The sequence below is a fragment of the Pseudomonas sp. SWRI179 genome (assembly GCF_014268705.1).
Lineage (GTDB): Bacteria > Pseudomonadota > Gammaproteobacteria > Pseudomonadales > Pseudomonadaceae > Aquipseudomonas > Aquipseudomonas zanjanensis.
Genome location: NZ_JABWRA010000036.1, coordinates 1 through 57,671 on the forward strand (window position 1 = coordinate 1; position 57,671 = coordinate 57,671).

Below are 57,671 nucleotides of genomic sequence, written 5' to 3' on the forward strand. Positions count from 1 at the left end.
GACCACCCTCAAGGGCAACCGCCTGCTGAAGGAGGGCGACCGCCACTACGACTACGACGCCTTCGGCAACCTGATCCGCGAACGCCGCGGCGAGGCCCTGGTCAGCGCCTACCGCTACGACAGCCAACACCGCTTGATCGGCCTCACCACGGCCGACGACTGCGAAACCTCCTACCGCTACGACGCCTTCGGCCGACGCATCAGCAAGACCGTGGACGGCCTGACCACGGAGTTTTTCTGGCAAGGCGACCAGCTCGTCGCCGAAAACAGCCCGCGCCATCATCGCAGCTACGTCTATGAACCGGGCACCTTCCGCCCGCTGGCGATGCTCAATGGCGAAGGCCCGGAAAACACCACGCCGTTCTACTACCACCTCGACCACCTGGGCACGCCCCAGGAACTGACCAACCCCAACGGCCAGATCGTCTGGTCGGCGCGCTACAACGGCTACGGCAAAGTCACCGCACTCAAGCACGGCGACGGCGAACAGCTTGAACAACCGTTGCGTTTCCAGGGCCAATACTCCGACCCGGAAAGCGGCCTGCACTACAACCGCCACCGCTACTACAATCCCGAGACTGGCCGCTATTTGACGCCCGACCCGAGCAAGTTGGTGGGTGGACTCAATGGGTACCGGTACACCCTGAATCCGACGGGGTGGGTGGATCCGTTGGGGTTGGTGGATTGTCCGGGGAAGGGTGGGTGTAGGCCGGCGGTTGGGGATCAGGATCCGGCGGCGAAGGTTGGGGTGAATAAGGCGGAGGCTTCCCCACCAAAACCTACATTTCTTTATCGTGGAGACTTGAGGGGGCCAGAAATCATTTTTATGGAAGGTTTTAGGAGCTTGGGGAAAAGTACCGACCTACGACTTCATGTTATGGATAACAGAAATCCACCGAGTAATTTTGTCAGTACAAGCACGGATGTTGATGTCGGTATCGATTTTGGAACAAAGTATAGGACGCGCAAAGGGTATCTGTATGTCCTAAAGCGAATTCCTGGACGCGATGTAAATAAGGAGCTCCCGCGCAGTGATGTTCCTTATAGCTATGAGTATGAGATTGCAATCCCTGATCGAGTGAAGACGGAAGATATTATCGGGGTCACTCCACTTAAGAAGGACGGTTCCTATGTTGGGTACTCTTTACCCAACCCTCAAAGGAAATAAAAAATGACGAAGCAAGTTATTTCGATTGTTAAAGGTGGTCAAAAAGAGGAGGTCCTGCTTGATGTTAATTCAGCAAGATCAACCATTTTGCTTACCTTCAAAAGTGGCTGGTCAAAAAAATACTCCGGGGCGGACGTGTATGAGTGTCTTGGAAAAATCATAAAAGAGCACTCCGATGTAAAATTTTTATGCAAGGGAGCTAAGCGAAATGTAAGGCCGTCCAGTATGTCATCGCAAATGTCGTCAGGGATAGCTGCATATGAACATGTTTTGGGTAAGCGTGCTTCAAGATCGGATCTTGTTAATATATTTGATTATGAAGACCAAGATATAGTCAATGATCCTCAACTGCAAAAAGATCATTTTTTTCTTTGGCTTGAATCTATAAAGGATGTGGATGAATAGGATCTAGATTGTGTGGGAACAATCGAAAGCCCCTGAACATCTGAAAAACGTTGAACCTGTGGCGAGGGAGCTTGCTCCCGCTGGGCTGCGCAGCAGCCCCAAAGCCATTCAACGCGGTGAGCGGGTAGGTTTACGACTGCTGCGCAGCCGAGCGGGAGCAAGCTCCCTCGCCACGATGATTCGTACAGCCTTTAAGTCCGCGGTCGCCTGTAGGACTGGCGTTCACGCATTCCCGAGGCCACCACAATTTCCAGTGTGGGAGCGGGCTTGCTCGCGAAAGCGATTGCACATTCACCCCTTCAGTGACTGACCCACCGCTTTCGCGAGCAAGCCCGCTCCCACAGGTTTTTGTGTTCGCAGATACTCTCAGACCTTCATCCAGCCATTAAAAAAACCACCCCTTTGGCACCGATAACATCGTTTCTCGACCGCCCGGCTTTTCCCTATATTGGCCCTCAGATCCGGTGGATGGCTCAACGTCCACCCCCTCAGTGTGAGTAGCCTCGATGAACAATAAACCTGACAGCACAGGGCTTGATAATGCCGGCGCGGGCACCCGGGCGGTTTGGGGTGGGGAGCAAGTCAGGCATCCCTACAACGCCACGCAAACCCCCATCGTGGCCAGTGCCGCGTACGGCTACGACGACATCGACGTCTGGTACGACGTCGCCCTGGGCAAGGCCCCCGGTTTTATCTACAGCCGCATGAGCAACCCGACCGTCGAGACCCTCGAAGCCAAGATTCGCGAGCTGGAAATGGCTGAGTCCGCAGTGGCCTTCAGCAGTGGCATGGCGGCGATCAGCAGCGTGCTCTACACCTTCCTGGCCCATGGCGATCGGGTGGTGTCGACCAAGGACAGTTACGGCGGCACCAACAAGATTTTCGAAGAATTCCTGCCGCGCACCGGCGTGGCGGTGACCCTGTGCGAGACCTTCGACCACGACGACCTGGAGCGTGAAATCGCCAAGGGCTGCCAGGTGTTGTACCTGGAAACCCCCACCAACCCGACCCTGAAAATCCTCGACATCCCGCGCCTGGTGGCGGCGGCCAAGCGCGTCGGCGCCGTGGTCGTGGCGGACAACACCTTCGCCACGCCGCTGAACCAGAGCCCGCTGGCCTTGGGCGTGGACGTGGTGATTCACAGCGCGACCAAATTCCTCAGCGGCCACGGCGACGTGCTCGGTGGCCTGGTGTGTGGCAGCGAAGCCTTGATGGCCCAAGTGCGGCACTACCGGGAAATCAACGGCGCGAGCCTCGACCCGTTCTCGGCCTACCTGATCATCCGTGGCATGAAGACCCTGGCATTGCGCATGCGCCAGCAACAACACAGCGCCCGGGCCCTGGCCGAATTCCTCTGCACCGAACCATTGGTGGAGGCGGTGAATTATCCCGGCTTGCCCAGCCACCCGAACCACGCCATCGCCTGTGCACAGATGTCCGGCTTCGGCGCCATCGTCAGTTTTGTCCTGGTCGGCGGCATGGACACGGTCAAGCTGCTCCTGCCACGCCTGCGCTTCGCCCACTGCGCCGGCAACCTGGGCGCGGTGGAAACCATCTACGGCCCGGCCCGCACCACCAGCCATGTCGAGAACACCCTGGAAGAACGCCTGGCCCTGGGCATCTCCGAAGGCTTGGTGCGGGTTTCGGTGGGCATCGAAGACACCGACGATCTGCTGGACGATCTGAAACAGGCCTTCGCCTTCGTCAAAAAGACCCTCGATCCGCAACTCAATGAAGTCCACACCGAGACGGCAAGCTGAAGTTTGAAAGTTGATACCCCGCGACAAGGCTGTCAGCGGGGCGTTCATGAATAGGAATAATAATAAAAGCTCAGCGGCGCTTGTCTGACTCGCGTAGACGTCGATGCGCGCCCTGACATTTCATGAGAACAACCATGTCCATAACAGAACAACAAACGAATACGCGGACCGGCTTCAAGCAGGAAATGCAGACGCGCCATATCGTCATGCTGGCCTTGGGTGGCGTGATCGGCACCGGGCTGTTCCTGACCTCCGGCTACACCGTCAACCAGGCCGGCCCGATGGGGGCGGTGATCGCCTACATCATCGGTGCGCTCATGGTGTACATGGTGATGATGTGCCTCGGTGAGCTGGCAGTGCAGATGCCGGTAACCGGTTCCTTCAGCACCTACGCCACGCGCTTCCTCGGCCCCGGCACTGGCTACACCGTGGCCTGGCTGTATTGGCTGACGTGGACGGTGGCCATCGGTTCCGAGTTCACCGCCGCCGGCATCCTCATGACCCGATGGTTTCCCGACACCCCGGTGTGGATCTGGAGCGCGCTGTTTGCCGGCGTGGTGTTCCTCACCAACGTGGTCTCGGTGCGTTTGTTCGCCGAGACCGAGTTCTGGCTGTCGTTGATCAAAGTGCTGACCGTGGTGGTGTTCCTGCTGATCGGTGGTGGTGCGATTCTCGGCCTGTTGAACATCGACCAGGCCCACAGCATCGGGTTAAGTAACTTCACTCGCGAAGGACTTTTTCCTACGGGCTTCATGCCGATTGCGATGACGCTGCTGGCGGTCTCCTTCGCCTTCTCCGGCACTGAACTGATCGGCATCGCCGCTGGCGAAACCAAGGATCCGCAACGCAACGTGCCGCGCGCCATCCGCACCACGGTGCTGCGCCTGGCGGTGTTTTTTGTCGGGACCATTTTTGTCCTCGCGACGTTGTTGCCTCGCGAACAGGCCGGTCTGGTGGAAAGCCCGTTCGTCACGGTGTTCACCTACATCGGCATTCCATACTCCGCCGACATCATGAACTTCGTGATCATCACCGCCCTGTTGTCGGCGGCCAACTCCGGCTTGTACGCCGCCTCACGCATGCTTTGGACCCTCAGCGACCAAGGCCACCTGCCCAAGCAGTTCTCGGCCCTGACCCGCATGGGCACGCCGCTCAACGCGATCATCGTCAGCATGGCCGGCGGCGCCGCGTCGTTGCTCAGCAGCGTGTTTGCCGCCGACACCATCTACCTGGCGCTGGTGTCGATTTCCGGCCTGGCCGTGGTGGTGGTGTGGATGAGCATCGCCGCGAGCCAGATCGGCTTCCGCCGTCACTACGTCGCCAACGGCGGCGACATTCGCGACCTCAAGTTCCGCGTGCGCGGTTATCCATGGGTGCCGTTGGGGGCGCTGGTGTGCTGCAGCCTGGCGTGCATCGGCATCGCCTTCGACCCTGAACAGCGAGTGGCGCTGTACTTCGGCTTGCCATTCATCGCCTGGTGTTACTTCGTGTATTACATTACCCGCAAAAGCCGCGAGCGACGCTTGTCGGTTGCCCTCGTGGCACAACCGTCCGACGCGTTTTAAACCGCATCGACGGGCGGGCAAACGTGCCCGGTGCGTGGGGGTCAGCGAGGTAAGAGCATGAAGCAAAAAACGTTGCCCCCGTTGAACTGGCTGCGGGCGTTCGAAGTGTCGGCCCGCTGCCTGAACTTCACCCACGCCGCCGACGAATTATTCTTGACCCAGGGCGCGGTCAGTCAGCAGATCCGCCAGTTGGAAAGTCACCTGGGAGTGGCGCTGTTCAAGCGCTTGCCCCGCGGCCTGGGCCTGACCGAAGAAGGCCAGGCGTACCTGCCGGTGGTGCAGGACGCAATCACACGACTGGCGGTGGGCACCAACGAAATCTTTGGCCAGCACAAACGCCGGCCAATCAAGGTGCGCGGCAGCCTGGCGTTTTTCGTGCACTGGCTGGCGCCGAAACTGGTGGATTTTCGTCAAGCCCATCCCCACGTCGATATCCGCTACATCAGCAACATCTGGGTCAAGGAACTGGACGGCGAAGACGACATGGAGATTCGCTGGGGCCACGGCCAATGGCCCGGCCTGGTATCGCAGCGGCTGACCTGGGACACCTTGTTCCCGGTGTGCTCGCCGGCCTTGATGGCGACGCTGAAGGTGCCGGCGGACGTGGCCAGGCATCCGCTGCTGCACGTGCTGGGTTACGAAGAAGGCTGGGGTTACTGGCTGAAAATGGTCGGTGCCGACTCGGTGGATTCCTCGACGGGCATGCAATTCGATACATTGGTCTGCACCTTGCGCATGGCCGAGCTGGGGCAGGGCATCGCCCTGGCGCGGTCGTCGATGGTCAGTGAATTGCTGGAAGACGGACGCTTGGTCGAACCCTTCGCCCAACGCATCGAAGCCAGCGAATCGTTCTACCTGGTGCGCAGTTCCGGGGCCGAGCAACACCCGGACGCGGCACGGTTTTCCACCTGGCTGGTGGAGCAGGCGCATCGTTTCAAATGAGCTGTTTTTTATCTGAGTTTGCGGAGTTGACCATGCGCTACGTGAGTACCCGAAATTCCGCCGTGCAGGTCGATTTCGAAAAAGTCGTGCTGTCGGCCATTGCCGAAGATGGCGGGCTGTTTGTCCCGGTGGAACTGCCGCTGTTCGAACCTCAGGACATCGCTAATTGGTCGACGTTGTCCTACGACGAACTGGCCTACCGAGTGATGCGCCCGTTCGTGGGCGAGGCGATCCCCGAGGTCGACTTCAAGCGCTTGCTCAAGGAGGCCGGCAGCCAGTTCAGCCATCGCTCCCTGGCGCCGCTGCATCAGGTGGATCGCAACGAATGGGTCCTGGAGTTGTTCCATGGCCCGACCCGCTCCTCGAAGGACTTTGCCGCGCAGCTGCAGGCACGGCTGGTGCAGTACTTCCTGCGCAAACGCGGGCGTCGCGCTGTGGTGATGGGTGTCACCAACGGCGACACCGGCCTGGCCGCCATCGAGGCGTTCAAGCACTGCGACGAGACCGACGTGGTGGTGATCTACCCCGAGGCCGGTGTACCGCAAGACCAGCTTCAAGACCTGCAAGCGACCGCGCATCCGCGGGTGCATCAAGTGGCCGTGGAGGGCAGTTTCGATGAATGCCAGACCCTCGTCACCCAACTGTTCCGCCAGCATGCGGCGATCAGTTTCAACTCCAGCAACTGGGTCAGCGTCATGGCGCAGTTGGTGTTTTATTTTCACGCCGTGCTGCAGTTGGGCGGCGGTCAGCGGCCCATCGGTTTCAGCGTGCCGGCGGCGAGTTTTGCCGAAGTCTATGCCGGCTATATCGCCCAGAAGATGGGCTTGCCGATCACGCAAATGATCGTCGCCACCAACCAGAACGACGCGCTGCATCAATTCTTTTTGAAGAACCACTACTCGCGGTTACGTGCCAGCAAGACCCTGTCGCCGGCCATGGATTTGTCGATCTTTTCCAACCTGGAACGGTTTCTCTGGGAGCTCTATGGGCATGATGATCAAGCCGTGAGCGCGTTGATGCACACCTTCGAAACCGACGGCGAAATGAGCATTGGCAACGAGTTCTGGCTGCAGGCGCGGATGATCATCGACTCGTACGCTGTGAGTGATGAGCAGACGCTGAGCGAGATCACTTCGTTGTACCGCGACACCGGTTATGTCATCGACCCACACACCGCTACCGGCGTGCTCGCGGCGCGCTTGTACCGTCGCAGCCTGGTGGCGCCGATGGTGACCCTGGGCGAGATCTCACCGATTAAATCGGCGGTGTTGCTCGGTGAGCTGGGGATCCCCGTGGCGACGCAACAACGTCCGATGGCCGAGCAGGGCCCGGCGCAGATCCATCGCATCCAGCCGGACGACCTCGCTGCCCTCCATCAACTGCTCGGCTCGCTATAACCGGAGGCCCCATGAAGCGAATCCTCGATCCCCTCGACGAGCGCATCATCGCCGAACTGCGCCTCAACGCCCGCGCCGCCCACGCCGAGCTGGCGGCCAAGGTCAACCTCTCGCGCAACGCCGTGCGCCAACGCATCGAACGCCTCGAACGCGACGGCGTGATCCAGGGCTATACGGTGCGCACGGGGGAGGGCGCGCAAGCGTCGTCGAACATCAACGCGGTGATCTTCGTCTACCGCTACGACCGCATGCGCGGCGCCGAGGTGTTGCTAGCGTTACAGGCGATGCCGGAAGTGCTGCAGTGCGATGTGATGAGTGGCGAATTTGATTTGATGCTGAGGGTCGGCGCGGCGAACCCGGAGCGGGTGCACAAGGTGTGGAAAGAGATCTCGGCGCTGCCGGGAGTGGAGAACACCGTGACGTCGTTTGTGTTGTCGTCGGTGGTCTAGGCACGCTAGCCGTCACAGCAGTGAACCCCGTGGCGAGGGAGCTTGCTCCCGCTGGGTTGCGAAGCAGCCCCAACCAGGTGATCCCAATCAACCTGACCGACCGCGCTGCATGTTTTGGGGCCGCTGCGCAGCCCAGCGGGAGCAAGCTCCCTCGCCACAAGAGCCGGCGGGTGCATGCTCTGCCACTAATAGACCAAACACTGAAGAAAACTGTGGGAGCGGGCTTGCTCGCGATAGCGGTACACCAGCCACCATCAATGTCGCCTGACCTGGCCCTTTCGCGAGCAAGCCCGCTCCCACAGGGGAAGGTGTTCGGTCAGGCCCCGCCTGCTCGCCGCCGCTTTCACAGATAAGCCAGCCACCACAACCCCCGTGGCGAGGGAGCTTGCTCCCGCTGGGTTGCGAAGCAGCCCCAACCAGGTTGCCCCAATCAACCTGACCCACCGCGCTGCATGTTTTGGGGCCGCTGCGCAGCCCAGCGGGAGCAAGCTCCCTCGCCACAAGAGCCGGCGGGTGCATGCCTTGACCCCAATAAACCAAACACTGAAAAAATACCTGTGGGAGCGAGCCTGCTCGCGATAGCGGTACACCAGCCACCATCAATGTGCCTGACCTGCCCCCATCGCGAGCAGGCTCGCTCCCACAGGGCTAGGTATCCTGCCAGTGGTACAAGCCAGCCACCACAAATCAATCCCACCAGCCTGAGATGTCAGCCAAGCTGTTGGCTTTTTTCATGCCTACCTCTTTGCCCACCCCCTGGTCAAAACGCCCAAGAAATAGAGCAAATTGGCATATTTCACTGCCCACCCCACACCCCTAACCTAGATCCCAACAACCTCATCACCCGGATCAAGGGACACAACAAAAATGACTGAATACAAACTGGCCCTAGTCGGCTTCGGCGGTGTAAACCGGGCATTGGCCCAACTGATTGCCGAGCGCAACCAGCAGTGGAAAACCGAACTCGGCTTCACCCTGAAAATCGTCGGCGTGACCGACCTGTTCCTCGGTTCGGTGATGAACCGCCACGGCCTCGACGCCGCCTCGCTGGCCCGACTGCCCGCCACCAAAGGCGCCATGGCCCAACTCCCCGGCGGCACCGTCGACGCCCTCAACGAAGCCGTGATCAAAGACTGCGGCGCCGACATCATCGCCGAAGCCACCTTCACCAACCCGGTGGACGGCGAGCCCGCCACCTCGTTCTGCCGCTGGGCCCTGGAGCGTGGCAAACACGTGGTCACCACCAACAAAGGCCCCATCGCCCTGCACGGCGCCGAACTCAAGGCCCTGGCCCGACGCAACAACGTCGCCTTCGAATACGAAGGCTCAGTGATGAGCGGCACCCCGGTCATCCGCCTCGCCAAACAAGCCCTGGCCGGCAGCGCCATCACAGGCTTCGAAGGCATCCTCAACGGCACCTCCAACTTCGTCCTCACCTGCATGGAAAGCGGCCTAGGGTTCGCCGAAGCCGTCAGCCAGGCCCAAGCCCTGGGCTACGCCGAAGCCGACCCAACCGCCGACGTCGCAGGCCATGACGTGCGCCTGAAAGTGGTGATCCTGGCCAACGAACTGCTCGACGCCAAACTCACCGTCAACGACGTCACCTGCAACGGCATTGCCTCCCTCAGCCTCGACGACATCGAAAAAGCCCGCCGCGACAACGCACGCTGGAAACTCATCGGCGCCGCCACCCGCAATGCCGACGGCTCCATCAGCGCCAGCGTCGAACCGCGCCTGCTCAGCAACGACCACCCACTGGCGAGCATCAGCGGCGCCACCAACGCCGTGTCGTTCACCAGCGAACTGCTCGGCGCCGTCACCGTCTCCGGCCCGGGCGCCGGCCGCACCGAAACCGCCTTCGCACTGCTGTCCGACATCATCCACATCCACCAATCGGCAACCCGCAAACAGGAGCACACCCTGTGAACGTATCGCGCCTGGCCCTGGCGGTCGTCGAACCGCACATCGAAGTCCTCAACCCATTTGACGGCAGCGTCGTCGGCACCGTCGCCGACCTCAAAGCCTCGGAAGTCCCACACCTGCTCGAAACCGCACGCAGCGGCGCAAAAACCTGTGCCGCACTGCCCCGTCATCGCCGCGCCAGCATCCTCGAACACGCCGCCCTCAACATCGAGCGCGACGCCAAAGCCTTCGCCCGACTCATCGTCGATGAAGCCGGCAAGACCCTCAAACAGGCCGAAAAGGAAGTCAAACGCTGCGTCAACACCCTCAAGCTCTCCGCCGAAGAAGCCAAGCGCAACGCCGGCGAAATCGTCCCGTTCGACGCCTACGAAGGCGCCGAATCGCGCCAAGGCTGGTTCACCCGCGAACCCCTGGGCCTGATCGTCGCCATCACCCCCTACAACGACCCGCTCAACCTCGTCGCCCACAAACTCGGCCCGGCCATCGCCGGCGGCAACGCAGTGATCCTCAAACCGTCCGAACTGGCGCCACTGTCGGCCCTCAAACTGGTCTCGTACCTGGTCGCCGCCGGCCTCCCCGAAACCGTGGTCACCGTCGCCACCGGCGGCGCCGAACTCGGCAAAGCCCTGGTCGCCGCCCGCGACGTGCGCATGATCTCCTTCACTGGCGGCTTCGTCACCGGCGAACAAATCGCCCGCACCGCCGGCCTGAAAAAGCTCGCCATGGACCTCGGCGGCAACGCCCCCGTCATCGTCATGGGCGATTGCAACCTCGACGCCGCCGTCGACAGCTGCGTCTCCGGCGCCTTCTGGGCCGCCGGGCAAAACTGCATCGGCACCCAACGCCTGCTCATCCACGCACCGATCTACGCTGCCTTCCGCGAACGCTTCGTCAACCAGGCCCAAGCCCTCGTCGTCGGCAACCCACTGCTCGCCAACACCGACATCGGCCCGATGATCAGCCAACAAGCCGCGCAGAACGCCGAACAAGTGGTCAACGAAGCCCTGCAACAAGGCGCCACCTTGCTCTGCGGCCACCGCCGTCAGGGCAACTGCTACGCCGCCACCGTCCTGGAAAACGTCGATCATTCCAGCCGACTCTGGCGCAACGAAGCCTTTGCGCCTGTGGTGGTGTTGCAGCCATTCGAGACGTTCGATGAAGCCATCACGTTGGCGAACGAACCGGAATACGCGCTTCACGCTGGGATCTTCACAAATGATTTATCCACGGCCATGAGCGCTGCACGACGGATCGAAGCAGGGGGCGTGATGATCAATGATTCGTCGGATTTTCGTTTCGATGCGATGCCGTTTGGCGGCTCCAAGTACGGCAGTTTGGGCAGGGAAGGGGTGCGGTTTGCGTATGAGGAAATGACCCAGCCGAAGGTGGTTTGTTTGAATACGTTGGGGTGAGGGGCGAGTCAGTCCGAAGGAATCACTTCACCTTTCATGTCGCAGAAATCGAAAAATAGCGACACGTTGTGTCAGCCCTCTGTGTAAGCGGGCTTGTTCACGAAAAGGGCCAGTAAATCCAACCCCGCAACCAAGTCAAACCCTTGTGGGAGCAAGGCTTGCCCGCGAGGAACGATAACGCGGTTCAGTTGCTACACCGCGGCGCGGCCATCGCGGGCAAGCCTTGCTCGCGATAGCGCCAAGCGCTCAGAACACCAAGCGTGCAGGCAACATCGGCGATCTCCCAAAAAACTAACTTCTTCAAACGCTCCAAGCTGAAACGTATCAGCTACGAGAAAAAACCAAAATATGCACAAATGCATTTTTATGCTTGACTGCATAGGCAAGCCTCTATAAGGTGATTTCACTGTATGCGCATACAGTATTTCTAAATCACTACTTATTTAAATCCATTCATGGACGAGGCTCTAACTCATGAAAACAACCACTGAAAAATTCGGTGCAACCCCCCATCAACCCAGCCTCTGGACCCGCGCCGACGCGCTGAAAGTCCGGGCAGATGACCCCACCACCACCCAGCCGCTGGTCAGCGCGGATTTCCCGGTCCTGAACAACGACGTGTTCATCTGGGACACCATGCCCCTGCGCGACCTGGACGGTAACGTGACGTCCGTCGATGGCTGGTCGGTGATCTTCACCCTGACCGCCGATCGTCATCCAAACGACCCGCAGTACCTCGACGAGGACGGCAACTACGACATCCTCCGCGATTGGAACGACCGCCACGGTCGGGCAAAGATGTACTACTGGTTTTCTCGTACCGGCAAGAACTGGGAATTCGGTGGCCGCGTGATGGCCGAAGGCGTTTCCCCAACCGCCCGCGAATGGGCCGGTACGCCGATCCTGTTGAACGACCGAGGTGAAGTGGACCTGTATTACACCGCCGTCACCCCAGGCGCGACCATCGTCAAGGTGCGCGGTCGGGTAGTGACCACTGAACACGGTGTCAGCATGGTCGGCTTCGAGAAGGTCAAGCCGCTGTTCGAGGCCGACGGCAACATGTACCAGACCGAAGCCCAAAACGCGTTCTGGGGTTTCCGCGACCCATGGCCTTTCCGCGACCCGAACGATGGCAAGCTGTACATGCTGTTCGAAGGCAACGTGGCCGGTGAGCGCGGCTCCCACACAGTAGGCGAGGCAGAAATCGGCGACGTGCCGCCGGGTTATGAAGACGTCGGCAACTCGCGCTTCCAGACCGCCTGCGTCGGCATCGCCGTGGCCCGCGACGCGGACGGTGACGACTGGGAAATGTTGCCGCCACTGCTGACCGCCGTGGGCGTAAACGACCAGACCGAGCGCCCGCACTTCGTGTTCCAGGATGGCAAGTACTACCTGTTCACCATCAGCCATACCTTCACCTATGCCGACGGTGTTACCGGGCCAGACGGGGTGTACGGTTTCGTCGCGGACTCGCTGTTCGGCCCTTACGTGCCGCTGAACGGTTCCGGCCTGGTGCTGGGCAACCCGTCCTCGCAGCCATTCCAGACCTACTCTCACTATGTAATGCCAAACGGCCTGGTGACCTCCTTCATCGACAGCGTACCGACCGACGAAACCGGCACGCAGATTCGTGTCGGCGGCACCGAGGCACCCACGGTGGGCATGAAGATAAAAGGGCAGCAGACGTTCGTGGTGGCCGAGTACGACTACGGTTACATCCCGCCGATGCTCGACGTCACCCTCAAGTAACGGCGACACCGGGGTTTCAGGCAGCGGGTTTTGCGGTCGATGGCAAAACCGTTGTGGATAGGATCGAGATATCCCGCCTGATTCATTGCGATGTTGCTCGCAAGCCTCATTGAACAACGCGTCGTAACCCTCTTCGCGACTGGCTGCAAGGATGCAGCCAGTCGCGAACGCATTCCCCTGCGACGTATGCACACAAGCCCCTCTGTGGGAGCGAGCCTGCTCGCGATAGCGGTGTGTCAGCTACATTCCGGCCCGCTGTTTATCGTGACTCCACGAGACCAGCCACGACCGACGTTGCCTTGCGCCATTGCCTACAACTACGCCAGAATCCGCCGGCTTGTGCGTCTTGGAGGGCGTCGGTAGTTTGAGTCCTGTCACTGAGCATCAGTGATCGGGTTTAGTCGCCCGTCTCAACCTAAGGCGTACCAAGTCCCGTCGGACAGGCTGTGCTGTTCCTGTATTGATGGTGGCTGTGCGCAGGGCGCCCCCGGGCGCGCCGGGATTCTTAGGTTCACCGGTCGACTAACCTGCGCACAGCTGCCGCCCTCTCGTTTAGTCGCGAGGTGGTTGCAGCATCACTTAAGGAACCTAAGTCGATGGCAAAAATTACACCGAACCCTCCGACTGCAGATGAGCATGTGTCTCGCGCTCAGTCTGCTCGTAACAATAAGCTTGATGACGCTGCCAACCGGGCGTTGGATTACTACCTGAAGCCTAAGCCGAAGGAAGAAACGTCTGACAAGACCAACACTATTTTCCGTATTGCACCGGATGTTGATTCGGAATGTCTGCTTGCTAATCTCAGTGAGAATCTGGCTTCGGCCAATGCCATGATTAGTGATTTGGCGTTTGGTCTTGAGGGATCACGACGGCATTTTGCGTTGGGGATCTTGCAGGTGATTGAGGTGAGTGAACTGTTGGCGAATCGGGCTTTGGATATTGTTGAGGTGAGGTAACAAGGGGCCGCGCTTGTTCCAAATATGAAAAAAGGTCTTGCCTGGCAAGGCCTTTTTTATGGTCGAGAGATTAAGAGGGGGTTATCGCTCAATCAGTGCAACAGGCTGCTGAACTAATCACAAATCGAGAACTCGTGATGCTGTGTCCCGAGGGCTACAGTAATCAGAAAAATATAGATATTTGATGCTTGAGAGCTACAAATGACCACGCTGTTTGATGTGGCTGAAATGCTGAAACAGGCTCGAGCTGAGGCCCATTTGAGCCAGGAGGCCTTAGCCATTCGAGCCGGCGTATCACGTCCTACAGTGGCGCGCATGGAAACAGTAGCTAAGGGAGATATGAGCGTCTCGGCCCTCGTTCGGTTACTGGAAGCAGCCGGATACGACTTGAAACCGGTGACAGCAGTTCATGAACGCACGGTTGAGGACATCCTGGCTGAGCAGCGTTTCGGAGCGAGCGAGTCCGAGTCACGACGGAGCGCCCACAGAGAAATTGTGCAAGTACCTCTTGCACAATCTCCAATCGCAGAGCCGCTCCTTGCTCGCGATAGCGCCATACCGGCCAACAGACACAGCGGCTCGCCCATCATGCAGTCGCCCACCCACAACGTCACCCCAGCTAATACCAGAAATGTGGAATATCCCAGCTAAAGCCATGGACGAAATGATGGCATTTTAGTAGCTTTCGATGCATGTGGGACAACAGCTAGGGATCAGAATGCTCCAGTCATGGAAAAAACTTGAAGATCACGCCCGTGAAATCGCCACCATTATCTGGCACAAACCGGCGGTGCCAGATCGCATCGATGGAGTGAATTTTGATGCGGTTATACACATATCTGACGAGGAGGTAGTGCTGATTGAAATAACAGAAGAGCACTCGTTAGAAAAAATAAGAATGGATGTGGCTAAAATTCTACCCGTTAAGTTTAATTTGTTGGCTAAGGGTGTTTTGGCTAAGTCTTACATAGTTTTAAAGGACGAGCCAACGCAGGGAATGATTGATATTGGGAAGCCATCAAAAGTCAATGTTGTATCGATAAAGAGCTTCGCAAATCTTGCCTTTAACTACTCGACATATATTAGTCTTCGCAACACAAATTCCTTTGGGAGTGCGATAGATCCGAACACCGGTGAACCTGACCGTCACGAATACATACCTGTGACTTATGTGGATGAAACGGAGAGGAAAATATTAAATATTCAAGAAATAAGCGAGCGGCTTACCAAAGGTGAAGACATAGTTTTGCTCGGCGACTATGGCACAGGCAAGAGCAGATGCGTCCGTGAAACCTTCCAGTTACTATCAGAAAAAGCTGCAGGTGGGGCATCTATCGTTTTTGCGATCAACCTAAGAGAGCATTGGGGAGCAGCTTCTGCTGCAGAAATTATAGCTGGCCATCTGCAAAGGCTAGGCCTATCCGGCTTCATTGATCGCGCTATGCAGTTGCTACTGGCTGGACATATTCTTTTGCTGTTGGATGGGTTTGATGAAGTTGGGTCGCAAACATTTGGGAGTGATCAGAATAAGCGTATTTCAATTCGCCGTGATGCGCTAAAAGGGATTCGTGAACTCGTAGAGTCGAGCAGGGCTGGAGTGCTGATTACGGGGCGTCCGCATTATTTCAATAGTAACAAAGAAATGCTTGAAAGCCTTGGTATGGCCAAGCGGAAACAAATGCCTTTGATCTTGAAGTGTGCAGAAGAATTCAGCATTCCCGAAGCTCAAAGTTATTTGATGAATATTGGAGTAGATACCGCTGTCCCGTCATGGCTTCCCCGTAAGCCATTGATGTTTTGGATCTTAGCTGCAATCCACTCCTCGGATGCTCAAAAGATTCTATCGAGTACCTCCGGGGAACTCGATTTTTGGGGGCAATTTCTCTCAACGGTGTGCATCCGGGAGGCAAAGATACACAACTCGATTAATCCTGAATCAGTTCGGATGGTACTCACCAATCTGGCAAGAAGAACTCGGCTGAGTGATCGGCCGTTGGGTCGGTTGACCCCGAAAGATGTGAATGAAGCATATTCTGATGCAACTGGCGGAAGTCCGGATGAATCGGGGCAGCTAATGTTAAGTCGATTATGCACTCTTGGTCGAATCGAACCAGAATCACCTGATCGTCAATTTGTCGATCCATACATTGTTCAGTTGCTATTTGCTGAAAGCCTTGCGGACGATATTTCCAATAAGGCAGAGGAGGTTCTGAGCGAAAGTTGGCGGCAGCCACTGCAAGAAATTGGAATATTCTTGCTTTCGCAGTGGATCGAAAAGCTCGATTTAACCTCAAATGCACTTTCGATCCTCCACAGGCAAGCATCACCTACAAACTGCCAAATAATCGGAGAATTAGTGGCGGGACTATCCGTGTTGGAGGGAGAGGATTTAAATTTTCAAGGCCTTCAAGTATCTAATTCGGAAATTGCATTTCTGACGCTCGGAGTAGCTAAGATGTGTAATATAAAATTCAAGCAGTGCATATTTAATAAAATTGAGTTCGATTCTTGTCTGGTAGATGAAAGCTCATATTTTGCTGTCGAAAACTCAATTGTGTATATGGCCACAGGGCTTTCATCGGCAGATAAACTGCCTAGTTGGATTTCTGATTGCGAAATCGTAGCCACTGAAAGTGTCTCCAATTCTGCTCGAATCAAAGCCAGTAATCTTCCAGCCGCCCAGAAACTATTTTTGTCTGTAATCCAAAAGATTTTTTTTCAACGTGGCGGTGGAAGAAAAGCATCTTCTCTTTATAAGGGTGGATTTGGCCAGCCCTATGATAGAAAAATTATCGATCAGATTCTGTCTATTTTGGTGAATGATGGGTACATCGAAAAAAGCAAGGATAGCTCAGGGGCAATCTATAATCCAAAAAGGGAATATACTGCAAAGATGAAAACTATTAAGGATCAGCTTACGTTGTGCAAAGACGAGCTATGGCTTCGTATTCAGTCCATGGAATAGGCATTTTCCTGTTTGCCAGGCTTTTTCGCGGGTAAAGGCGATGTAGCACTATCGGCGAATGGGGCTTTGAATTCTGTTAAGGTGAGGTAACAGAGGAATCGCTTTGCCTTGGGTATAAAAAGGTCTTGCATGGCAAGGCCTTTTTATCAACCACCCCAGAACGAATGAGTTCGCAGAATTGTGTAGCGTCCTGCTACCCATTTGGACTCCAATCAAGGTGATACCGCAGGACGTCAGTTACTGCTGTACCCTGCAAGCCGACTCTCAAAGTACTGTGCCGTTTCCTGATCAGTGCAGTACAGGTAACACCCTTTCATCCCCCGGGTCATCAGTGTTCGGTACGTGTTTTTGATGATCAGATCCGTCTCCTTCTGCGCGAAATCAGGCCGCTCTTTCATCAGTTTTTTCCAGCCGCGAATCGATTTGTCGTACTTGTCACGCTTATGCGGCGATGTCAGCACTTGCCCGTCTCGGACGATTAAGTCCGGCCCGATGATCACTCCTATATAGTCGACTTCCAGCCCTTGGCAAGTGTGGATGCAGCCGACCTGTTCAATGGAATTTTCCGCGATGATCCACAAACTGCCGTCCTGATCCAGGTTCCATTGGCGAGCGTAATCATCACCAATCACTATATCGGAAGCCTGAGAGTCTTTTTTGCTGCGCCAAGGCCAGCAGTAACCCGCGACAACGCGAGCTTTGTTCCCGTGGTTTTTCTGCTCGATGGCCGCGTGCATCGCCTGCGGAGTGTTGAACACCTTGAATTCGTATTCGCTAGTATCGAGTAGCGGATTGGCAGTCGGTCGAATAGCCAATACGTCATCCAACCACGCTAGATAGCCATCAGAGCCACTGCAACGGAACTGGGAGGACAGCGAATATTCCTCCACCGTTGCGCCTTTTGCTTTGGCAAAGGCACGGATTGCCTGCTTGCTACCGATGTCGCTCAAGGTCACGCGCTGATCTTCGTCGATGAAGAAAATCGAGCATTTCGCTGAGCCGATCAGTTCTTTGATCTGGTTCTCGCCCAAGTTTCCATAAAGACCGCTTTTCTCGTTCAGCCTGTGGGCTTCGTCAACGATTAGCGCGTCATACGTGTTGGGCTCGGTGTCGATAAACGCACCAGACCCAGAAAAGAAATTAGAGAAATGGCTACGTTTGATCGTACCAACCAGCTTACTTTCGTACACTTTGCGTGGCGCTGCGTTTTTTGAGACGTATTTGGTCATTAACTTCAGCGCGGTGAGGCGTACCAGTAAGTTGATCGCCAGGACGGTTTTTCCTGTTCCTGGGCCTCCTTCGATAATTAGCACCCTTGGGGCTTTTATGGAGGCTTCAGTTCCTGCAACGAGTGCTGACTCGAAAACTTCTTTCTGGTCATCAATCAACACAAACTCAGGTTTGCCATCCATGAGTCCGGTAAGCGCTTCGGCTAGTGCTTTGGATGGACGAATTTTTCCGTTGGAAAGTTCGTAAAGCACCTCTTTGTTGTCACCGTGAGTGATGTGCTTTTTCAGGAAATTTCGTAGCTTCGTCAGTTCCTCAGGGCCTTTGAGGAACAACGGAGCTTTATGGGTATGGGCTTGGTAGTGAGCGGAGTCGATGACGCCATCGCTGACATAGTTATGAAGATAGGCGCAGGGGCGAATTTCGATGCTTTTGTCATAGACCGCTTCGTTGAAGCCTTCTAACAGCGCTGCGTACGACCACACTTGGTAGGACGGGTGAATGGTTTCAACGAGACCACCACCTAAGGCTGTTTTGACGATCGCATCCTTGGTGGTTGCGCTCGCTTTGCTCCATTGCTTCAGCTCGATCAACACGGCTTTTTTGGCTTGGTTCTCATCACGACCTGTGAGCAAAAAGTCGATACGCTTCGAGGACTGAGGGATGTGCAGCTCAATAGCCAGGCCAGCATTACTAGGCAGATCATCATCTCGGAGCACCTTGGCCATGTAGGTCAAGGATCCATGCCACGACCTGATTTCCGATGCACCCACCTTCTTACCGGTAGCCTCTTTGAAGTGCCGCAGGATCACTTCTTCAATATCGTCGTTATCGTTATCTTTCAGGAATTGCTGTTTGGTCGCCGCGTAAACGATCACAAGAGATCCTTAGAGCACTGAAGGTCAGAGTTGGTCGTACTTTTTGCTGGTGCTTTTGGCTTTGTCTACGGGGTATTTCTGGCCGTTCAGAGCAAGCTTGCTCGTGACCGCTTCGTTGAGATCGACGCCAAGCACGCTACTCAGGCGAACCAAGTACATGAGCACGTCGGCTAACTCGTCCTTCACGGCTTGGGCGGTTGCGGGATGCTTCGCGGCAGCCACTGAATCGGCTTCGCTCATCCACTGGAAAATCTCGCAAAGCTCACCCACCTCGCCTGTCAGGGCCAGCAAAAGGTTTTTGGGTGAGTGAAACTGCTGCCAGTCGCGATCATCTGCAAAGCGCTGAAGCGACGCCGCAAGATTTTCCACGTCGATTAATCGTTTGGGTGTGCCGTCTGCCTTGCTCACAGGCTTGCCTCTCGTTTGCCGCCAGAAACGTGACCAACAGCCACGTCAGAAATCTAGGGATGGATTGTAAGAGTTTTCTTTTGTGGCAGTGGGCTTTTCACTGATTTGCCCTTCGACAGCCGGCCCAGTTCAGGCTTTGTTTTTGGCGGCTTGGTAGCGGTCCTTGACCTCGGTCACACTCAGCCACTTACGGCGTGAATGCACCACTCGATGGCAATTGGCACACAACAATGCGAGGTCCGTGAGCTTGGTTTTATCGCCAGGTTGGAGCGTATGCAGTGGCTTAGTGTGGTGCACATCGATAACACCTTCGATGTCCGGACCATATGTTTTGCTGAAGTTGAAATCACAGGCTTCGCACTGGAGAACACCGTGCTTCTTGAGGGCTTCGTCCTTTTTTCGTTTTACGAGTTTTTTGTCCCTTTCCCGTACACGGTGCACGCGAGTTAGCACTTTTCCTTCCTCTGCTTCGAAGAAGCCCGGTTCTTCCTCCACACTTAGATCTATCGGCGTAGTAGAAGAAGTGGTTCCGACGTTCGCCTTGATGGCTGCTACGACTTCGGCCAGACGCTCGGGATTATTAGCAAACTCCAGCCATACCAATTCCTCGTCCTTATTGCCTTTTGCAAGACCTGTGCGACCCGTGTTGGTGTAGCTCGGATCCCAACGACGGAAATTGTTGAGCTTCATGCAGACACCATTGGTGTTACGAAAGCTCTGGTTCTTGCTCACACCTGTAGCGGTGCCAATGAGATTGAGGCTCTGTGATAGGGCTCGGACTTCCGGATGATTCGCTCCGGGTAAACCATTGCGGTGAAGAAGGTACAGGTTCAGAGCTAGGACGAGCTCGTCACGGCTCCAGGGCGGATTGGATTGATTGCTGATAGATGAAGAGGACATGGCGGGGGCTATCCGTAGGGTTCCCGTTTCGCTGTAGGACGCAGCGCAATATGTCGTCAGAATATTCTCTTCTGGTGGCGTTTGGGAATCATACGGTGTTCGATGACCTTTGCTGTCGAGCACGGGGATACTTACGAGCGACGTTGTTTGGTCGTCGGGCGGGATATTGGATGGGGGGATGGAAAAGCTCAGGCATTAAAAAGCCGGCTTATGGCCGGCTTCTCGTTGACTGATTCAGCTCGTTTTTGACAAACCTTACCAGCCTTCAAAACGTACATCCGGCTCTTGCGGCCGGCTGTGGGACTTGGTCAGAAAGTGATCTGCCTTGTCGGTGCGAGGCGTGGGCCTCGCAAATGTGGGGCGGAGGATACGCGGGTTTTCTTTGGAAGCCCAGTGGTAAGTGGTGTGGAATCATTGGGTTAGGGGGGATTCAGATAAAAAGCAGGGGGCTGCTGCGCAGCCCAGCGGGAGCAAGCTCCCTCGCCACAAAAGCTCCTGCCACAGCTTCTACTGCAGTTCCTGCCACTGTTCCTGGCCTTGGGTGGGTTAGTCGAACACCGGCGGTCTCTGTTTGTTGAGGGTTGACCACCAGAACACCCAGCCGATCACGTGGATGTGTTGCGCGTCGATCTGTTCCGCACTGAACACCTCATCAGGATACGCAGCGCTGTTGTGGCTGCGCAGGCGCAGTCGGTTACCGGGGATTCTGTGGAGGTATTTGATGCGGAGCATGCCGTCATGTTCGAGGGCATAGATTTGTCCGTCGACAATTTGCGTCAAGCCGCGGTCAATGGCGACGGTGGAGCCGTCTTCGATGCGTTCGGCCATGCTGTCGCCGACCATGGTGATGCAGATGGCGTCGCTGGGGTCGATTTCCAGGGATTCGAGGTGGCTGCGGGGCAGGCGGATGGATTGGTCGGGGATTTCGGTGATGTGGGTTTTAGTTTCGCCGGGGGCGATGGGGACTTCCTTGTAGAAGGGCAGTTCGATGTCCGTGGGTTCCGCCACGCTGTAGATGCCGTCGTTTTCGGCGGCTTCATAGGTGGTGCCGGGGCCGAGGCCCAATGGCGTTTGCGGGCCTTCGCCGCGGGCGAGCCACTCCGGGCTGACGGTCAGCAGGCTAGCGATGGAGTGGATGCGTCCGGGCGGGATGCCACGGTTGAACCAGTTGTTCACGTGTTGGGATTTCACGCCGTACAACTTCGCGAAGTCGGCGGATCGGATGTTCGCTTCTCTGAGGAGGGCTCTGAAGCGGTCGCCACTGGAAAGTATTTTCATAAACGGAAAGTTTAGAGACGACTGTGTTTTGGGCAATAAACATGTCGTGTGAATTTATAAGATGATCTTTCCGTTTGCGGGAATCGAAACTGGCAATGTAAACGTGGCTAAACGCTATTAATACGAAGTTGTATTAAGCAGGGTCCAAACATAAAAAACCCCGGTACTAACCGGGGTTCTTTTTAAGTTCGGTCTCAGCCTTTGTAGGCGGCAACCGATTGGGTGATCGCTTCACGGGCGGCGTCTGCGCCGGCCCAGCCTTCGATCTTGACCCACTTGCCTTTTTCGAGGTCTTTGTAGTTCGCGAAGAAGTGCTCGATCTGCTGGATCAGCAGCGGTGGCAGGTCGGTGTATTCCTTCACGTCGACGTACAGTTGCGACAGTTTGTCGTGTGGCACTGCGATGACTTTGGCATCGCCGCCGCCGTCGTCGGTCATGTTCAGGATGCCGACTGGACGGGCACGGATGACCGAGCCTGGGGCCACTGGGTAAGGGGTCACGACCAGCACGTCGAGGGGGTCGCCGTCGTCGGCCAGGGTGTTGGGGATGTAACCGTAGTTGGCCGGGTAGAACATCGGGGTGGCCATGAAACGGTCAACGAACAGGCAGTCGCTGTCTTTGTCGATTTCGTATTTGATCGGGGCGTGGTTGGCCGGGATTTCGATCGCGACGTAGATGTCGTTCGGCAGGTCTTTGCCAGCCGGAATCTTGCTGTAGCTCATTGGGCGTTGCCCCCGTTAGTTGACCAAATGACTGGTCGGATTGACCAAAAAGTGGCGGCGATTATAGGCATATTCGGCCGCTGTTGCCACGTTACCAGGGTCGTAGAGACCTTAGTATGACGCCTGATAGACCGGATCTTCGGCCTGAAGTTGCCGCAGCCGGGCCAACGGATCCTGGCGGTAGAACGCCTTGAGCTGTTCATACACCCGTGGATAGGCCTGGTGTAGCAGGTCTGGGGCGCTGAAGAAGTATTCGCTGGTGACGGCGAAGAACTCCGCCGGGTTTTCCGCGGCGTAGGGATCGATGGCGGTTTGTGCGTCGGGGTTGTGGTCGAGTTGGCGGTCGAGGTCGTCGAAGGCTTGCTGCATGGCCTCGGCCCAATCGCTGACGCGCATGTCGGCGTGCAGCGGTGGCAGGCCGTTGGCGTCGCCGTTGAGCATGTCGAGTTTGTGCGCCAGTTCGTGGATCACCAGGTTGTAGCCGTCCCAGCCGCCGCTGGCCATCACGCCGTCCCAGGCCAGGATGATCGGGCCTTGGGGCCAGGCTTCGCCGCTGTGTTCGCCGTCCCACTCGTGCTCGATGCCGCTGGCGTCGCGGTAGCGCTGGGGGCTGAGGAAGTCGTCGGGGTAGAGGACGATTTCGTGGAAGCCCTGGTACCAGTTCAGTTCGCCCAGGTGCATCAGCGGCAATTGGGCCTGGGCGGCGAGCAGCAGGCGTTGTTCCTGGTGCAGTTCGACGCCGGGCAGGGCGGTGAGGTGTTTATCGTGCAGGAACAGGATGCAGGCTTCCCGCAGCCATTGGTCCTCGGCGGGGCTGATGCCGTCGAGGAAGCTCAATTGTTGGCGCACCCGCTGCCAGGTGTCCTCGGCCACGGGGTGTTTGGCGAGGGTGCGTCGGCGGCGCCAGTTGCTCAGGGACCACATGGCGATCAGCGCGGTTGGGCTTTCGAGGCGCGCTGGCTCAGTTTGCTGCGCACCAGGCTGATGATCATCGGCAGCAGCGACAGCAGGATGATGCCGACCACCAGCAGCGACAGGTTTTGCTTGATGAAGGGTACGTTGCCGAAGAAGTAGCCGAGGGTCACCAGGCCGCCGACCCAGAGGACGGTGCCGAGGACGCTGAAGCCGAAGAAGCGCAGGTAGTTCATTTTGCCGACGCCGGCGACGAAGGGGGCGAAGGTGCGGATGATCGGCAGGAAGCGCGCCAGGGTCACGGTTTTACCGCCGTGTTTGGCGTAGAAGTCGTGGGTTTGCTGCAGGTAGTCGCGGCGGAAGATTTTCGAGTTGGGGTTGCTGAAGAGTTTTTCCCCGGCGGTGCGGCCGATGAGGTAGTTGGTGCTGTCGCCGAGGATGGCAGCGAGCATCAGCAGGCCGCCCAGCAGGACGGGGTCCATGGCGCCACCGGCGGCGACGGCGCCGGCGATGAACAGCAGGGAGTCGCCGGGCAGGAACGGCATGACCACCAGGCCGGTTTCACAGAAGATCACCAGGAACAGGATGGCGTAGACCCACGTCCCGTAGTTGGTCACCAGCATGTCGAGGTAGACGTCGAGATGCAGGATGAGGTCGAGGGGGTTGAAATCCATGTATGGCACCTGTGGTGGCGGCCCGACTCGGCAGGCGGGTGGGTCTGGCTTTGAGTATGGCTACAGGGTGTGTAGCTTTTTCTTACAAGCTGGGAAGAGCGGCATTATACGGTGGCGCGGGGGGCATGCGGGGGGAGTTTGTAGCTGGGGATTTCGAGGTAGGGCAAACACCTTGGGGCGAGAGGAATACCTGTGGCGAGGGGATTTATCCCCGCTGGGCTGCGCAGCAGCCCCAAACCTGAGCATGCGGTGTATCAGGTTGACCAAGGTGGCTGCTGTTGGGACCGCTTCGCGCTCCAACGGGGATAAATCCCCTCGCCACAGGTTAGTGCTGTGTCATTGAGGTTGAGGTTGCAGGAGATTGGGGCTGCTACGCAGCCCAGCGGGAGCAAGCTCCCTCGCCACAAGGGTTTCACTCGGCCACAGAGGTTTGATCGCTCCCACGCGGAGCGTGGGGACGATCAGTCCGCGCTCATCAGGTCAAATCTTCGCTGATCGGCAACACGTAGTTCTTGAACTCGGTGTCTTCCTTGAACCCAATCGATTCGTAGGTCTTCTGCGCGACTTCGTTGTTGCTGCTGGTGGAGACGCGCATGCGCACGGCGTTGGTTTCCTTGGCCATTTTTTTTGCGGTGCGGATCAGGTTGTCGGCCACCAGTTGGCGGCGGGCGTCTTCGGCGACGTAGATGTCGTTGAGGATCCACACGCGCTTGAGCGACAGCGATGAGTAGCTCGGGTAGAGCTGGCAGAACCCCAGTAAACGGTTGTCGTCGTCATCGGGCAGGGCCAGGTAGATCACCGACTCTTTGCGGCGCAGGCGCTTTTCGAGGAAGGCTCGGGACGAATCCGGGTAGGGCAGTGAGCCGTAGAATTCCCGGTATTTGACGAACAATGGGGTCAGCAGGTCCAGGTGTTCCAGGGTTGCTTGGATAATCCGCATGGTAGGTCTCGTCTGCAAGGGTCGACAGATATTCTGACAACACTGTCGCGCTGCCGTGCTTTTGATGCTGCCTGAAAGCGGATCAAAAACGCAATCGGATAAACGGATCAGTCGCGGGGCGGCGCCAGTAGGAAATTACCTTTCATATCGGCAGCGTTTTCCGACTCTAGAGTGTTTAGCTGGGCTTCGTCCTTCAGATTGACCCCCGAGAGCTGCCGGCGACAGGCCTCGCGCATCAGGTAGATCAGGCGATGAGCCGCCATGCCGTAGCTCAGGCCTTCGAGGCGCACGTTGGAGATGCAGTTGCGATAGGCATCGTTCAGGCCGACCTTGGGGGCGTAGGTGAAATACAGTCCCAGGCTGTCGGGGGAGCTGAGGCCGGGGCGTTCGCCGATCAGGATCACCGACATCTTGGCACCGAGCCGTTCGGCGACTTCATCGGCCACGGCGACGCGGCCCTGCTCCACCAAGACGATGGGCGACACCGACCAGCCTTCAGCGGCGATCTGCTCTTCCAGCCGCGCCAGGAACGGCAAGGTATGGCGATGCACGGCCAGCGCTGACAGGCCGTCAGCGACGACGATGGCCAGGTCCACGCCGCCAGGGTGGGCCGCCGCGTACGCGTCCAGGATTTGCGCGGATGCCTCATCGAGCCGTCGGCCCAGGTCCGGGCGTTGTAGATAACTGTTGCGGTCGCTGGCCGCGCTATGGAGCAACAGGCTCTCACGGCCGCGTTCATCCAGTTGTGCGCGGATGCCCGGGTGGTCGAACGCCAGGTGCACGGCATCACGGGCCTGGGCGTGGGCGAACTGGAAATCCAGTTGCGCCGAGGTCGGCAGGCTGGTGCCGGTGCGGCCCAGGGCGATGCGCGCCGGGGTGAGGTTGCGCAGGTTCAGCCAGGGGTTTTGTGGATCGACAGGTGATTTATCCATGGCGGGTCTCTTATCCCAAGTGCGCTAAGGCATGACGAAACGCCGGTGGCAGGTTGTCGCCGAACCGCACCCGGCCATCGGCCTGGGTGAAGATGCCCATGTTCGCCAGCCAGGTTTCGAATTCCGGCGCTGGCTTGAGGCCCAGGGTCTGGCGGGCGTAGAGGGCGTCGTGGAACGAGGTGGTCTGGTAGTTGAGCATGATGTCGTCGGAGCCGGGGATGCCCATGATGAAGTTGATCCCGGCCACGCCCAGCAGGGTCAGCAGGGTGTCCATGTCGTCCTGGTCGGCTTCGGCGTGGTTGGTGTAGCAGATGTCGCAGCCCATCGGCACGCCCAGCAACTTGCCGCAGAAATGGTCTTCGAGGCCGGCGCGGATGATTTGTTTACCGTTGTAGAGGTATTCCGGGCCGATGAAGCCTACAACCGTGTTTACCAAAAACGGGTTGAAATGTCGCGCCACGGCGTAGGCCCGGGTCTCGCAGGTCTGTTGATCGACGCCGTGGTGGGCGTTGGCTGACAGCGCGCTGCCCTGGCCTGTTTCGAAATACATCAGGTTGTTGCCCAAGGTGCCGCGATTCAGGCTGAGCCCGGCGTCGTAGCCTTCTTTCAAGACGCTCAGGCTGATGCCGAAACTGGCGTTGGCCGCTTCGGTGCCGGCGATGGACTGGAACACCAGGTCCAGGGGCACGCCACGGTTCGCCGCCTCGATGGAGGTGGTGACGTGGGTCAGCACGCAGCCCTGGGTGGGGATGTCGTAGCGCTGGATGATGGCGTCGAGCATTTCCAGCATCGCGCAGATCGAGGCGGTGCTGTCGGTGGCCGGGTTGATGCCGATCATGGCGTCGCCGTTGCCGAAGAGCAGGCCGTCGAGGATGCTCGCGGCGATGCCGGCGGGTTCGTCGGTAGGGTGGTTGGGTTGCAGGCGGGTGGACAGGCGTCCGCGCAGGCCGAGGGTGCCGCGGAACTTGGTGACGACGCGGATTTTCTGCGCCACCAGTACCAGGTCCTGCACGCGCATGATCTTCGAGACGGCGGCGACCATTTCCGGCGTCAGGCCGGGGGCCAATGCCCGCAGGCTCTGTTCGTCGGCGGCGTCGCTGAGTAGCCAGTCGCGGAAACCGCCGACGGTGAGGTGGCTGACGGCGGCAAAAGCTTGTTTGTCGTGGGTGTCGACGATCAACCGGGTGACTTCGTCGACCTCGTAAGGAATCAGCATTTCTTGCAGGAAATGGCTGAGGGGCAAGTCAGCCAAGGCCATTTGCGCGGCCACGCGTTCGCCATCGTTGAGGGCAGCGATCTCGGCGAGGAAATCCCCGGAACGGGCCGGGCTGGCCTTGGCCATCAGGTCTTTGAGGCTGTCGAAGCGGTAGGTCTGGGCGCCGACCGTGTGTGCAAAGCTGGCCATACAGGTTCTCCGTGACGGCGCCGCTGGGCGGCGCCGTGGTTTTCGGCACGTTACGGCTTAGTGCAAGGCTTCTTCGGCTTTTTGAATGGCCGCGAATTCCTCTTCGGGCGTGCCTGCGACCAAGTGATGCCGACTGTAGAAAGCAAAGTAAGCAATTAACACTCCATAGATGATCGCGGCGCCGATCACCACCCGAGGATCGACCAGGAAACCCGCCACCACGGCGATGCACGCCAACACCAGGGCCACGCCCGAGGTGAAGATGCCGCCCGGCGTGCGGTATGGCCGGTCCATTTTGGGGCGACGGATGCGCAGGGTGATGTGCGCGGCCATCATCAACACGTAGGAAATGGTCGCGCCGAACACCGCCACCAGAATCAGCAAGTCGCCCTGGCCGGTCAAGGACAGGCCGAAACCGATGATGCCGGGGATCACCAAGGCCAGGACCGGTGCCTTGCTTTTATTGGTTTCCGAGAGTTTGCGTGGCAGGTAGCCGGCGCGGGACAAGGCAAAGATCTGCCGCGAGTAGGCGTAGATGATCGAGAAGAAACTGGCGATCAAACCGGCCAGGCCGACGAGGTTGACGAAGCTGCCCATCCAGGTCGAGCCGCCGTAGGCCTTGGCCAGGGCTTCCACGAGCGGGTTGCCCGAGGTCATCAGCGCGTTGGAGCCGGCGCCGCCCGGGCCGATCACCAGGATCAGCAGGGCGAAGGCCACCAGCACCAGCATGGCGCCGATCAGGCCGCGTGGCAGGTCGCGCTTGGGGTTCTTGGTTTCTTCAGCGGCCAGGGGCACGCCTTCCACGGCGAGGAAAAACCAGATGGCATAAGGGATCGCCGCCCAGACGCCGACGTAGCCGAAGGGCAGGAACGGACTGGCGCCCACGGCTTCCTTGACCGGAATGTCCAACAGGTTGGCGACGTTGAAGTGCGGCACCATCGCCACCAGGAAAACCCCCAGCGCCAGGGCGGCGACGGCGGTGATGATGAACATCAGCTTGAGCGCTTCGCCAACGCCAAATATGTGGATGGCGATGAAGATGATGTAGAACGCCAGGTAGATCATCCAGCCGCCAATGCCGAACAGCGACTGGCAATAGGCGCCGATGAACACGGCAATCGCCGCCGGGGCGATGGCGTACTCGATCAAAATCGCCGTGCCCGTGAGAAACCCGCCCCAGGGCCCGAAGGCGCTGCGGGCAAAACCGTAGCCGCCGCCGGCGGTGGGGATCATCGAGGACAGCTCGGCGAGGGAAAAGCACATGCACAGGTACATCGCGGCCATCAGCAGCGTGGCGAGGAACATCCCGCCCCAGCCGCCCTGGGCCAGGCCGAAGTTCCAGCCGGCGTAGTCACCGGAAATGACATAGGCCACGCCCAGGCCCACCAGCAGGACCCAGCCCGCCGCGCCTTTTTTCAGTTCGCGTTGTTGGAAATATTCGGAGCCGACTTTTTCGAAGTCGACCGAGGACGTTGCCGGTTGCGGGTTTGCATGATCGCTTGGCATAAGGGTTTACCTGTTTTTATTGTTGTTTTATCCAACCTGATCGCTGGAGTGGCGCATTACCCCTGTGGGAGCGGGCTTGCTCCGGGCGGCGATCCGACGAAAGCGGTCCTACCTTCAGCATCTATGTGACTGACACACCGCTTTCGCGAGCAAGCCCGCTCCCACAGTGGATCTGTTTCAACCCTGGAAACGAGTTATCCACAAATCCCTGTGGGAGCGAGCCTGCTCGCGAAGGCGATCTAAAGGGCGAAGCAGGGTTACCTGCCTCGCCCTTTTTTACTTAGAAGAACCCCAACGGATTGATGTCGTAGCTCACCAGCAAATTCTTGGTCTGCTGGTAATGATCGAGCATCATCTTGTGCGTCTCACGACCCACGCCGGACTTCTTGTAGCCACCGAACGCGGCATGCGCCGGGTACAGGTGGTAGCAGTTGGTCCACACGCGACCGGCCTTGATCGCCCGGCCCATGCGGTAGGCGCGGTTGATGTCGCGGGTCCAGAGGCCGGCGCCGAGGCCGAACTCGGTGTCGTTGGCGATCGCCAGGGCTTCGGCTTCGTCCTTGAAGGTGGTGATGCTCACCACCGGGCCAAAGATTTCTTCCTGGAACACGCGCATCTTGTTGGTGCCCTTGAGCAGGGTCGGCTGGATGTAATACCCGGTCGCCAGGTTGCCCTCGAGTTTTTCCACCTTGCCGCCGGTCAACAGCTCGGCGCCTTCGCCCTTGGCGATTTCCAGGTACGAAAGAATCTTGTCGAATTGCTGCTCGGACGCCTGGGCGCCGACCATGGTGTCGGTGTCCAGCGGGTCGCCGCGTTTGATCTGCGTGACTTTCTTCATCACCACTTGCATGAATTCGTCGTAGATCGACTCCTGCACCAGGGCGCGGGATGGGCAGGTGCAGACTTCGCCCTGGTTGAAGAACGCTAGCACCAGGCCTTCGGCGGCTTTTTCGATGAAGCTTGGCTCGGCCTGCATGATGTCTTCGAAGAAGATGTTCGGCGACTTGCCGCCCAGCTCCACGGTCGACGGGATGATGTTCTCGGCGGCGCATTTCATGATGTGCGAGCCCACCGGGGTGGAGCCGGTGAAGGCAATCTTGGCGATGCGCTTGCTGGTGGCGAGGGCTTCGCCGGCTTCTTTGCCGAAACCTTGCACCACGTTCAGCACGCCGGGTGGCAGCAGGTCGCCGATCAGCTCCATGAGCACGCAGATGCCTAGCGGGGTTTGCTCGGCGGGCTTGAGTACCACGCAGTTACCGGCGGCCAGGGCCGGGGCGAGTTTCCAGGCGGCCATCAGCAGCGGGAAGTTCCACGGGATGATCTGCCCGACCACGCCCAGCGGTTCATGGATGTGGTAGGCCACGGTGTTGCCGTCGATCTCGGCGGCGCTGCCTTCCTGGGCCCGCAGGCAACCGGCGAAGTAGCGGAAGTGGTCGGCGGCCAGGGGGATGTCGGCGTTGAGGGTTTCGCGCACGGCCTTGCCGTTGTCCCAGGATTCGGTGATCGCCAGCACTTCAAGGTTGGCTTCGATGCGGTCGGCGATTTTCAGCAGGATCAGCGAACGGGCCTGGACCGAGGTGGCGCCCCAGGCATCGGCGGCGGCGTGGGCGGCGTCCAGGGCTTTGTCGATGTCTTCGGCCGTGGAGCGCGGGAATTCGGCAATGGGCTGGCCATTGACCGGGGATGTGTTGGTGAAGTACTGACCTTTGACAGGCGCGACGAACTCGCCGCCGATGTAGTTACCGTATTTAGCCTTGAACGAAACGATAGCGCCTTCAGTACCGGGGTGAGCGTAACGCATGATGAGTTCTCCTTGGCTTTTGTGCTTATTAGGGAGCCGCGCAAATTCGCGCTGGTACTTAAGCCTAGAGCAAAGGTTGGGCCATTGCCTTGCAGGGCCCGGAAATCAAGACTTTAGGAGGAGTTGGTCGGACAAACGGAGGGGCTGTGTGACGCTTGCGATACAGCGGGTGTGACAGTTTGTGCCAGATGCGAGACAGTCTGTGACCGACAGGTCGCGCCAGCATTGCAAAGGCGGTTGGGCTGGAGGATGCTGGGCCTCACTAAGTTGGCCTGCTCAGCACATTGTGGCGAGGGGATTTATCTGTGGCGAGGGGATTTATCCCCGTTGGGCTGCGAAGCAGCCCCCAAAGCAGCCAACTCGATCAATCTGATATACCGCATGCTCAGGTTTCAGGGCTGCTGCGCAGCCCAGCGGGGATAAATCCCCTCGCCACAGGGTTGAGTGTCAAGCACAGGTTAAGTGTCGAACACGGGTTAAATGTTAAACAGTTGCTCCAGTGAGGCAGGTCCGTCAGGGGAGAATAATAAGAACATGCACAGCAACCACTTGAGTCGCCATGCCCAGCAAGTCCTGACGGTCACCCAGGGCAAGGCCCATTTGCAGGGCCCTGGCAGCGATCCGTCGATTGCCCGTTCCTGGCTGCGTTGCCTCGAGGACTATCACCTCGACCCGGCCCAGAACCTGGCGCCGACGGTGCTCGAGCATGGCCGGGTGCTGGAGAGCCGCGAGCGCTTGCAGCAAGTGCTGCACATCGCCGGCAATGAAATGACCAGCCTGCACCAGCAACTCTCCGGCGCCGGCCACGCGGTGCTGCTCACCGACGCCCGAGGGGTAATCCTCAACTGCGTCACCGCCCCCAGCGAACGGAAGATTTTCGAACGGGCCGGCCTCTGGCTCGGCGCCGACTGGAGCGAAGCCTGCGAAGGCACCAACGGCATCGGCACCTGCCTGGTGGAACGCCAGGCCCTGACCATTCACCAGGAAGAACACTTTCGTGGCCGCCACACCGGCCTGACCTGCTCGGCCAGCCCGGTCTTCGATCCCCACGGCGAATTGCTCGCGGTGCTCGACGTGTCGTCGGCCCGGCCGGACGTGTCGCGCCAGAGCCAGTTCCACACCATGGCCCTGGTCAATCTCTCGGCGAAGATGATCGAGAGCTGCTATTTCCTGCGTTGCTTCGACAATCAATGGCTGCTGCGCTTCCACTTGCAGGCCGAGTCCGTAGGACTGTTCAGCGAAGGCTTGATGGCCTTCGACGGCGAAGGGCGGATCTGCGCGGTCAACCAGAGCGCGCTCAATCTCTTGGGACATATTCGCGGTGGCTTGCTCGGTCAGCGGGTCGAAGACTTCTTCGACTGCTCACTGGACGAGTTGCTGGGCCGGGCCAGCGCCCAAGCCAGCGCCAGTTGGCCACTGCGTACCCGTGACGGCCGGCATTTGTTCGCCGTGTTGCGTGGCCAGCCCCGCAGCGTGCCGGTGCCGGTCGCGCCATTGCTCAAGGCCATCGAGCCCGCGCGGTTGCCGGGTATCTGCCTGGGAGATGCGGCGCTGCAGGAGCATTTTCGCAAGGCGCTGCGGGTTTACGAGCGTGATGTGCCGCTGCTGATCCAGGGTGAAACCGGCTCCGGCAAGGAGGCGTTTGCCAAGGCTGTGCACCATGCCAGCCAGCGCGCCGGGAAAAACTTTGTCGCCCTCAACTGCGCGGCCATCCCGGAAAGCCTGATCGAGAGCGAGCTGTTCGGTTATCGCGGCGGCAGTTTCACTGGCGCGCGCAAGGAGGGCATGCGCGGCAAGCTGCAACAGGCCGACGGCGGCACGCTGTTCCTCGATGAAATCGGCGACATGCCCTTGGCCTTGCAGACTCGTTTGCTGCGGGTGTTGGAAGATCGCCAGGTGGTGCCCATCGGCGGCGAGCCCGAGCCGGTGAACGTGCGCATCATCAGCGCCACTCACCGGCAGTTGCTCGACCGGGTGCGCGATGGCAGTTTCCGTGAGGATTTGTATTACCGCCTCAATGGCTTGGAAATCCCCCTCCCAGCGTTGCGCGAACGCAGTGACAAGTCGCAATTGTTGGATTTCCTGTTGGCTGAAGAGAGCGGTGCCGAGCCGGTGTTCATCGACGAGCCAGCGCGCCAGGCATTGCTGGGTTTCGATTGGCCGGGTAACGTGCGACAACTGCGCAATGTGCTGCGCACCCTTGCCGCATTGTGCGATGGCGGGCGGATTGGGCTGGAGGATTTGCCGGCGATGATCCGCCAGCGGCCGGTTGCGCCGGTTGAAGCCCCGACTGAACACCCGCTGGCAGATGCCGAGCGCGTGGCATTGCTTGATGCCTTGGAGCGCCAGCGCTGGCACATGACCCACACCGCCGAACAATTGGGTATCAGCCGCAATACCCTCTACCGCAAGCTGCGTAAACACGCGATTACCCGTTAACCGTGGCGCGGCCATTCGCGAGCAAGCCCGCTCCCACAGTTGACCGCATTCTTCCTGAAGGGACTCGGTCAAATTGTGGGAGCGGGCTTGCTCGCGAAGGCGACGGCACTTTCAACATCTATGCAACTGACCCACCGCTATCGCGGGCAAGCCTTGCTCCCACAGGAGGCCGTCTGTGCACGGGGGCCTCAAACACAAGGTGCGATTTTCCCCTCCCTACGCTAACCTGCGGCCATGTTTACGAGGTCGACTATGCACATCCATATTCTCGGTATTTGCGGCACTTTCATGGGTTCGATGGCGGTCCTGGCCAAGGAGCTGGGCCATCACGTGACCGGTTCCGACGCCAACGTCTACCCGCCGATGAGCACGCAGCTGGAGGCCCAGGGCATCGAGCTGACCCAAGGTTATGACCCGGCGCAACTGGAGCCGGCGCCAGACCTGGTGGTCATCGGCAACGCCATGTCCCGTGGCAACCCGGCGGTGGAATACGTGCTCAACAAAGGCCTGCCGTACGTGTCCGGGCCGCAGTGGCTGGCCGATCACGTGTTGCAGGGCCGTTGGGTCCTGGCCGTGGCCGGCACCCATGGCAAGACCACCACCAGCAGCATGCTCGCCTGGGTGTTGGAGCACGCGGGCATGAGTCCGGGCTTCCTGATCGGTGGCGTGCCGCAGAATTTCTCGGTGTCGGCGCGCCTGGGTGGCACGCCGTTCTTCGTGATCGAAGCCGATGAGTACGACAGCGCGTTTTTCGACAAACGCTCGAAATTCGTCCACTACCGTCCACGCACGGCGATCCTCAACAACCTTGAGTTCGATCATGCCGACATCTTCCCCGATCTACCGGCCATCGAGCGGCAGTTTCACCATTTGGTGCGCATCATCCCCAGCGAAGGCCTGGTGATCCACCCGACCACCGAGCCGGCGTTGCAGCGCGTCATCGAGATGGGCTGCTGGACCCCGGTGCAGACCACCGGCGCGGGCGGTCAGTGGCAGGTGAAGCTGCTCAAGGATGACGGTTCGCAGTTCGAAGTCATGTTCGAAGGTCAGTCCCAAGGCGTGGTGGAGTGGGACATGACCGGCCAGCACAACGTTGCCAATGCCTTGGCGACCCTGGCGGCAGCCCGTCATGTCGGCGTGGTGCCGTCCATGGGCATTGCCGCGTTGAGCGCGTTTAAAAGCGTGAAGCGGCGAATGGAGAAAGTCGCCGAGGTCAACGGCATCACCATTTATGACGACTTCGCCCACCACCCAACGGCCATCGCCACCACCCTCGACGGTCTGCGCAAGCGTATCGGTGACGCACCGCTGGTGGCGATCATCGAGCCGCGCTCCAACTCCATGAAGCTCGGCGCCCACCGCGACGGCCTGCCGGAAAGCGTGGTCGATGCCGACCAGGTGATCTGGTACGCACCGGCCAACCTCGGCTGGGACCTCGGTGCCACCGCCGCGCTGTGCACGGTGCCGTCGATTGTCAGCGATTCCCTGGAGGGCATCATCGAGCGCGTGAAGAGCCAGGCCCAGCCCGGCACCCACGTGGTGATCATGAGCAACGGCGGCTTCGGTGGCCTGCACGGCAAACTCGCCGAGGCGCTGAAATGAGCAACGGCCCGGAACGCATCACGCTGGCAATGACTGGTGCGTCCGGCGCCCAGTACGGCTTGCGCCTGCTCGATGGCCTGGTGCGCGAAGACCGCGAGGTGCACTTCCTCATCTCCAAGGCCGCGCAACTGGTGATGGCCACCGAGACCGACGTGACCCTGCCGGCCAAGACCCAGATGATGCAGGCCTTCCTCACCGAATACACCGGTGCGGCGGCGGGACAGATTCGTGTGTATGGCAAGGAAGACTGGATGTCGCCGGTGGCCTCGGGTTCCGGCGCGCCAGCGGCGATGGTGGTGGTGCCGTGTTCCACCGGGACGCTGTCGGCGATTGCCACCGGGGCCTGCAACAACCTCATCGAACGGGCGGCGGACGTCACGCTCAAGGAGCGCCGCCAGTTGATCCTGGTGCCGCGGGAAGCGCCGTATTCGAGCATTCACCTGGAGCACATGCTCAAACTGTCGAACCTGGGCGTGACCATCCTGCCGGCGTCGCCGGGTTTCTATCACCAGCCGCAGACCATCGACGACCTGATCGATTTCGTGGTCGCGCGGATCCTCAATCTGCTGAACATCCCGCAGGACATGTTGCCCCGTTGGGGCGAGCATCATTTGAGCAGTGATGAATAAGCTGCTGATCGTGCTGCTGGCGCTGCAACTGACCGGCTGCGCCACCGCCCGCACCCTCGACGCGGCCAAGCCGGGTGCGCCGGTGGTGTACGCGGGCACGCGCCTGGACTTGTATGCCCTGAAGGGTGGCTGCTGCGCCAAGGACCGCTTTGGTGCCGAGGCGCCGAGTTACCCGGGCGTGGACCTGCCGGGTAGCGCGCTGTTGGATACCTTGTTGTTGCCGTTGTCGTTGTTCACGGCATTAGGCGTAGGGTTCCGGGCGACAGGCGGGTTGTAGCAAACACCACAGTGATTGATCTGCCTGGAACCTGTGGCGAGGGAGCTTGCTCCCGCTGGGCTGCGAAGCGGCCCCAAGCTTTTTCCCCCTGAAATCCAAGGCGACTGCTGCGCAGTCGAGCGGGAGCAAGCTCCCTCGCCACAATGAGTGCTTGGCTTTGGATTTGGTAGCGAGCCCTTCGCGAGCAGGCTCGCTCCCACATTCGACCTCATTCTTCCTGACGGAACTCGGTCAACTGTGGGAGCGAGCCTGCTCGCGAAAGCGTCCGACTAGGCGCCACATGACTATTTGCCAAGCCTGCGCAACTCATCCGACTCCACCACCCGCACCCCATCCTGTTCTTCCAGCGCCAGACGCCACATGGCCCGGGCCAGTTGGCAGGCTTCGATGCCATGGTATTTGCCGGGGATCAGCTTCGACAACGGCCCGGCCAGTTGCTCGGCCAGGCGCGGTTCGACGCGGTCGCCCAGCAGCAGGGAAGGGCGGCAAATGGTCAGTTGCGGCCAGCCCTGGGCCTTGAGGGCCGCCTCCATCTCACCCTTGACCCGGTTGTAGAAGAGCGATGAGTTGGCATCGGCCCCCAACGCGCTGATCACCACCAAATGCCGTGCGCCCAGTTCCCGGGCGCGCTTGGCAAACGCCACGACCAAGTCCAGGTCCACCGCGCGGAAGGCTTGCTCGGAGCCGGCTTTCTTGAGGGTGGTGCCGAGGCAGCAAAAGGCAATGTCGACCTGGCCACTGAGTTGTGGCAGCACCTGGGCCGGCTCCCCTACCGGGTTTTCCAAGTGTGGATGCTCGGCCAGTGGCCGGCGTGAAGGCGCCAATACACGGGTGATGGTCGGCTCGTTGAGCAGCCGGTCCAGTAGGTGTTCCCCGGTCAATCCGGTGGCACCGGCGAGCAAAACATGCTGAGGCGTCAAGTACATAGTGTTTCCCCCTTGATACGGTTCAGCTTAGTTGCTCTTTGTCGCCTCGTCGTTCAATGCCGCACTTTGCAATGCTTTTCGCGCCTGCTGCTTGCGCAGCAATTGCCAGTGGGACAGGACCGTTCTCGGCGCCCAGATCTGCGGTTCCGAGGCTTCGAAATTGTCTGCCTGCTCGCGCTCGGCAACGATGCCCTTGGCCCGTTTGAAGGCCTGCTCCAGGTCGTCGGTCTGGTTCAGCGCCTGGGCGAACAGCGCGTCGCCGAAATAGGTGAAGTTGGCTTCCTCGGAGCAGCCGAAGGACACCCGGTCGGCCCGGGAGGCGGTCATGATCAGCGTGCGTTCGTCCTTGAGCGCCGGGATGAAACCGCCGGAATAACAGGCCGAGATCACCACGATCTTGTCGCGATTCTTCAGTGGTGCGAGGACCACCGCCAGTTCATCGGCGGGCAGGTCGGCCAGCTCCATGCGCGGCTGGTCGAGTACCAGTTCGTGCTCGCTGGTGCCGTGGCTGGTGAGGTAGATGAAAATCAGGTCTTCCGGGCCGCTGCGTTCGGCCAGGGTGGCGGCGGCGCGACGCAGGCTTTCACGGCTGGCCATGGGCCGGTCGCCGAGGTGGTCGCGGTGGTTCACCAGGCGGATCTGGCCGAACGCGCCGAAGCGGCTGGTGAGCATGTTGGCGACATAGTCGGATTCGCGCAGGAACACGCTTTGCTTGCCGTCGCCGCCGAGGGTCAGGCTGTACAGCTCCACCGCCGGGGTCGAGGCCGGGATGTTCGCCAGGGCATCCTCCAGCAGTCGGCCCTGGGCCAGCAGGCCGAGTTCGAGCACATCCGGCAGCAGCCTGCCGCCGGCGTCGCGCACCCGTTGGCCGTTGGCCCAGGTGCCGCTTTGCACCGTGCCATCGGTGAGCACCAGGGTGCCGCGCCCGTGATAGCTGTCGGCCTCGAACTGGCCGATGTAGAAACTGCCGTCGGGCAGGTTCAGGCGGCCCTCGCCGGTAAAGCGCCAATCATTGAATTGACCGAGGTAGTGGCTGCCGTCGGCGCCGATCAGTTCGCCCTTGCCAGTCAGCGCGCCGTCCTTGAACTGGCCGATCCAGACATCGCCGTCGGCATTTTCGTAGCGACCGCGACCGTTGAGCTGGTTGTTCCGGAAACCGCCAATGTAGACATCGCCTTCGGCGCTGTTGAAGGTGCCCTTGCCCTGCAGTTGCCCATCGACAAAGTGCCCGGTGAACTGGTTGCCGCTGGCGTCGAAGCGCTGGCCTTCACCGTTGGGCTTGCCGTTGACGAATGGGCCCTGGTACTGGCTGCCGTCGTCGAGTTCCAGGCGTCCGAGGCCGGAATAGCGGTCGGCCTTGAACTCGCCCCGGTAGGTCATGCCGTTTTCCTTGAGCGTCCCTTCACCGTCCCGGCGCCCCAGCTTGAAGCCGCCGGTGTAGCTGCTGGTGGGTGTGGTCAGGCTGCCCTGGCCGTGGAACAGGCCCTGGTGGAACTGGCCGCGATAGACCTCGCCGTTGCTGCCATGCCATTCCCCGGTGCCGTGCCATTGGCCTTTGTCGAACTGCCCGGCGTACCAACTGCCGTTGGGGTAGTCGATGCGCCCCTGGCCCTGCAGCAGCCCGTCCACCAGGTCGCCACGGTAGCGGCCGCCGTCGGGCAGGCGCGCGTCGGGAGGCAGCGGCGATTCGCCGGCGCCACAGGCGGTGAGCAACAGGGTCAGGGTCAGTGGGACGAGTAAGCGCATAACGGGATCCAGGTCATCAGGCCACGAGTATGCCGCAGCTTTGGCTCCTGGATATAGAGAAGCGATGCGAAACTGCCTGGACGGTTTCGCATGTGCGCAGGTTTACACGAAGCAGAGCGACAGCGGTTCGGCGATGTAGGCCGGTTTTTCCGAGCCTTCGATTTCCAGGGTGGCGGTGGCCTTGAGCAGCCATTGGCCGGGTTTTTTCTCGGTGACTTCCACCAGGTCGACCTTGAGCCGCACCTTGGAATCGACCTTCACCGGTTGGATGAAACGCACGCTGTCCAGCCCGTAGTTGACGACCATCTTCACGCCCTCGGGCAGGATCAGGATGTCTTCCATCAACTTGGGCATCAGCGACAGCGACAGGAAACCGTGGGCGATGGTGCTGCCGAACGGGGTCTGCGCGGCCTTGACCGGATCGACGTGGATGAACTGAAAGTCGCCAGTGGCTTCGGCGAACAGGTTGATGCGGTCCTGGTCGATGGTAAGCCAATCGGAACGTCCAAGTTCCTTGCCGACATAATCTTTGAGCGCTGCAACGGGGACGTAGGGCATTGAGACTCTCCTTGGGTTCATCGTTTTTACTTTTTCTGGAGCGGGGATTTTGCGTCCCCGGAAAACCACTGTAGATCAACATGGCGCGCCGGGAAGGTCATCGACCATGCTTTTTACGAATGCCGAACCATAGCTCGGGCATGCTTATAATGCCGGCGCATTCTTTGCAATTCGGTTCATTCAACGTGCGTGTTCGATTGTGGCGAGGGAGCTTGCTCCCGCTTGAGTGCGAAGCGCTCATAAAATGGGGCCGCTGCGCAGCCCAGCGGGAGCAAGCTCCCTCGCCACAGAATCATGTCGTGAACCGAATTGGCGCGTTCATTGGGTCTGTTGCGGGGGGATAGAGCGGATGTTGCTACGGGGCCTGACCTGGCTGGTGCTGTTTCAATTGCTGGGCACTGCGATCAATCATTTGTTCCTGCCGGTACTGCCGGGGCCGATCATTGGCCTGCTGTTGCTGCTGGGTTATCTGGTGATGCGCGGTGAAGTCAGTGAGCCGTTGAACCTGGCCGCGGGCAGTCTGCTGCGTTACCTGCCGTTGCTGCTGGTGCCGCCTGCGGTCGGGGTAATGGTTTACGCCGGGGCGATTGCCGCCGATTTCTGGGCCATCGTTGGCGCGTTGACCTTGTCGCTGGTGCTGTCCGTGGCGCTGACGGGCGTGCTGATGCAGCGCCTGGCCCGTCGCCACGTCGCCGCTCCGGAGGACCGCTAATGATGCTCGATTGGCAGGGCGCCTGGACCTCGGTGATCCACCATCCGCTGTTCGGCATTGGCATCACCCTGGGCGCCTACCAACTGGTGCTGGCGGCGTACGAAAAGACCCGCTGGGTGTTCCTGCAACCGGTGCTGATGTCGATGGTGCTGTTGATCGGCGTGCTGGTGGGCTGTGGCATCGGTTATGCCGAGTACCGCAAGAGCACCGAGATCCTCAGCATCCTACTGGGCCCGGCCACGGTCGCCCTGGCGGTGCCGCTGTATTTGAACCTGCGACGGATCCGGCAGTTGTTCTGGCCGATTTTTACTACGCTGGTGATAGCCGGGGTGTTTGCCACGGGCTCTGCGGTGGTATTGGGCTGGGCCTTTGGCGCCGAGCACATGATCCTGATGACCATGGCGCCCAAGTCGGTGACCTCGCCGATCGCCATGCTGGTGGCCGAGCAGATCGGCGGCGTGGCGGCCATGGCGGCGGTGTTCGTGTTGATCACCGGGGTGCTCGGTGCGATTCTCGGCCCGAGTATTCTGACCCGGTTGGGTGTCCATAGCCCTGAGGCCCGAGGCATGGCCCTGGGGTTGGCGGCCCATGCGGTGGGCACGTCGGTGGCGTTGCAGGAAAGCGAGGAGTCGGGTGCCTTCGCGGCGCTGGCAATGAGTCTGATGGGCGTGGCCACGGCGGTGTTGCTGCCGTTGGTGGTGTCGATGACGGTTTAAGGAATTGGTTATGAGCTTGCCGCTTTTCCCGTTGAACACCGTGCTGTTCCCCGGTTGCATCCTCGACTTGCAGATTTTCGAGGCGCGTTACCTCGACATGATCGGGCGCTGCATGAAAAAGGGCGAAGGCTTTGGTGTGGTGTGCATCCTCGATGGCGAGGAAGTCGGCGTCGCGCCTGAAGGTTATGCGCGGGTCGGTTGTGAGGCGCTGATTACCGATTTTTCCCAGCAGGACAATGGCCTGCTGGGGATTCGCGTGCAGGGCGGACGGCGTTTTCTGGTGCACAGCAGCAGCGTCCAGGCCGATCAACTCACGGTGGCCGAGGTCGAGTGGCTGGAAGACGAGCCGGAACAACCGCTGCAAGACGAAGATGCCGACCTGGTGGCGCTGCTCAAGGCCCTGGCCGAGCACCCGATGGTCGAGGCGCTGAACATGGGCACCGAAGCCACCGGCCAGCAATCGCTGGCCAATCAACTGGCCTACCTGTTGCCGTTCAATGAGCTGGACAAGATCGACCTGCTGCAGCTCGATGATCCCCAACAGCGGCTGGATGCGATCCAGGCGTTGCTCGATGAGTTGCAGGGTGAACTCTTTGCCTGACACCACTCATATCCACCGAACAACACCGGCCCCCCTGTGGGAGCGGGCTTGCTCGCGAAGGCGGTGGATCAGTTAACACATGTGTTGGATGACACTCCGCTTTCGCGAGCAAGCCCGCTCCCACAGGGGATCTCATGCCCACAAATAATGTGTTCAATAGGCATACCGCAACATCGCATGGGGCAAGTGCCGCAGGGCGAAGAAGCTGAACGCCGCCGTCAGCGCCGGCAGGACCAGCCACCAGACTTTCGGTGGCATGGCCGGCAGCAGGGTCTGGCGCTGGCTCAGCCATAGGGCGGCCGCACAGACGCTGGCGGCGAGCATCGCCCCGGCGACGATGTCGCTCGGCCAATGCGCCCCCAGGTAGACCCGCGACAGGGCGATGGCCAAGGCCGGCAAGCAGCCCAGCAACAGCCAGGTCAGGCGCAGGCGTGGCGGTTGGCCGCGGCCGGCCAGCACGGCGAGGGACAGGAACAACGCAAATGCCCCGGAGGAGTGGCCGCTGGGCATGCTGTAGCTGGTCAGTGGGTCGGTGAGGATTTCCGGGCGCACCCGGGCAAAGAAGTGTTTGCAGCCGGTATTGGCCAGGGCGGTGAACAACATCGTGCCGCCGGCAAAGATCGCCTGGCGCCATTGCCGTGCCAACAGCAGCAGCGCGGTCACCAGGCTGCAGACAATCAACATGTAGCGGAATTCGCCGATCAGGGTGAAGGTCACGGCGATTTCATCCAGCGTCGCGCTGCGATGCTCCTGGACCAGGGCCATCAAGCCCTGGTCGAACGCCGTCAGGTAGCGAAAGCCGATGAACAGGCCGATCAGGATCACCAGGCCGATGCCGGCGATCAGCGCCGTGGCATGGCGATGGCGACGCAGGGTGCTGTTGACGCTCAGCCCGATCATCACCGCGATGCTGCCAATAACCACGCCGGCCTGGGGCCAGAAACCCTCGGGCAGCGGCAGGCGAAACGCCGCCCCGGTGGCCCAGCCTGGCAACAGGTACGCCACGGTCCAGCCGGCGGCGGCCAACACGCTGACGGCGGCGAAGCGCGGGAACGGCATGTCGCACATGCCGGCCACCATCGGCAGCATGGGCCGTAGCGGGCCGATGAAGCGGCCCACCAGCAGGCTGGCGATGCCGTAGCGCTGGAAATAGCTTTCCGCTGCGCTCATCCATTCCGGGTGATGCCGCAGCCCCGGCAGGCGCCGGATGTTCTGGTGGAAATGCCGGCCGAGGAAATACGACACCAAGTCCCCCAGCAGACCTCCGAGCAGCCCCAGAAGCAGCGTCTCGCCCAAGGACAACGCGCCGCTGCCGGCCAGCACCGCAATCGCAAACAACAGCACCGTGCCCGGCACGATCAACCCGGCGATGGCCAGGCATTCCACGCAAGCAACGACAAAAACCGCCACCGCCAGCCATTGCGGGTTGACGGTCAGCCAGGCGGTGATGCTATCGAGCCATGGGCCCATAAATACAACTCCATTGAATATTGATTGGCATGCAGTTTTTTACTGTGTGAACGAAAACTCAAGATCACTGAAGCTTCAAACTGTGGGAGCGGGCTTGCTCGCGAATGCGGTGTGTCAGATAGGTCAATATCAATTGACACACCGCATTCGCGAGCAAGCCCGCTCCCACACGGGGATTTCGGGTGTAGCAAATTTCGTATCCACTGAAGATCAACTGTGGGAGCGAGCCTGCTCGCGATAGCGGTGTGTCAGTCGCCATTTAATTCACAGGCCTGGCGCCATCGCGAGCAGGCTCGCTCCCACAAGGGGCCCCAGGGTCATGCAGTGTTTGTGTTCATGAAAGCAAAAAATAATCCCGCCCTTCGACCTGTCCGCGCCGCAACGGGTTGCGGGTGCACCAAGGGGCGTAGGCTGCGTCGACGAAGCGGTAGGGCAAATACTCGTCCCTTCCCAGGGGAATACCCAGGCGGGTGGTCTGGATCGCGTTGACCGTTGGCACGCCGACATCTTCCACCAGCAAGCGCTCGGGGTCGAAGCGCTTGGCGTCCCAGTCCGGCACTTTCAGCCCCAAAGCTTTGCACAACAGGGTCTGGCCGGCACAGAGTTTTTGCGGTGTGCGTGGCCGACCTTGGGCGTCGGGGTTGTTCAACAGCATCTGCGCCAGGCTCGCCGGCCCCGAAACGGCATCGACCCACGGGTAGGCCGACTTGATCAACACCGCGTTGCCCGGGCCCTGGGCGCTGAAGTTCAGCGAATCGCCGCCCCGGGCGTAGTACATATAGATGTGCCCGCCATCCAGAAACAAAGCCCTGCGTTTTTCCGTGTAGCCCAGGGAGGCGTGGCTGCCTTTTTCGGCGAAGTAATACGCCTCGGTCTCGATGATCCGCGCGCTGAGCCACAGGTCGCCGACCTTGTGACGGATGACTTTGCCCAGCAGGTCCTTGGCAAGCACCTGGGCGTCGCGATCGAAAAAGGCGTGGGGCAGGGCGTTGGGCGATGGCAAATCGGTCATGGCGATAGACGAAGTGAGGCCAAAGGAAGCGCGATGATAGCAATGGAAAGCTTAATCACCGCTGAACACTCGCTTCAACCGTAATGCCGTTCACTTAGGAAAAATGATGACCCTGTGGCGAGGGAGCTTGCTCCCGCTCGGCTGCGAAGCAGTCGTAAACCGGCGGGTGCGGTGTGTCTGATATGCCGTAATTGGCAGGTTTTGGGGCCGCTTCGCGGCCCAGCGGGAGCAAGCTCCCTCGCCACGGGTTTGTCGATTGCCTTAAGTGAACAGCATTGCGTTTCAACGGGCTGTTTATGGCTGTTTTGCTTCTCCGCCGGTCACCACTGCGAGTCCATGCTGTTAGTCGAGGGTTACGACAGCTATAATCTGCCGCTTTCCCCATCGCCAAGACCACACAGACCATGACTGAGTCCGTTCTTGACTACATGACCCGCCTGGGTCGCGCCGCTCGCGAAGCGTCGCGCATCATCGGCCGGGCCAGCACCGCGCAGAAAAACCGCGCCCTGCAGGCCGCCGCCAATGCGCTGGACGCTGCGCGCGCCGAGTTGTCCGCCGCCAACGAGCTGGACCTGGCCGCCGGCCGGGCCAACGGTCTGGAGCCGGCCATGCTCGAGCGCCTGGCGCTGACTCCGGCCCGCATCGACGGCATGATCGTCGGTCTGCGCCAGGTCGCGGCCCTGCCGGACCCGGTCGGGGCTATCCGCGACATGAGCTACCGCCCGTCGGGCATCCAGGTCGGCAAGATGCGCGTGCCCCTGGGCGTGGTCGGGATCATCTACGAGTCGCGGCCGAACGTGACCATCGACGCCGCGAGCCTGTGCCTGAAGTCCGGTAACGCGACCATCCTGCGTGGCGGCTCCGAGGCCATCCATTCCAACCGCGCCATTGCCGCCTGCATCCAGCGCGGCCTGGCCGAGGCCGATCTGCCGGCGGCCGTGGTGCAAGTGGTGGAAACCACCGACCGCGCCGCGGTTGGCGCGCTGATCACCATGCCCGAGTTTGTCGATGTCATCGTGCCGCGCGGCGGCAAGGGCCTGATCGAACGGGTCAGCCGTGACGCCCGGGTGCCGGTGATCAAGCACCTGGACGGCATCTGCCACGTCTACGTCAGTGCCCACGCCGAATTGCCGAAGGCCCAGCGCATCGCCTTCAACGCCAAGACCTACCGCTACGGTATCTGCGGCGCGATGGAAACCCTGCTGGTGGACCAGGCCGTTGCCCAGGACTTCCTGCCGTCGATGGCTGCCCAGTTCCGCGAAAAAGGCGTCGAACTGCGCGGTTGCGAGCGCACCCGGGCAATCATCGAGGCCGTCGCGGCCACGGCAGAAGACTGGGACACCGAATACCTGGCGCCGATCCTGTCGATCCGCGTGGTCGACGGGCTGGACCAGGCCATCGAACACATCAACCGCCACGGCTCGCACCACACCGATTCCATCGTCAGTGAGCACCAGGGTGAAACCCGGCGTTTCGTGGCCGAAGTGGATTCGGCGTCGGTGATGATCAACACCCCGACCTGCTTCGCCGATGGCTTTGAATACGGATTGGGTGCCGAGATCGGCATTTCTACTGATAAGCTGCATGCCCGTGGCCCGGTGGGCCTGGAAGGCCTGACCTGCGAGAAATACATCGTGGTCGGTGACGGCCAGTTGCGCGGACAGGAGTCGGTCTGACTTGGGCGACCTCGAACCGCCGGCCTCTGTGACGACGACAACCCCGCCCCGGCGCATCGGTATCCTGGGCGGCACGTTCGACCCGGTGCACATCGGCCATTTGCGCGGTGCGCTGGAAGTCGCCGACGCCCTGGCCCTCGATGAGCTACGCCTGACGCCCAGCGCCCGGCCGCCTCACCGGGATACGCCGCAGGTGTCGGCCCGGGACCGCCTGGCGATGGTCGAGTGCGCGGTGGCCGGTGTGGCGCCGCTGGTGGTGGACGCCCGCGAATTGCAGCGGGACAAACCGTCCTACACCATTGATACCCTGGAGCTGATGCGCGCCGAACTGGCCGTTGATGCCCAGGTTTTCCTGCTTCTGGGCTGGGACGCATTTTGCGGCCTGCCCACTTGGCATCGCTGGGAAGAGTTGCTCCAGCATTGCCACATCCTGGTGTTGCAACGCCCGGATGCCGACAGCGAGCCGCCGGATGCCTTGCGCAACCTGCTGGCGGCCCGCTCGGTGAGCGACCCGCTGGCCCTGAAAGGGCCGAGCGGACAGATTGCATTCGTCTGGCAGACGCCGCTCGCGGTATCCGCCACCCAGATCCGTCAACTGCTGGCCAGCGGTAAGTCGGTACGTTTCCTGGTGCCCGACGCGGTCCTGGCCTACATCGATGCGCACGGGCTTTACCGTGCGTCGAACTGAAAAAGGCGCGCTTCAAGGCACGTGAATGCGTGTAGCGAAGCGCCCGAACATACGAGCAAAACGAGTTTTATATGACTGACAAAGACGTAAACAAAGTAAAGCGCAAGGGCACGTTCAAGAGCGCCCCGCTGCCTGTAGAAGTCCACACCGGCGTGGCGCTGGTTGGCGAAGAACTGGTCAAGGTGGCCGTGGCAGCCCTGGAAGACGTCAAGGCCCAGGACATCCAGGTGATCGACGTTCGTGACAAGCAGAGCATCACCGACTACATGATCATCGCCACCGGTACCTCCAACCGCCAGATCGGCGCGATGCTGGACAAGGTCCGCGAAGCGGTCAAGGCCCAGGGCGTCAAGCCATTGGGTGAAGAAGGCAAGGGCGACAGCGACTGGGTGCTGTTGGACATGGACGATGTCATCGTGCACATGATGACCGCCTCGGCGCGCCAGTTCTACGACCTGGAACGCCTGTGGGCCGGTGCCGAGCAGAGCCGTTCGGCCAGCGCGGCGCACCACAGCCCGGAAAACCCCCATGAGCACTTCACCAAGCTCAACAAAGACCAGCAATAAGGGACCGCTGTGCGACTGCGCCTGATCGCCGTCGGTTCTCGCATGCCCAAGTGGGTGGAAGAAGGCTGGCATGAATATGCCAAGCGTCTTCCGTCCGAGCTGGCCCTGGAACTGGTGGAAATTCCGCTCAACACCCGTGGCAAGAACGCCGACGTGGCGCGCTTCATCCGCCAGGAAGGCGAAGCCATGCTGGCCAAGGTCGGGCCGAACGAGCGCATCGTCACCCTCGAAGTCCACGGCAAGCCCTGGAGCACCGAGCAACTGGCGGTGGAGCTCGATCGCTGGCGATTGGACGCGCGCACGGTCAACTTCATGGTCGGTGGTCCGGAAGGGCTGGCGCCGGAAGTCTGTGCCCGGGCGGACCAGCGCTGGTCGTTGTCGCCGTTGACGTTGCCGCACCCGCTGGTGCGGATCCTGATCGGCGAACAGCTGTATCGTGCCTGGACAGTCCTGTCCGGGCACCCTTACCACAAGTAATCCTGCCCTCATGCCCCAGCCGATCCGCATCAAGGACCACGAAAAAGACGCCCGCCTGGTGCGTGGTCGCGTCGTGTTCGGCGCTATTGCGGTGGTGACGCTGATTGGCGTGCTGATCGCGCGGTTGTATTTCCTCCAGGTGATCCAGTACGAGTATCACTCGACCTTGTCGGAGAGCAACCGCGTACACGTACAGCCGATTCCGCCGACCCGCGGGCTGATTTTCGACCGCAATGGCGTGGTGGTGGCGGACAACCGACCCAGCTTCAGCCTGAGCATGACCCGCGAGCGTTCCGGCGACTGGCAGAAAGTCCTCGACGTGATCGTCGAAGTGCTGCAGTTGACGCCCGAGGACCGGGCGATCTTCGAGAAGCGCATGCGCCAGGGCCGGCGTCCCTTCGAGCCGGTGCCGATCATGTTCGAGCTGACCGAAGAGCAGATCGCCCTGATCGCGGTGAACCAGTTCCGCCTGCCAGGCGTCGAGGTGGTGGCGCAACTGGTGCGGCATTATCCCCAGGGGCCGCACTTTGCCCACTCGGTCGGCTACATGGGGCGGATCAACGAGAAAGAGCTCAAGACCCTCGACCCGGTCAACTACAGCGGCACCCACCACATCGGCAAGACCGGTATCGAGCGTTTCTACGAGGCCGAGCTGCATGGGCAGGTGGGTTACGAGGAAGTCGAGACCAATGCCCGCGGCCGCGTATTGCGCGTGCTCAAGCGCACCGATCCGATTCCCGGCAAGGACATCGTCCTGAGCCTGGACATCAAGTTGCAGGAAGCCGCCGAAGCGGCGCTGGGCGGCCGGCGCGGCGCGGTGGTGGCGCTGGACCCGAACACCGGCGAAGTGCTGGCGATGGTCAGCCAGCCTAGTTTCGACCCGAACCTGTTCGTCACCGGCATCAGCTTCAAGGCCTATGCCGAGCTGCGGGACTCCATCGACCGGCCGCTGTTCAACCGTGTGCTGCGCGGCCTCTACCCGCCGGGCTCGACCATCAAGCCGGCCGTGGCGATTGCCGGGTTGGATGCGGGCGTGGTCACCGCGTCGAGCCGGGTCTACGACCCGGGGTATTACCAACTGCCGAACTACGACCACAAGTACCGCAACTGGAACCGCACCGGTGACGGCTACGTGGACCTGGAAACGGCGATCATGCGTTCCAACGACACCTACTTCTACGACCTGGCCCACAAGCTGGGGATCGATCGGTTGTCGTCCTACATGAACAAGTTCGGCCTCGGTCAGAAAGTCTCCCTGGACATGTTCGAGGAGTCGCCCGGCCTGATGCCGTCCCGGGAATGGAAACGGGCGACCCGCCGCCAGGCCTGGTTCCCGGGCGAAACCCTGATCCTGGGGATCGGCCAGGGCTACATGCAGGCAACGCCCTTGCAACTGGCCCAGGCCACGGCGCTGGTGGCGAGCAAGGGCAAGTGGTATCGCCCGCACCTGGCCAAGACCATCGAAGGCCAGAAGCCGGTGGACCCGGACCCGATGCCGGACATCATCCTGCGCAATCCGGCGGACTGGCAGAGAGTCAACAACGGTATGCAGGCGGTGATGCACGGCGCCCGAGGCACCGCGCGCAAGGCGGCCCTCGGCGCGCAATACCGGATTGCCGGCAAGAGCGGTACGGCCCAGGTCGTCGCCATCAAGCAGGGCGAGAAGTACGACCGCTCCAAGGTCCAGGAACGCCACCGCGACCACGCCTTGTTCGTCGGTTTCGCGCCAGCCGAGAACCCGAAGATCGTCGTGTCGGTGATGGTCGAGAACGGTGAATCCGGTTCCGGCGTCGCCGCGCCGGTGGTGCGCCAGATCATGGACGCCTGGTTGCTGGATGAGCACGGCCAGCTCAAGCCTGAATACGCAAGCCCCATCACTGCGGAGGCTACGGCCCGTGAAGAATAATTTCGACCGGATCCTGTCCAGCGAAGACGTGATGCGCCGCCGTGCCACCTTGCTGCAGCGCATGCACATCGACGGCCCGTTGCTGATCCTGCTGCTGACCCTGGCCGCCGGCAGCCTGTTCGTGCTGTATTCGGCCAGCGGCAAGAGCTGGGACTTGCTGGCCAAGCAGGCCACCTCGTTCGGCATCGGCCTGGTGTCGATGATCGTCATCGCCCAGCTCGAGCCGCGGTTCATGGCGCGCTGGGTGCCGGTGGCCTACATCGTCGGCGTCGGTTTGCTGGTGGTGGTGGACATCATGGGCCACAACGCCATGGGCGCCACCCGCTGGATCAACATTCCCGGGGTCATCCGCTTCCAGCCTTCGGAATTCCTCAAGATCATCATGCCGGCGACCATTGCCTGGTACCTGTCCAAGCGCTCGTTGCCGCCACAGCTCAAGCATGTATGTGTCAGCCTGTTGCTGATCGGCATCCCGTTCATCCTCATCGTGCGCCAGCCGGACCTCGGCACTTCGCTGCTGATCCTGGCCGGCGGCGCCTTCGTGCTGTTCATGGGCGGGTTGCGCTGGCGCTGGATCCTCAGCGTGATCGCCGCCGCCGTGCCGGTGTCGGTGGCCATGTGGTATTTCGTGATGCACGACTACCAGAAGCAGCGAGTCCTGACCTTCCTCGACCCGGAAAGCGATCCGCTGGGCACCGGCTGGAACATCATTCAGTCCAAGGCCGCCATCGGTTCCGGCGGCGTATTTGGCAAGGGCTGGCTGATGGGCACCCAGTCGCACCTGGACTTTTTGCCGGAAAGCCACACCGACTTCATCATCGCCGTGATGGGCGAGGAGTTCGGCCTGGTGGGCATTTGCGTGCTGCTGCTGATCTATTTATTGCTGATCGGCCGGGGGCTGGTGATCACCGCCCAGGCCCAGACATTGTTCGGCAAGTTGCTCGCGGGCAGCCTGACCATGACGTTTTTTGTTTATGTTTTCGTCAACATCGGTATGGTCAGTGGCCTGTTGCCGGTCGTGGGGGTGCCGTTGCCTTTCATTAGCTACGGAGGAACTTCGCTGGTGACACTACTGTCAGCGTTTGGGGTTTTGATGTCGATTCATACGCATCGCAAGTGGATCGCGCAGGTTTGAATAAGGTGAAGAGTTCAATGCAAGCAATGCGTGGCTGGTCGACGCGATGTGCGCCGTGGATCGGCCTGGTCGGCTTCCTGGGCAGTGCGTCGCAGGCCTTGGCCGGTGAATACGAAGGCTCGCCACAGGTGGCCGAATTCGTCGGCGAGATGACCCGCGACTACGGTTTCGCCGGTGAACAACTGATGGGGGTGTTTCGCGAGGCCGAGCGCAAGCAGTCGATCCTCGACGCGATCTCCCGGCCCGCCGAGCGGGTCAAGCAGTGGAGCGAGTACCGGCCGATGTTCATCACCGAGGCGCGTGTCGCCCGGGGCGTGGACTTCTGGCGCCAGCACGAGGCGGCCCTGGCCCGTGCCGAGCAGGAATACGGCGTGCCGGCCCAGTTCATTGTGTCGATCATTGGCGTCGAGACCTTCTTTGGCCGCAACACCGGGAATTTCCGGGTGATCGACGCGCTGTCGACCCTGGGCTTCGATTACCCGCCGCGTGCCGAGTTCTTCCGCAAGGAGCTGCGCGAGTTCCTGCTGCTGGCCCGCGAAGAACAGGTCGATCCGCTAACCCTCAAGGGTTCCTACGCCGGGGCCATGGGCCTGCCGCAATTCATGCCCAGCAGTTTCCGCGCCTACGCGGTGGACTTCGACGGCGACGGCCACATCAATATCTGGACCAACCCGACCGATGCCATTGGCAGTGTCGCCAGCTATTTCAAGCGGCACGGCTGGGAACCCGGCCAGCCGGTGGTCAGCCGGGCCGATGTGCGCGGCGAGCAAGTGGACCAGGGCCTGACCGAGGGCATCGAGCCGACGAAAACCGTCGGGGAGTTGCGGGCGTTGGGCTGGTCGAGTCATGATGCGCTGCGTGACGACATGCCGGTCACCGCGATGCGCCTGGAAGGCGAACAGGGCCCCGAATACTGGATGGGCCTGAAGAATTTCTACGCGATTACGCGTTATAACCGCAGCGTGATGTACGCCATGGCCGTATATCAACTGTCTGAAGAGCTGGTCAAAGCACGGGGCGTCAAATAATGCGGGCATTGCCTACCTATCAACCCCTGAAAACCAAGCCTTTCAAGCTGGTGGCGCTGGCCGCGCTGTCGCTGCTGGTCGTCAGTTGTTCGACCAGCCGCGCGCCGGTCCAGAAAAACACCACCGCCGTGCGCGCCACGCCGGGCCTGGACATCAACCGGGCCCACAAGGACGGCGCGCCGTGGTGGGACGTGGACGTCTCGCGCATTCCCGACGCCACGCCGACCCTGCACACCGGCCCCTACAAGGCCAACCCCTATACGGTGCTGGGCAAGACCTATTTCCCGATGGCCGAGTCCAAGCGCTACGTGGCCTCGGGCACGGCATCCTGGTACGGCACCAAGTTCCACGGCCAGAACACCGCCAACGGCGAAGTGTACGACCTGTACGGCATGAGCGCGGCCCACAAGACCTTGCCGCTGCCCAGCTATGTGCGGGTGACCAACCTGGACAACAACAAGACGGTGATACTGCGGGTCAACGACCGTGGGCCGTTCTATTCCGACCGCATCATCGACCTGTCGTATGCGGCGGCGAAAAAACTCGGTTACGCTGAAACCGGCACTGCCCGGGTGAAAGTCGAAGGCATCGACCCGCAGGAATGGTGGGCCCAACGTGGCCGTCCGGCGCCTTTGATGCTCAACGAGCCGAAAGTGGCGCAAAATGCCGCGCCCACCGTGACGGCGTCCACCGGCACGGTCGAGCAGTGGACACCGCCGCCGCAGCAACACGCCGCGGCCGTGCTGCCTGTGCAGATCGATGCAAAAAAAAACGCTTCTGCAACGGCGTCTGGCCAGTTTCTGCAAGTGGGCGCGTTCGCCAACCCGGACGCTGCCGAGCTGCTGAGGTCGAAGCTCAGCTCGATGGTGAGCGCCCCGGTGTTCATCAGCTCGATCGTGCGCAACCAGCAGACACTGCATCGGGTACGCCTGGGGCCGATCGGTTCTCCGGGTGAAGTCCAGAAGGTGCAGGACAGTGTGCGCCTGGCCAACCTCGGTTCGCCGAGCCTGGTCACCGCTGAGTAATTGATTGAGGCCCGCTTGCGGTTGGAGCGGGTCAGGTTGTTGGCTCCATGAATAACAAAAGCCCGGCAAGGGTTGTGAGTGAGCAACTTAAATACGCGGCGGCCCGTTAGAAGGTTGCCTGTTTTAGTTTTGCCTTCGGGCAGTCCCATTAGCGATTTCGAGAGACGGATGAACATCACCACCTTTGCCAAACGCCTTTGCCTGCTAGTCCCGCTGCTTCTCTCACCGGCCGCGTTCGCGGTCGAGATGATGCCGGCGCCCCCTCAATTGGCTGCTAAATCCTTTGTGCTGATGGATGCCAGCAGCGGCGAGGTGCTGGTAGAGAACAACGGTGACCAGCGTCTGCCACCGGCCAGCCTGACCAAGCTGATGACGGCCTACATCGCCACGCTGGAAATCCGTCGTGGCCAGATCGGTGAAAACGATCCGGTGACCGTCAGCGAAAACGCCTGGCGCACTGGCGGTTCGCGGATGTTCATCAAGGTCGGTTCGCAAGTGACTGTCAGCGACCTGCTGCACGGCATCATCATCCAGTCCGGCAACGACGCCAGCGTCGCCCTGGCCGAGCACATCGCCGGCAGCGAAGATGCGTTCGCCGACATGATGAACAAAACCGTGGCCGACCTGGGCATGACCAACAGCCACTTCATGAACCCCACCGGCCTGCCGAACCCTGAGCACTATTCGTCGGCTCACGACATGGCGATCCTGGCCCGGGCAATCATTCATGAAGACCCGGCGCACTACGCCATCTACTCCCAGAAGGAATTCTTCTGGAACGGCATCAAGCAGCCTAACCGCAACCTGCTGCTGTGGCGCGACAAGACCGTCGATGGCCTGAAGACCGGCCACACCGACGAAGCCGGCTACTGCATGGTGTCCTCGGCTGTGCGTGACGGCATGCGCCTGATCGCCGTGGTCTTTGGCACCAGCAGCGAAGTGGCCCGTGCCGCCGAGACCCAGAAGCTGTTGACCTACGGCTTCCGTTTCTTCGAAACCCAGACCTTCTACCAGAAGGGCACCGAACTGGCCCAGGCCCAGGTCTGGAAAGGCTCGACCAACCAGGTCAAGGCTGGCCTGGCCCAAGACCTGACCATGACCCTGCCTAAAGGCCAGCTCAAGAAGCTCGCTGCCAGCATGACCATGAACCCGCAACTGACCGCTCCCATCGCCAAGGGCGACGTGATCGGTAAAGTCGAAGTCAAACTGGACGACAAAGTGGTGCACAGCGCTGACCTGATCGCTCTGGACGCGGTCGAGGAAGGTGGTATCTTCCGCCGCATCTGGGATAGCATCCGTCTATTCTTCTACGGCTTGTTCAACTGATTGAAGTGTTGACCTGCATGGCCTCGCTCCCTTCCGGAGCGGGGCCATGTGCGTTACCACGGCTTACGAGGCCGTTACGCCATGACAGACTCCGAAGTAAAGGCGCCAAAAATCGAATTCCCCTGCGCGGATTACCCGATCAAGGTAATCGGCGACACCGGCGTGGGTTTCAAGGACAAGATCATCGCGATCCTTGAAAAACATGCCACCGTTGACCACAAGACCCTGGCCGAGCGCCAGAGTACCAACGGCAAGTACACGACGATCCAGTTGCATATCATTGCCACCGGTCAGGAACAGCTCTACGACATCAACAGCGAGCTGCGCGCCACCGGTTTCGTGCACATGGTGTTGTGATGCCGGGCACGCTGGGCTTTCGCGAGCTGGGCACGATGGCTTACGAGCCGGTCTGGCATGCCATGCAACGCTTCACCAACGAACGCGGCACCAGCGCCGACGATGAAGTCTGGCTGGTGGAACATCCGCCGGTGTTCACCCAGGGCCAGGCCGGCAAGGCCGAGCACCTGTTGCTGCCGGGGGATATCCCGGTGGTGAAGGTCGACCGCGGCGGGCAGGTGACCTACCATGGCCCTGGCCAACTGGTCGCCTACCTGTTGCTGGATGTGCGCAAGCTGGGGTTTGGCGTGCGCGAGCTGGTCACCCGCATGGAGACGTGCCTGATCGAGCTGTTGGCCAGCTATGGGGTGACGGCGGCGGCCAAGCCGGATGCGCCGGGTGTCTACGTCGATGGGGCGAAGATCGCGTCCCTGGGGTTGCGGATCCGCCACGGCTGTTCGTTTCATGGCCTGGCGTTGAACGTGGACATGGACCTGGCGCCATTCCGACGGATTAATCCCTGTGGCTACGCGGGACTGGCGATGACCCAGTTGAGCGAGCACGCAGGATCGATTGAATTTGCCGAGGTAAGTGCCCGGCTGCGCGCGCAGCTCGTCAAACACCTCGACTATGCTGAGCAGACGACCCTCACGGGCGGAATCGACTGATATGACTACTGATGCAGTGCAAACCATGATCCCGACGCTGGACGTCACCGAGCGTCCGGCCCCGCGTGCCAAGGTAGAGGCCGGCGTCAAGCTGCGCGGCGCCGAGAAGGTTGCACGCATCCCGGTCAAGATCATCCCCACCACCGAATTGCCGAAGAAACCCGACTGGATCCGCGTGCGCATCCCGGTTTCCCCGGAAGTCGACCGTATCAAGGCCCTGCTGCGCAAGCACAAGCTGCATAGCGTCTGCGAAGAAGCCTCCTGCCCGAACCTGGGCGAATGCTTCTCCGGCGGCACCGCCACGTTCATGATCATGGGCGACATCTGCACCCGTCGCTGCCCGTTCTGCGACGTCGGCCACGGCCGTCCGAAGCCCTTGGACACCAACGAGCCGGAAAGCCTGGCCATCGCTATCGCCGACCTGAAGCTCAAGTACGTGGTCATCACCTCGGTGGACCGCGACGACCTGCGTGACGGCGGTGCCCAGCACTTCGCCGACTGCATCCGCGAGATCCGCAAGCTGTCGCCGAACGTCCAGCTGGAAACCCTGGTGCCCGATTACCGTGGCCGCATGGACATCGCCCTGGAAATCACCGCCGCCGAGCCGCCGGATGTGTTCAACCACAACCTGGAAACCGTGCCGCGCCTGTACAAGGCCGCGCGTCCGGGTTCGGATTACCAGTGGTCGCTGACCTTGCTGCAGCGCTTCAAGCAGATGATGCCGCACATTCCGACCAAGTCTGGCTTGATGCTGGGCTTGGGTGAGACGGATGAGGAAGTTATCGAGGTCATGAAGCGCATGCGTGAGCATGACATTGACATGCTGACCTTGGGCCAGTATCTGCAGCCTTCCCGTAGCCACTTGCCGGTGCAGCGTTTTGTGCATCCGGATACCTTTGCCTGGTTTGCCGAGGAAGGGTACAAGATGGGGTTCAAGAACGTGGCTTCGGGGCCGTTGGTGCGGTCTTCGTATCATGCGGATGAGCAGGCTAAGTTGGTCAAGGCTGAGTTGCTCGGGTCCTGATTTTTTAGCGTTGATTTTTGGGGTGGTGTGTATATCCGTTTCTTCGGTAACGGCTACTTTTGGTTCCGCCCTTACGGCGGGTCACTTTTGGAAGAGCGCCAAAAGTAACCAAAACGCTCTTGCCCCACCACTCGGTGCCTCGCCTAGGCTCGGCATGCCTGAACGAAGGCATCGCTCCGTGGGCCGCCGCGAAGGGCCATCCATGGCCCAGCGCGGCTAACCCGGCATCCATGCCGGGATGCCCACTGCGCAATACCTTCGTTCAGCCATCGTGGTTAACGGGGCGCCCCAGATCAAAAGCCAAAGCGAGGCGGCCTTAAAGCCGACCTGGCTCTGGCAGTCGTACTTCGATCCAATTGTGGGAGCGAGCCTGCTCGCGAAGGCGGTGGTCAGTTTGCGGTGATGTTGGATGTGCCGGCCTCTTCGCGAGCAAGCCCGCTCCCACAGGTCTTTGCGGCGTATATGGGTTTTGTGTCCGCTGAAGATCTGATGTGGGAGCGAGCCTGCTCGCGAAGGCGGTGGGTCAGTTTGCGGTGATGTTGGATGTGCCGGCCTCTTCGCGAGCAGGCTCGCTCCCACAGGTTTTTGCGGTGTATAGGGGTTTTGTGTCCGCTGAAGATCTAATGTGGGAGCGAGCTTGCTCGCGAAGGCGGTGGGTCAGTTTGCGGTGATGTTGGATGTGTCGGCCTCTTCGCGAGCAAGCCCGCTCCCACAGGTTCTTGCGGTGTATAGGGGTTTGTGTCTGCTGAAGATCTAATGTGGGAGCGAGCTTGCTCGCGATAGCAGTGGTGCAGCCACATAAATGCCAGCCCCGACTGCTTTTGCTTTTGCTTTTGCTTTTGATCTTGATCTTGATCTGAGACGCCCCGTTAAACCACGCTGGCCGAACGCAGGCATTGCGCAGTGGGCATCCCGGCATGGATGCCGGGATAGCCGCGCTGGGCCATGGATGGCCCTTCGCGGCGGCCCACGGAGCAATGCCGGAGTGAGGGCACACCGAGCCTAGGCGAGGTGCCGAGTGGTGGGGCAAAGCGTTTTTGGTTACTTTTGGCGCTCTTCCAAAAGTGACCCGCTGTAAGAGCGGAACCCTAAGTGGCCGTTACACAAAAAACGGATATACACACAAAGCACGCCGAAAAAACCGGGAACCCCATGGCCCTAACCCCACACCACCCAGTCCCAGCTCTCCCTATAGAAGGCCTGATCGGAGTGATAGCCCCAGCCGGCCCCGCCCCCCTGGACACCGAAAAAGCCACCCAATGGATGCGCGCAAGGGGCCACGAACTGCGCATCTTCCCAGGCGTCTACGAAAAAGACGGCTACCTCGCCGGCAGCGACGACACACGCCTCAACGACCTGCACGCCGCCTTCGCCGACCCAGAAATCAAAGCCATCATCTGCCTGCGCGGCGGCTACGGCACCCCCCGGCTGCTGGATCGCATCGACTTCGACCTCATACGCCGCAACCCCAAGCCATTCATAGGCTACAGCGACATCACCGCCCTGCACCTGGCCATCAACCGCTACGCCGGCTTCGTAACCTTCCACGGCCCACTGCTCAACGCCGACCTCCTGGGCGACAAGGAGCCCCCAACCGTCACCTCGTTCTTCAGCCTGCTGCGTGGGCAAGTAAAGGCCGGCAGTGCGCTGAACCATCCTGCGGCCTACCCATTGACCGCCGTCGAACCAGGCATCGCCCACGGACGCCTGCTGGGCGGAAACCTCTCGATGATCGCCGCGACCATGGGCACCCCCTATCAGATCGACGCCGAAGGGGTGATCCTGTTCATCGAAGATGTCAACGAACCGCTGTATCGCATTGATCGCCTGCTGACTCAATTGCGACTGGCGGGCACCCTGGCGAAGTTGCGCGGGGTCCTGGTAGGGGATATAGCGGGGGTAGACCTCGAGGCGTTGAACCGGTTGCTCAAGCAGACCTTCGCACCGTTGCGCATCCCGGTGTTGTCCGGCTGGCGCAGCGGGCACTGCGATCCGAACCTGACCTTGCCCATGGGGGCATTGGTGACGCTGGATGCGGGAGAGAAGCGGTTGGTGTTGGAGCAGGATGTGGTGGTCGGTCGCTAGTCATGTAGCGTCTGCAAGTCAGTCTTCGCGAGCAAGCCCGCTCCCACAGGTGATCGCGTTTCTTCATGTAAACGCGGTCGAATGTGGGAGCGGGCTTGCTCGCGAAGGCGGTAGCCGCCATACGCCAATTCAGCGGCTACGCAACGCCTCCAGCAACTGCTGCGTCGGATACCCATCCGCCGGCCAGCCGAACGACTGCTGGGCGCTGCGGATCGCTTTGCGGGTGTTGGCGCCGATGATGCCGTCGGGGTTGCCCGCGTCGTAGTTGTGCTTGCCCAGCAGGGTTTGCAGTTCCACGCGTTCGCTGCGGCTCAGGGGCAGGTCTTCCTTTGGCCATTGGCCATAGACCAACCCCGCACCGCTGAAGCGCTTCGACAACAACCCGACCGCCAAGGCATAGGACGATGAATTGTTGTACTTGAGGATGGCGCGGAAGTTATCGAAGATCAGGAACGCCGGACCGCGATGGCCAGCCGGCAGGAGCAAGGACGCCGAGAGCTGCTTGTCCTCGGGGGCGATCGGCAAGCCGCCATATTCTGCAACGCCTAGCCGCATCCATTCGGAGACAGGCTTGCGGATCGTGCCATCGGCCAGCGTGTAGTCGAAGCCCTCGTTGAGCGAGACCTCGAACCCCCACGGCTGCCCGCGCTGCCAGCCGGAGCTTTGCAGGTAGTGCGCGGTCGAGGCCAGGGCGTCGGTGGAGCTGCCCCAGATGTCGCGGCGCCCGTCGCCGTCGAAATCCACTGCATGGGTGTTATACGTGGTGGGA

51 protein-coding genes (1 of these 51 running past the window's edge) are annotated in these 57,671 nt (G+C 60.4%); 33 read left to right on the top strand and 18 right to left on the bottom strand.

Annotated elements, in window-relative coordinates; genetic code table 11:
• The 13 genes from HU767_RS19610 to HU767_RS19670 all read left to right on the top strand — a co-directional run.
• The coding region (locus tag HU767_RS19610; protein ID WP_186730265.1) for an RHS repeat-associated core domain-containing protein at positions 1-1,168 on the top strand (1,168 nt) is incomplete at its 5' end.
• A 3-nt stretch (positions 1,169-1,171) separates the two neighbouring features.
• Positions 1,172-1,573: a hypothetical protein gene (locus HU767_RS19615; RefSeq protein WP_186730266.1), complete on the top strand. Its 402-nt coding sequence runs from the start codon at positions 1,172-1,174 to the stop codon at positions 1,571-1,573.
• A gap of 506 nt (positions 1,574-2,079) precedes the next feature.
• Positions 2,080-3,333 (top strand): cystathionine gamma-synthase family protein, encoded by a 1,254-nt coding sequence (locus HU767_RS19620; RefSeq protein ID WP_186730267.1) that lies wholly within the window; start codon positions 2,080-2,082, stop codon positions 3,331-3,333.
• Between the two features lie 134 nt (positions 3,334-3,467).
• Positions 3,468-4,898 (top strand): amino acid permease, encoded by a 1,431-nt coding sequence (locus HU767_RS19625; RefSeq protein ID WP_186730268.1) that lies wholly within the window; start codon positions 3,468-3,470, stop codon positions 4,896-4,898.
• Positions 4,899-4,955: 57 nt separating this feature from the next.
• Positions 4,956-5,840, top strand: coding sequence for a LysR substrate-binding domain-containing protein (locus HU767_RS19630; RefSeq protein ID WP_186730269.1), 885 nt, complete (start codon positions 4,956-4,958; stop codon positions 5,838-5,840).
• Positions 5,841-5,872: 32 nt separating this feature from the next.
• Positions 5,873-7,237, top strand: coding sequence for a threonine synthase (gene thrC / locus HU767_RS19635; RefSeq protein ID WP_186730270.1), 1,365 nt, complete (start codon positions 5,873-5,875; stop codon positions 7,235-7,237).
• Between the two features lie 11 nt (positions 7,238-7,248).
• Positions 7,249-7,686, top strand: coding sequence for an Lrp/AsnC family transcriptional regulator (locus HU767_RS19640; RefSeq protein WP_186730271.1), 438 nt, complete (start codon positions 7,249-7,251; stop codon positions 7,684-7,686).
• 867 nt (positions 7,687-8,553) lie between these two features.
• Entirely contained in the window at positions 8,554-9,612 is a 1,059-nt protein-coding gene (locus tag HU767_RS19645; protein ID WP_186730272.1) for a homoserine dehydrogenase, read from the top strand.
• Positions 9,609-11,021 (top strand): aldehyde dehydrogenase family protein, encoded by a 1,413-nt coding sequence (locus tag HU767_RS19650; RefSeq protein ID WP_186730273.1) that lies wholly within the window; start codon positions 9,609-9,611, stop codon positions 11,019-11,021. Before HU767_RS19645 ends, HU767_RS19650 begins: the two co-directional genes overlap by 4 nt.
• A 474-nt stretch (positions 11,022-11,495) precedes the next feature.
• Positions 11,496-12,770: a glycoside hydrolase family 68 protein gene (locus tag HU767_RS19655; protein WP_186730274.1), complete on the top strand. Its 1,275-nt coding sequence runs from the start codon at positions 11,496-11,498 to the stop codon at positions 12,768-12,770.
• Between the two features lie 596 nt (positions 12,771-13,366).
• Positions 13,367-13,726, top strand: a complete 360-nt coding sequence (locus HU767_RS19660; RefSeq protein WP_186730275.1) for a DUF6124 family protein — start codon at positions 13,367-13,369, stop codon at positions 13,724-13,726.
• Positions 13,727-13,927: 201 nt separating this feature from the next.
• Positions 13,928-14,377, top strand: coding sequence for a helix-turn-helix transcriptional regulator (locus HU767_RS28890; RefSeq protein ID WP_238349501.1), 450 nt, complete (start codon positions 13,928-13,930; stop codon positions 14,375-14,377).
• Between the two features lie 67 nt (positions 14,378-14,444).
• Entirely contained in the window at positions 14,445-16,691 is a 2,247-nt protein-coding gene (locus HU767_RS19670) for an NACHT domain-containing protein (protein ID WP_186730276.1), read from the top strand.
• A 233-nt stretch (positions 16,692-16,924) separates the two neighbouring features.
• Here the strand turns inward: HU767_RS19670 and HU767_RS19675 are convergent, their stop codons facing one another.
• The 12 genes from HU767_RS19675 to HU767_RS19730 form a co-directional block, all read right to left on the bottom strand.
• Complete coding sequence (locus tag HU767_RS19675; protein ID WP_186730277.1) at positions 16,925-18,796, bottom strand: DNA/RNA helicase domain-containing protein; 1,872 nt, start codon at positions 18,794-18,796, stop codon at positions 16,925-16,927.
• Positions 18,797-18,820: 24 nt separating this feature from the next.
• Entirely contained in the window at positions 18,821-19,204 is a 384-nt protein-coding gene (locus HU767_RS19680; RefSeq protein ID WP_186730278.1) for a nucleotide pyrophosphohydrolase, read from the bottom strand.
• 129 nt (positions 19,205-19,333) lie between these two features.
• Positions 19,334-20,104 (bottom strand): HNH endonuclease, encoded by a 771-nt coding sequence (locus HU767_RS19685; protein ID WP_186730279.1) that lies wholly within the window; start codon positions 20,102-20,104, stop codon positions 19,334-19,336.
• Positions 20,105-20,650: 546 nt separating this feature from the next.
• On the bottom strand, positions 20,651-21,382 hold the full coding sequence (locus HU767_RS19690) for a helix-turn-helix transcriptional regulator (protein ID WP_186730280.1): 732 nt from the start codon (positions 21,380-21,382) through the stop codon (positions 20,651-20,653).
• A 194-nt stretch (positions 21,383-21,576) separates the two neighbouring features.
• Positions 21,577-22,104, bottom strand: a complete 528-nt coding sequence (gene ppa, locus HU767_RS19695) for an inorganic diphosphatase (protein WP_186613746.1) — start codon at positions 22,102-22,104, stop codon at positions 21,577-21,579.
• A 111-nt stretch (positions 22,105-22,215) separates the two neighbouring features.
• Complete coding sequence (locus tag HU767_RS19700) at positions 22,216-23,028, bottom strand: M90 family metallopeptidase (RefSeq protein ID WP_186730281.1); 813 nt, start codon at positions 23,026-23,028, stop codon at positions 22,216-22,218.
• Positions 23,029-23,033: 5 nt separating this feature from the next.
• Positions 23,034-23,690, bottom strand: coding sequence for a DedA family protein (locus HU767_RS19705; protein WP_186730282.1), 657 nt, complete (start codon positions 23,688-23,690; stop codon positions 23,034-23,036).
• A gap of 475 nt (positions 23,691-24,165) precedes the next feature.
• Positions 24,166-24,630, bottom strand: a complete 465-nt coding sequence (locus tag HU767_RS19710; protein WP_186706590.1) for a GNAT family N-acetyltransferase — start codon at positions 24,628-24,630, stop codon at positions 24,166-24,168.
• A gap of 107 nt (positions 24,631-24,737) precedes the next feature.
• Positions 24,738-25,562 (bottom strand): ethanolamine ammonia-lyase subunit EutC, encoded by an 825-nt coding sequence (gene eutC / locus HU767_RS19715; protein ID WP_186730283.1) that lies wholly within the window; start codon positions 25,560-25,562, stop codon positions 24,738-24,740.
• Positions 25,563-25,572: 10 nt separating this feature from the next.
• Positions 25,573-26,967 (bottom strand): ethanolamine ammonia-lyase subunit EutB, encoded by a 1,395-nt coding sequence (locus tag HU767_RS19720; RefSeq protein WP_186730284.1) that lies wholly within the window; start codon positions 26,965-26,967, stop codon positions 25,573-25,575.
• 57 nt (positions 26,968-27,024) lie between these two features.
• Positions 27,025-28,473, bottom strand: a complete 1,449-nt coding sequence (gene eat, locus HU767_RS19725; protein ID WP_053125697.1) for an ethanolamine permease — start codon at positions 28,471-28,473, stop codon at positions 27,025-27,027.
• 280 nt (positions 28,474-28,753) lie between these two features.
• The gene (locus tag HU767_RS19730; RefSeq protein WP_186730285.1) at positions 28,754-30,274 is read right to left on the bottom strand and encodes an aldehyde dehydrogenase family protein; all 1,521 of its coding nucleotides are present in this window, start codon (positions 30,272-30,274) and stop codon (positions 28,754-28,756) included.
• A 534-nt stretch (positions 30,275-30,808) separates the two neighbouring features.
• On the opposite strand from HU767_RS19730, the gene HU767_RS19735 reads away from it, so the two are divergent.
• The 4 genes from HU767_RS19735 (at position 30,809) to HU767_RS19750 (ending at position 35,221) form a co-directional block, all read left to right on the top strand.
• Entirely contained in the window at positions 30,809-32,713 is a 1,905-nt protein-coding gene (locus HU767_RS19735) for a sigma-54-dependent Fis family transcriptional regulator (RefSeq protein WP_186730286.1), read from the top strand.
• A gap of 252 nt (positions 32,714-32,965) precedes the next feature.
• Positions 32,966-34,315 carry a UDP-N-acetylmuramate:L-alanyl-gamma-D-glutamyl-meso-diaminopimelate ligase gene (gene mpl, locus HU767_RS19740; protein ID WP_186706585.1) on the top strand — a complete coding sequence of 450 codons (1,350 nt, stop codon included), beginning with the start codon at positions 32,966-32,968 and terminating at the stop codon, positions 34,313-34,315.
• Positions 34,312-34,944 carry a flavin prenyltransferase UbiX gene (ubiX, locus tag HU767_RS19745; RefSeq protein WP_186730287.1) on the top strand — a complete coding sequence of 211 codons (633 nt, stop codon included), beginning with the start codon at positions 34,312-34,314 and terminating at the stop codon, positions 34,942-34,944. The genes mpl and ubiX overlap by 4 nt, the downstream gene beginning before the upstream one ends.
• Positions 34,937-35,221 (top strand): YceK/YidQ family lipoprotein, encoded by a 285-nt coding sequence (locus HU767_RS19750; protein WP_186730288.1) that lies wholly within the window; start codon positions 34,937-34,939, stop codon positions 35,219-35,221. Before ubiX ends, HU767_RS19750 begins: the two co-directional genes overlap by 8 nt.
• 284 nt (positions 35,222-35,505) lie before the next feature.
• On the opposite strand, the gene HU767_RS19755 is transcribed toward HU767_RS19750, so the two are convergent.
• From HU767_RS19755 to HU767_RS19765, 3 genes are all read right to left on the bottom strand, one after another.
• The gene (locus HU767_RS19755; protein ID WP_186730289.1) at positions 35,506-36,147 is read right to left on the bottom strand and encodes an oxidoreductase; all 642 of its coding nucleotides are present in this window, start codon (positions 36,145-36,147) and stop codon (positions 35,506-35,508) included.
• Positions 36,148-36,174: 27 nt separating this feature from the next.
• Positions 36,175-37,893, bottom strand: coding sequence for a C13 family peptidase (locus HU767_RS19760; protein ID WP_186706582.1), 1,719 nt, complete (start codon positions 37,891-37,893; stop codon positions 36,175-36,177).
• Positions 37,894-37,995: 102 nt separating this feature from the next.
• On the bottom strand, positions 37,996-38,451 hold the full coding sequence (locus tag HU767_RS19765; protein WP_186730290.1) for a MaoC family dehydratase: 456 nt from the start codon (positions 38,449-38,451) through the stop codon (positions 37,996-37,998).
• A gap of 349 nt (positions 38,452-38,800) precedes the next feature.
• Here HU767_RS19765 and HU767_RS19770 point away from each other — a divergent pair, with 349 nt between their 5' ends.
• From HU767_RS19770 to HU767_RS19780, 3 genes are read left to right on the top strand one after another with little or no spacing between them, the layout of a single operon-like run.
• The gene (locus HU767_RS19770) at positions 38,801-39,163 is read left to right on the top strand and encodes a CidA/LrgA family protein (protein ID WP_186730291.1); all 363 of its coding nucleotides are present in this window, start codon (positions 38,801-38,803) and stop codon (positions 39,161-39,163) included.
• The gene (locus tag HU767_RS19775) at positions 39,163-39,879 is read left to right on the top strand and encodes an LrgB family protein (RefSeq protein ID WP_053125679.1); all 717 of its coding nucleotides are present in this window, start codon (positions 39,163-39,165) and stop codon (positions 39,877-39,879) included. The genes HU767_RS19770 and HU767_RS19775 overlap by 1 nt, the downstream gene beginning before the upstream one ends.
• 10 nt (positions 39,880-39,889) lie before the next feature.
• Complete coding sequence (locus HU767_RS19780) at positions 39,890-40,480, top strand: LON peptidase substrate-binding domain-containing protein (RefSeq protein WP_186706578.1); 591 nt, start codon at positions 39,890-39,892, stop codon at positions 40,478-40,480.
• Between the two features lie 153 nt (positions 40,481-40,633).
• On the opposite strand, the gene HU767_RS19785 is transcribed toward HU767_RS19780, so the two are convergent.
• Together HU767_RS19785 and HU767_RS19790 are read right to left on the bottom strand one after the other, a co-directional pair.
• A complete protein-coding gene (locus HU767_RS19785) occupies positions 40,634-41,950 on the bottom strand; it encodes a bifunctional DedA family/phosphatase PAP2 family protein (RefSeq protein ID WP_186706577.1) in 1,317 nt (438 codons plus the stop codon).
• Between the two features lie 334 nt (positions 41,951-42,284).
• A complete protein-coding gene (locus tag HU767_RS19790; protein ID WP_186730292.1) occupies positions 42,285-42,962 on the bottom strand; it encodes a DNA-3-methyladenine glycosylase in 678 nt (225 codons plus the stop codon).
• 404 nt (positions 42,963-43,366) lie between these two features.
• Here HU767_RS19790 and HU767_RS19795 point away from each other — a divergent pair, with 404 nt between their 5' ends.
• From HU767_RS19795 to HU767_RS19855, 13 genes are all read left to right on the top strand, one after another.
• Complete coding sequence (locus HU767_RS19795) at positions 43,367-44,638, top strand: glutamate-5-semialdehyde dehydrogenase (protein WP_186730293.1); 1,272 nt, start codon at positions 43,367-43,369, stop codon at positions 44,636-44,638.
• A gap of 1 nt (position 44,639) precedes the next feature.
• Positions 44,640-45,326 carry a nicotinate-nucleotide adenylyltransferase gene (gene nadD / locus HU767_RS19800; RefSeq protein ID WP_186706574.1) on the top strand — a complete coding sequence of 229 codons (687 nt, stop codon included), beginning with the start codon at positions 44,640-44,642 and terminating at the stop codon, positions 45,324-45,326.
• Positions 45,327-45,397: 71 nt separating this feature from the next.
• The gene (rsfS, locus tag HU767_RS19805) at positions 45,398-45,892 is read left to right on the top strand and encodes a ribosome silencing factor (protein ID WP_186706573.1); all 495 of its coding nucleotides are present in this window, start codon (positions 45,398-45,400) and stop codon (positions 45,890-45,892) included.
• Between the two features lie 9 nt (positions 45,893-45,901).
• Entirely contained in the window at positions 45,902-46,369 is a 468-nt protein-coding gene (rlmH, locus tag HU767_RS19810) for a 23S rRNA (pseudouridine(1915)-N(3))-methyltransferase RlmH (RefSeq protein WP_047229490.1), read from the top strand.
• A 10-nt stretch (positions 46,370-46,379) separates the two neighbouring features.
• The gene (gene mrdA, locus HU767_RS19815) at positions 46,380-48,275 is read left to right on the top strand and encodes a penicillin-binding protein 2 (RefSeq protein ID WP_186730294.1); all 1,896 of its coding nucleotides are present in this window, start codon (positions 46,380-46,382) and stop codon (positions 48,273-48,275) included.
• A gap of 31 nt (positions 48,276-48,306) precedes the next feature.
• Positions 48,307-49,410 (top strand): rod shape-determining protein RodA, encoded by a 1,104-nt coding sequence (rodA, locus tag HU767_RS19820; RefSeq protein WP_186706612.1) that lies wholly within the window; start codon positions 48,307-48,309, stop codon positions 49,408-49,410.
• Positions 49,411-49,427: 17 nt separating this feature from the next.
• Positions 49,428-50,438, top strand: a complete 1,011-nt coding sequence (gene mltB / locus HU767_RS19825; RefSeq protein WP_186706571.1) for a lytic murein transglycosylase B — start codon at positions 49,428-49,430, stop codon at positions 50,436-50,438.
• Entirely contained in the window at positions 50,438-51,463 is a 1,026-nt protein-coding gene (locus HU767_RS19830) for a septal ring lytic transglycosylase RlpA family protein (RefSeq protein ID WP_186706570.1), read from the top strand. Before mltB ends, HU767_RS19830 begins: the two co-directional genes overlap by 1 nt.
• Before the next feature lie 168 nt (positions 51,464-51,631).
• Complete coding sequence (locus HU767_RS19835; protein ID WP_186706569.1) at positions 51,632-52,789, top strand: D-alanyl-D-alanine carboxypeptidase family protein; 1,158 nt, start codon at positions 51,632-51,634, stop codon at positions 52,787-52,789.
• An 81-nt stretch (positions 52,790-52,870) separates the two neighbouring features.
• Positions 52,871-53,146, top strand: coding sequence for a DUF493 domain-containing protein (locus HU767_RS19840; RefSeq protein ID WP_053125656.1), 276 nt, complete (start codon positions 52,871-52,873; stop codon positions 53,144-53,146).
• Entirely contained in the window at positions 53,146-53,793 is a 648-nt protein-coding gene (lipB, locus tag HU767_RS19845; protein WP_186730295.1) for a lipoyl(octanoyl) transferase LipB, read from the top strand. The genes HU767_RS19840 and lipB overlap by 1 nt, the downstream gene beginning before the upstream one ends.
• A gap of 25 nt (positions 53,794-53,818) precedes the next feature.
• A complete protein-coding gene (gene lipA, locus HU767_RS19850) occupies positions 53,819-54,817 on the top strand; it encodes a lipoyl synthase (protein WP_161798370.1) in 999 nt (332 codons plus the stop codon).
• A 1,152-nt stretch (positions 54,818-55,969) separates the two neighbouring features.
• Positions 55,970-56,902 (top strand): LD-carboxypeptidase, encoded by a 933-nt coding sequence (locus HU767_RS19855; protein ID WP_186730296.1) that lies wholly within the window; start codon positions 55,970-55,972, stop codon positions 56,900-56,902.
• Positions 56,903-57,031: 129 nt separating this feature from the next.
• Here HU767_RS19855 and HU767_RS19860 read toward each other — a convergent pair whose 3' ends face one another.
• Positions 57,032-57,671 carry the end of a lytic murein transglycosylase gene (locus HU767_RS19860; RefSeq protein ID WP_186730297.1) on the bottom strand. The gene runs 683 nt beyond the window's last position, so 640 of the gene's 1,323 nt are visible here — the last part of the coding sequence; its start codon lies off the right edge, out of view; it ends in the stop codon at positions 57,032-57,034.

Coding starts and splice junctions, on each gene's coding strand:
- HU767_RS19615 (WP_186730266.1), top strand. CDS start 1,172: ATGACGAAGCAAGTTATTTCGATTGTTAAAGGTGGTCAAAAAGAGGAG.
- HU767_RS19620 (WP_186730267.1), top strand. CDS start 2,080: ATGAACAATAAACCTGACAGCACAGGGCTTGATAATGCCGGCGCGGGC.
- HU767_RS19625 (WP_186730268.1), top strand. CDS start 3,468: ATGTCCATAACAGAACAACAAACGAATACGCGGACCGGCTTCAAGCAG.
- HU767_RS19630 (WP_186730269.1), top strand. CDS start 4,956: ATGAAGCAAAAAACGTTGCCCCCGTTGAACTGGCTGCGGGCGTTCGAA.
- thrC (WP_186730270.1), top strand. CDS start 5,873: ATGCGCTACGTGAGTACCCGAAATTCCGCCGTGCAGGTCGATTTCGAA.
- HU767_RS19640 (WP_186730271.1), top strand. CDS start 7,249: ATGAAGCGAATCCTCGATCCCCTCGACGAGCGCATCATCGCCGAACTG.
- HU767_RS19645 (WP_186730272.1), top strand. CDS start 8,554: ATGACTGAATACAAACTGGCCCTAGTCGGCTTCGGCGGTGTAAACCGG.
- HU767_RS19655 (WP_186730274.1), top strand. CDS start 11,496: ATGAAAACAACCACTGAAAAATTCGGTGCAACCCCCCATCAACCCAGC.
- HU767_RS19660 (WP_186730275.1), top strand. CDS start 13,367: ATGGCAAAAATTACACCGAACCCTCCGACTGCAGATGAGCATGTGTCT.
- HU767_RS28890 (WP_238349501.1), top strand. CDS start 13,928: ATGACCACGCTGTTTGATGTGGCTGAAATGCTGAAACAGGCTCGAGCT.
- HU767_RS19670 (WP_186730276.1), top strand. CDS start 14,445: ATGCTCCAGTCATGGAAAAAACTTGAAGATCACGCCCGTGAAATCGCC.
- HU767_RS19685 (WP_186730279.1), bottom strand. CDS start 20,104: ATGTCCTCTTCATCTATCAGCAATCAATCCAATCCGCCCTGGAGCCGT.
- HU767_RS19690 (WP_186730280.1), bottom strand. CDS start 21,382: ATGAAAATACTTTCCAGTGGCGACCGCTTCAGAGCCCTCCTCAGAGAA.
- ppa (WP_186613746.1), bottom strand. CDS start 22,104: ATGAGCTACAGCAAGATTCCGGCTGGCAAAGACCTGCCGAACGACATC.
- HU767_RS19700 (WP_186730281.1), bottom strand. CDS start 23,028: ATGTGGTCCCTGAGCAACTGGCGCCGCCGACGCACCCTCGCCAAACAC.
- HU767_RS19705 (WP_186730282.1), bottom strand. CDS start 23,690: ATGGATTTCAACCCCCTCGACCTCATCCTGCATCTCGACGTCTACCTC.
- HU767_RS19710 (WP_186706590.1), bottom strand. CDS start 24,630: ATGCGGATTATCCAAGCAACCCTGGAACACCTGGACCTGCTGACCCCA.
- eutC (WP_186730283.1), bottom strand. CDS start 25,562: ATGGATAAATCACCTGTCGATCCACAAAACCCCTGGCTGAACCTGCGC.
- HU767_RS19720 (WP_186730284.1), bottom strand. CDS start 26,967: ATGGCCAGCTTTGCACACACGGTCGGCGCCCAGACCTACCGCTTCGAC.
- eat (WP_053125697.1), bottom strand. CDS start 28,473: ATGCCAAGCGATCATGCAAACCCGCAACCGGCAACGTCCTCGGTCGAC.
- HU767_RS19730 (WP_186730285.1), bottom strand. CDS start 30,274: ATGCGTTACGCTCACCCCGGTACTGAAGGCGCTATCGTTTCGTTCAAG.
- HU767_RS19735 (WP_186730286.1), top strand. CDS start 30,809: ATGCACAGCAACCACTTGAGTCGCCATGCCCAGCAAGTCCTGACGGTC.
- mpl (WP_186706585.1), top strand. CDS start 32,966: ATGCACATCCATATTCTCGGTATTTGCGGCACTTTCATGGGTTCGATG.
- ubiX (WP_186730287.1), top strand. CDS start 34,312: ATGAGCAACGGCCCGGAACGCATCACGCTGGCAATGACTGGTGCGTCC.
- HU767_RS19750 (WP_186730288.1), top strand. CDS start 34,937: ATGAATAAGCTGCTGATCGTGCTGCTGGCGCTGCAACTGACCGGCTGC.
- HU767_RS19755 (WP_186730289.1), bottom strand. CDS start 36,147: ATGTACTTGACGCCTCAGCATGTTTTGCTCGCCGGTGCCACCGGATTG.
- HU767_RS19760 (WP_186706582.1), bottom strand. CDS start 37,893: ATGCGCTTACTCGTCCCACTGACCCTGACCCTGTTGCTCACCGCCTGT.
- HU767_RS19765 (WP_186730290.1), bottom strand. CDS start 38,451: ATGCCCTACGTCCCCGTTGCAGCGCTCAAAGATTATGTCGGCAAGGAA.
- HU767_RS19770 (WP_186730291.1), top strand. CDS start 38,801: ATGTTGCTACGGGGCCTGACCTGGCTGGTGCTGTTTCAATTGCTGGGC.
- HU767_RS19775 (WP_053125679.1), top strand. CDS start 39,163: ATGATGCTCGATTGGCAGGGCGCCTGGACCTCGGTGATCCACCATCCG.
- HU767_RS19780 (WP_186706578.1), top strand. CDS start 39,890: ATGAGCTTGCCGCTTTTCCCGTTGAACACCGTGCTGTTCCCCGGTTGC.
- HU767_RS19785 (WP_186706577.1), bottom strand. CDS start 41,950: ATGGGCCCATGGCTCGATAGCATCACCGCCTGGCTGACCGTCAACCCG.
- HU767_RS19790 (WP_186730292.1), bottom strand. CDS start 42,962: ATGACCGATTTGCCATCGCCCAACGCCCTGCCCCACGCCTTTTTCGAT.
- HU767_RS19795 (WP_186730293.1), top strand. CDS start 43,367: ATGACTGAGTCCGTTCTTGACTACATGACCCGCCTGGGTCGCGCCGCT.
- rsfS (WP_186706573.1), top strand. CDS start 45,398: ATGACTGACAAAGACGTAAACAAAGTAAAGCGCAAGGGCACGTTCAAG.
- mrdA (WP_186730294.1), top strand. CDS start 46,380: ATGCCCCAGCCGATCCGCATCAAGGACCACGAAAAAGACGCCCGCCTG.
- rodA (WP_186706612.1), top strand. CDS start 48,307: ATGCGCCGCCGTGCCACCTTGCTGCAGCGCATGCACATCGACGGCCCG.
- mltB (WP_186706571.1), top strand. CDS start 49,428: ATGCAAGCAATGCGTGGCTGGTCGACGCGATGTGCGCCGTGGATCGGC.
- HU767_RS19830 (WP_186706570.1), top strand. CDS start 50,438: ATGCGGGCATTGCCTACCTATCAACCCCTGAAAACCAAGCCTTTCAAG.
- HU767_RS19835 (WP_186706569.1), top strand. CDS start 51,632: ATGAACATCACCACCTTTGCCAAACGCCTTTGCCTGCTAGTCCCGCTG.
- HU767_RS19840 (WP_053125656.1), top strand. CDS start 52,871: ATGACAGACTCCGAAGTAAAGGCGCCAAAAATCGAATTCCCCTGCGCG.
- lipB (WP_186730295.1), top strand. CDS start 53,146: ATGCCGGGCACGCTGGGCTTTCGCGAGCTGGGCACGATGGCTTACGAG.
- lipA (WP_161798370.1), top strand. CDS start 53,819: ATGATCCCGACGCTGGACGTCACCGAGCGTCCGGCCCCGCGTGCCAAG.
- HU767_RS19855 (WP_186730296.1), top strand. CDS start 55,970: ATGGCCCTAACCCCACACCACCCAGTCCCAGCTCTCCCTATAGAAGGC.